45 protein-coding genes and 1 riboswitch (2 of these 46 running past the window's edge) are annotated in these 57,671 nt (G+C 70.5%); of the genes, 18 read left to right on the forward strand and 27 right to left on the reverse strand.

Translation table 11 applies throughout. From position 1 onward, the window contains the following. Together ABZ928_RS21230 and ABZ928_RS21235 are read right to left on the reverse strand one after the other, a co-directional pair. Window positions 1–128 carry the start of an MFS transporter gene (locus tag ABZ928_RS21230; protein ID WP_361520983.1) on the reverse strand. The gene continues 1,267 nt to the left of window position 1, outside the view, so the window shows 128 of its 1,395 coding nt (coding positions 1–128); its start codon is at window positions 126–128; its stop codon lies beyond the left edge, outside the window. A gap of 162 nt (window positions 129–290) precedes the next feature. After that, window positions 291–2,192, reverse strand: coding sequence for an alkyl sulfatase dimerization domain-containing protein (locus tag ABZ928_RS21235; protein WP_361520985.1), 1,902 nt, complete (start codon window positions 2,190–2,192; stop codon window positions 291–293). Window positions 2,193–2,390: 198 nt separating this feature from the next. On the opposite strand from ABZ928_RS21235, the gene aspT (ABZ928_RS21240) reads away from it, so the two are divergent. The 3 genes from aspT (ABZ928_RS21240) to ABZ928_RS21250 are packed head-to-tail and all read left to right on the forward strand — an operon-like array spanning window position 2,391 to window position 7,467. After that, entirely contained in the window at window positions 2,391–4,070 is a 1,680-nt protein-coding gene (gene aspT, locus ABZ928_RS21240) for an aspartate-alanine antiporter (RefSeq protein ID WP_361520988.1), read from the forward strand. A 15-nt stretch (window positions 4,071–4,085) separates the two neighbouring features. After that, on the forward strand, window positions 4,086–5,789 hold the full coding sequence (gene aspT / locus ABZ928_RS21245) for an aspartate-alanine antiporter (protein WP_361520991.1): 1,704 nt from the start codon (window positions 4,086–4,088) through the stop codon (window positions 5,787–5,789). A 25-nt stretch (window positions 5,790–5,814) separates the two neighbouring features. Beyond that, a complete protein-coding gene (locus tag ABZ928_RS21250) occupies window positions 5,815–7,467 on the forward strand; it encodes a bifunctional aspartate transaminase/aspartate 4-decarboxylase (RefSeq protein WP_361520994.1) in 1,653 nt (550 codons plus the stop codon). Between the two features lie 18 nt (window positions 7,468–7,485). Here the strand turns inward: ABZ928_RS21250 and ABZ928_RS21255 are convergent, their stop codons facing one another. Further along, complete coding sequence (locus ABZ928_RS21255; protein ID WP_361520998.1) at window positions 7,486–8,331, reverse strand: hypothetical protein; 846 nt, start codon at window positions 8,329–8,331, stop codon at window positions 7,486–7,488. Between the two features lie 168 nt (window positions 8,332–8,499). Further along, complete coding sequence (pgm, locus tag ABZ928_RS21260) at window positions 8,500–10,146, reverse strand: phosphoglucomutase (alpha-D-glucose-1,6-bisphosphate-dependent) (protein WP_361521000.1); 1,647 nt, start codon at window positions 10,144–10,146, stop codon at window positions 8,500–8,502. 152 nt (window positions 10,147–10,298) lie between these two features. Between pgm and ABZ928_RS21265 the strand changes: the two genes are divergently transcribed. Next, on the forward strand, window positions 10,299–10,946 hold the full coding sequence (locus ABZ928_RS21265; RefSeq protein ID WP_361521002.1) for a class I SAM-dependent methyltransferase: 648 nt from the start codon (window positions 10,299–10,301) through the stop codon (window positions 10,944–10,946). Here ABZ928_RS21265 and ABZ928_RS21270 read toward each other — a convergent pair whose 3' ends face one another. The 12 genes from ABZ928_RS21270 to ABZ928_RS21325 form a co-directional block, all read right to left on the reverse strand. Next, entirely contained in the window at window positions 10,947–12,887 is a 1,941-nt protein-coding gene (locus ABZ928_RS21270) for an alpha/beta hydrolase domain-containing protein (protein WP_361521005.1), read from the reverse strand. It lies immediately after the preceding gene. After that, window positions 12,884–13,912 (reverse strand): LLM class flavin-dependent oxidoreductase, encoded by a 1,029-nt coding sequence (locus ABZ928_RS21275; RefSeq protein ID WP_361521007.1) that lies wholly within the window; start codon window positions 13,910–13,912, stop codon window positions 12,884–12,886. Before ABZ928_RS21275 ends, ABZ928_RS21270 begins: the two co-directional genes overlap by 4 nt. Next, entirely contained in the window at window positions 13,909–15,588 is a 1,680-nt protein-coding gene (locus ABZ928_RS21280; RefSeq protein ID WP_361521010.1) for an ABC transporter ATP-binding protein, read from the reverse strand. Before ABZ928_RS21280 ends, ABZ928_RS21275 begins: the two co-directional genes overlap by 4 nt. Then, window positions 15,585–16,505, reverse strand: coding sequence for an ABC transporter permease (locus ABZ928_RS21285; RefSeq protein WP_361521013.1), 921 nt, complete (start codon window positions 16,503–16,505; stop codon window positions 15,585–15,587). Before ABZ928_RS21285 ends, ABZ928_RS21280 begins: the two co-directional genes overlap by 4 nt. Then, on the reverse strand, window positions 16,502–17,461 hold the full coding sequence (locus ABZ928_RS21290) for an ABC transporter permease (RefSeq protein ID WP_361521015.1): 960 nt from the start codon (window positions 17,459–17,461) through the stop codon (window positions 16,502–16,504). The genes ABZ928_RS21285 and ABZ928_RS21290 overlap by 4 nt, the downstream gene beginning before the upstream one ends. Before the next feature lie 2 nt (window positions 17,462–17,463). After that, window positions 17,464–19,083, reverse strand: a complete 1,620-nt coding sequence (locus ABZ928_RS21295) for an ABC transporter substrate-binding protein (protein WP_361521017.1) — start codon at window positions 19,081–19,083, stop codon at window positions 17,464–17,466. 183 nt (window positions 19,084–19,266) lie between these two features. Then, a complete protein-coding gene (locus ABZ928_RS21300; protein ID WP_361521020.1) occupies window positions 19,267–19,383 on the reverse strand; it encodes a putative leader peptide in 117 nt (38 codons plus the stop codon). Window positions 19,384–19,418: 35 nt separating this feature from the next. Then, a riboswitch (SAM riboswitch) is annotated at window positions 19,419–19,532 on the reverse strand. A gap of 147 nt (window positions 19,533–19,679) precedes the next feature. Next, complete coding sequence (locus ABZ928_RS21305) at window positions 19,680–20,345, reverse strand: DNA alkylation repair protein (RefSeq protein ID WP_361521023.1); 666 nt, start codon at window positions 20,343–20,345, stop codon at window positions 19,680–19,682. Window position 20,346: 1 nt separating this feature from the next. After that, window positions 20,347–21,198 (reverse strand): SDR family oxidoreductase, encoded by an 852-nt coding sequence (locus ABZ928_RS21310; RefSeq protein ID WP_361521026.1) that lies wholly within the window; start codon window positions 21,196–21,198, stop codon window positions 20,347–20,349. A gap of 351 nt (window positions 21,199–21,549) precedes the next feature. Continuing rightward, window positions 21,550–25,743 carry an FxSxx-COOH system tetratricopeptide repeat protein gene (fxsT, locus tag ABZ928_RS21315; RefSeq protein WP_361521028.1) on the reverse strand — a complete coding sequence of 1,398 codons (4,194 nt, stop codon included), beginning with the start codon at window positions 25,741–25,743 and terminating at the stop codon, window positions 21,550–21,552. Next, window positions 25,740–26,807, reverse strand: a complete 1,068-nt coding sequence (locus ABZ928_RS21320) for a MoxR family ATPase (RefSeq protein ID WP_361521030.1) — start codon at window positions 26,805–26,807, stop codon at window positions 25,740–25,742. Before ABZ928_RS21320 ends, fxsT begins: the two co-directional genes overlap by 4 nt. After that, complete coding sequence (locus tag ABZ928_RS21325; protein WP_361521032.1) at window positions 26,807–28,525, reverse strand: DUF4062 domain-containing protein; 1,719 nt, start codon at window positions 28,523–28,525, stop codon at window positions 26,807–26,809. Before ABZ928_RS21325 ends, ABZ928_RS21320 begins: the two co-directional genes overlap by 1 nt. 213 nt (window positions 28,526–28,738) lie before the next feature. Between ABZ928_RS21325 and ABZ928_RS21330 the strand changes: the two genes are divergently transcribed. Together ABZ928_RS21330 and ABZ928_RS21335 are read left to right on the forward strand one after the other, a co-directional pair. After that, a complete protein-coding gene (locus ABZ928_RS21330; RefSeq protein WP_361521035.1) occupies window positions 28,739–30,793 on the forward strand; it encodes a discoidin domain-containing protein in 2,055 nt (684 codons plus the stop codon). Window positions 30,794–30,824: 31 nt separating this feature from the next. Next, on the forward strand, window positions 30,825–31,424 hold the full coding sequence (locus ABZ928_RS21335; RefSeq protein ID WP_361521037.1) for a TetR family transcriptional regulator: 600 nt from the start codon (window positions 30,825–30,827) through the stop codon (window positions 31,422–31,424). Between the two features lie 4 nt (window positions 31,425–31,428). On the opposite strand, the gene ABZ928_RS21340 is transcribed toward ABZ928_RS21335, so the two are convergent. Together ABZ928_RS21340 and ABZ928_RS21345 are read right to left on the reverse strand one after the other, a co-directional pair. Next, window positions 31,429–32,808, reverse strand: coding sequence for a Tat pathway signal sequence domain protein (locus tag ABZ928_RS21340; RefSeq protein ID WP_361521039.1), 1,380 nt, complete (start codon window positions 32,806–32,808; stop codon window positions 31,429–31,431). Window positions 32,809–32,995: 187 nt separating this feature from the next. Beyond that, window positions 32,996–34,441, reverse strand: a complete 1,446-nt coding sequence (locus ABZ928_RS21345) for a glyceraldehyde-3-phosphate dehydrogenase (RefSeq protein ID WP_361521042.1) — start codon at window positions 34,439–34,441, stop codon at window positions 32,996–32,998. A 286-nt stretch (window positions 34,442–34,727) separates the two neighbouring features. On the opposite strand from ABZ928_RS21345, the gene gndA reads away from it, so the two are divergent. Continuing rightward, on the forward strand, window positions 34,728–36,167 hold the full coding sequence (gndA, locus tag ABZ928_RS21350) for an NADP-dependent phosphogluconate dehydrogenase (RefSeq protein ID WP_361521044.1): 1,440 nt from the start codon (window positions 34,728–34,730) through the stop codon (window positions 36,165–36,167). A 138-nt stretch (window positions 36,168–36,305) separates the two neighbouring features. Continuing rightward, window positions 36,306–36,812 carry a MarR family transcriptional regulator gene (locus tag ABZ928_RS21355; RefSeq protein WP_361521047.1) on the forward strand — a complete coding sequence of 169 codons (507 nt, stop codon included), beginning with the start codon at window positions 36,306–36,308 and terminating at the stop codon, window positions 36,810–36,812. Window positions 36,813–36,866: 54 nt separating this feature from the next. Here ABZ928_RS21355 and ABZ928_RS21360 read toward each other — a convergent pair whose 3' ends face one another. Then, window positions 36,867–37,721, reverse strand: coding sequence for a helix-turn-helix transcriptional regulator (locus ABZ928_RS21360; RefSeq protein ID WP_361521049.1), 855 nt, complete (start codon window positions 37,719–37,721; stop codon window positions 36,867–36,869). Between the two features lie 86 nt (window positions 37,722–37,807). Here ABZ928_RS21360 and ABZ928_RS21365 point away from each other — a divergent pair, with 86 nt between their 5' ends. The 10 genes from ABZ928_RS21365 (at window position 37,808) to ABZ928_RS21410 (ending at window position 49,627) form a co-directional block, all read left to right on the forward strand. Further along, window positions 37,808–38,590 (forward strand): SDR family oxidoreductase, encoded by a 783-nt coding sequence (locus tag ABZ928_RS21365; protein WP_361521052.1) that lies wholly within the window; start codon window positions 37,808–37,810, stop codon window positions 38,588–38,590. A 126-nt stretch (window positions 38,591–38,716) separates the two neighbouring features. After that, window positions 38,717–40,771, forward strand: coding sequence for a molybdopterin cofactor-binding domain-containing protein (locus ABZ928_RS21370; protein ID WP_361522235.1), 2,055 nt, complete (start codon window positions 38,717–38,719; stop codon window positions 40,769–40,771). Between the two features lie 66 nt (window positions 40,772–40,837). Continuing rightward, window positions 40,838–41,290 (forward strand): (2Fe-2S)-binding protein, encoded by a 453-nt coding sequence (locus ABZ928_RS21375; protein ID WP_361521055.1) that lies wholly within the window; start codon window positions 40,838–40,840, stop codon window positions 41,288–41,290. Between the two features lie 73 nt (window positions 41,291–41,363). Beyond that, on the forward strand, window positions 41,364–41,837 hold the full coding sequence (locus ABZ928_RS21380) for a hypothetical protein (protein WP_361521057.1): 474 nt from the start codon (window positions 41,364–41,366) through the stop codon (window positions 41,835–41,837). A gap of 82 nt (window positions 41,838–41,919) precedes the next feature. Then, entirely contained in the window at window positions 41,920–43,410 is a 1,491-nt protein-coding gene (locus ABZ928_RS21385) for a cytosine permease (RefSeq protein ID WP_361521060.1), read from the forward strand. Then, entirely contained in the window at window positions 43,407–43,955 is a 549-nt protein-coding gene (locus tag ABZ928_RS21390) for an isochorismatase family protein (RefSeq protein ID WP_361521062.1), read from the forward strand. The genes ABZ928_RS21385 and ABZ928_RS21390 overlap by 4 nt, the downstream gene beginning before the upstream one ends. 7 nt (window positions 43,956–43,962) lie before the next feature. Next, entirely contained in the window at window positions 43,963–44,631 is a 669-nt protein-coding gene (locus ABZ928_RS21395; RefSeq protein ID WP_361521065.1) for a hypothetical protein, read from the forward strand. A gap of 146 nt (window positions 44,632–44,777) precedes the next feature. Further along, on the forward strand, window positions 44,778–47,759 hold the full coding sequence (locus tag ABZ928_RS21400) for a carbohydrate binding domain-containing protein (protein WP_361521068.1): 2,982 nt from the start codon (window positions 44,778–44,780) through the stop codon (window positions 47,757–47,759). Window positions 47,760–47,860: 101 nt separating this feature from the next. Beyond that, the gene (locus ABZ928_RS21405; RefSeq protein ID WP_361521070.1) at window positions 47,861–49,102 is read left to right on the forward strand and encodes an acyl-CoA dehydrogenase family protein; all 1,242 of its coding nucleotides are present in this window, start codon (window positions 47,861–47,863) and stop codon (window positions 49,100–49,102) included. 117 nt (window positions 49,103–49,219) lie between these two features. Further along, entirely contained in the window at window positions 49,220–49,627 is a 408-nt protein-coding gene (locus ABZ928_RS21410) for an SseB family protein (RefSeq protein WP_361521072.1), read from the forward strand. A gap of 124 nt (window positions 49,628–49,751) precedes the next feature. Here ABZ928_RS21410 and ABZ928_RS21415 read toward each other — a convergent pair whose 3' ends face one another. The 8 genes from ABZ928_RS21415 to ABZ928_RS21450 form a co-directional block, all read right to left on the reverse strand. Then, complete coding sequence (locus ABZ928_RS21415) at window positions 49,752–50,852, reverse strand: AraC family transcriptional regulator (protein WP_361521075.1); 1,101 nt, start codon at window positions 50,850–50,852, stop codon at window positions 49,752–49,754. Between the two features lie 93 nt (window positions 50,853–50,945). Next, window positions 50,946–52,322 (reverse strand): FAD-linked oxidase C-terminal domain-containing protein, encoded by a 1,377-nt coding sequence (locus tag ABZ928_RS21420; protein ID WP_361521078.1) that lies wholly within the window; start codon window positions 52,320–52,322, stop codon window positions 50,946–50,948. Next, on the reverse strand, window positions 52,319–53,470 hold the full coding sequence (locus ABZ928_RS21425; protein WP_361521081.1) for an acyl-CoA dehydrogenase family protein: 1,152 nt from the start codon (window positions 53,468–53,470) through the stop codon (window positions 52,319–52,321). Before ABZ928_RS21425 ends, ABZ928_RS21420 begins: the two co-directional genes overlap by 4 nt. Beyond that, complete coding sequence (locus tag ABZ928_RS21430) at window positions 53,467–54,465, reverse strand: ABC transporter substrate-binding protein (RefSeq protein ID WP_361521084.1); 999 nt, start codon at window positions 54,463–54,465, stop codon at window positions 53,467–53,469. Before ABZ928_RS21430 ends, ABZ928_RS21425 begins: the two co-directional genes overlap by 4 nt. A 10-nt stretch (window positions 54,466–54,475) precedes the next feature. Next, a complete protein-coding gene (locus ABZ928_RS21435) occupies window positions 54,476–55,576 on the reverse strand; it encodes an LLM class flavin-dependent oxidoreductase (RefSeq protein WP_361521087.1) in 1,101 nt (366 codons plus the stop codon). 23 nt (window positions 55,577–55,599) lie between these two features. Then, complete coding sequence (locus ABZ928_RS21440; protein WP_361521090.1) at window positions 55,600–56,568, reverse strand: ABC transporter substrate-binding protein; 969 nt, start codon at window positions 56,566–56,568, stop codon at window positions 55,600–55,602. Beyond that, entirely contained in the window at window positions 56,565–57,317 is a 753-nt protein-coding gene (locus ABZ928_RS21445; RefSeq protein ID WP_361521093.1) for an ABC transporter ATP-binding protein, read from the reverse strand. Before ABZ928_RS21445 ends, ABZ928_RS21440 begins: the two co-directional genes overlap by 4 nt. Before the next feature lie 2 nt (window positions 57,318–57,319). Next, window positions 57,320–57,671: the 3' portion of an ABC transporter permease gene (locus ABZ928_RS21450; protein WP_361521096.1), read on the reverse strand. The gene runs 506 nt beyond the window's last position; the window shows 352 of its 858 coding nt (coding positions 507–858); the start codon falls outside the window, past its right edge; it ends in the stop codon at window positions 57,320–57,322.

Raw genomic sequence — 57,671 nt, forward strand, 5'->3', positions numbered from 1 at the left:
GCGGCGGCGGAGCCGTAGAGGAAGAAGTCGTACCACTCGATGGTTGTGCCGATGAGGCTGGCGGCGACGATGCGCTTCAGGTTGCCCGGTGCGGTGGGCGTGGGCGGAGCGGATGCTGCGGAGGCCATGAGCGCCACTTCCTCGTGTGCTGTGGGGACGGGTACGTGGGCACACCGTAGAAATCCACAGGTCAGGCGCACATGTGGTGGGACACCATAGTTCAGCGGTGGAGTGTGAGTGCGGCCTCTACGTCGGCCGGTCTCGTGTGCGAGCGCGGACGTTGATCGGGCTCACGGTGTGACGATGGCGAAGTGCGGGTCCGGTGCGGCGAGATGGCCGAGCAGTTCGGTGAGCCGGCCGGGGTCGCCGCTGACCTTGACGCCGTCTCTCGCCGCGAGGTCGGTCGGGGTGACGGCGCCGAGGAGGACGGTGCGCAGGTCCGTCTCGGTGAGGGTGATCTCGAGTTCGGGGTCGGCCGCGGCGGGGCCGGTGCCGGTGACGTGGGTGAGTACGCCGTTGTGGAGGCGCAGGGTCACGGGCGCGCGGTCGGGCAGGTTGAAGCGCACGGCGATGTCCGCGTCCCAGCTGCGCGGGCCGTCCACGCGGACGGCGAGGGCGTCGAACAGCTGCTCAAGGGTGAGTGCCGCGAGCAGGTCCAGGGAGGCGGTGGCGGTGGGCGTGCCGACCGCGCCGTGCCGCAGCTCCAGGGCGCCCATGAGGAAGAAGTTCCGCCAGGGGCCGTTCTCGCTGCCGTAGCCGAGCTGTTCGAGGGCGTCGGCCTGGAGGGCGCGGGCCTCGTCGTTGTCGGGGTCGGCGAAGACCACGTGGTGGACCACCTGGGCCACCCAGCGGTAGTCGCCCTCGGCGAACGACTGCCGGGCGTGGCGCAGGACTTCGCCCGCCCCGCCCATGAACTCGACGTACCGGCGGGCGGACTCGACCGGCGGGTGTTCCCACAGGTGGGCCGGGTTGCCGTCGAACCAGCCCAGGTAACGCTGGTAGACGGCCTTGGTGTTGTGGTTGACCGAGCCGTAGTAGCCGTGGGTGTGCCAGGCCCGCTCCAGCGCCGGCGGCACCTCCATCCGTTCGGCGATCTCCAGCGACGTAAGGCCCTGGTTGAGCATGCGCAGGGTCTGGTCGTGGAGGTAGGCGTACAGGTCGCGCTGTTCGGCGAGGAAGGCCACGAGGTGTGCGCGACCCCACACCGGCCAGTGGTGCGAGGCGAAGGCGACGTCGCTGGAGTCCGCGAAGAGGTCGATCGCCTCGGTGAGATAGCGGGCCCATACGCGCGGGTCGCGGACCTGGGCGCCGCGCAGGGTCAGCAGATTGTGCAGGTTGTGGGTGGCGTTCTCCGCCATGCACAGCGCAGCGTGGTCGGGGAAGTGGATGTTCAGCTCGGCGGGCGCCTCGGTGCCGGGGGTGAGCTGGAAGACCATGCGGATGCCGTCGACGGTCTCCGTCTGGCCGGTGCGGGTGATGTCCAGGGTCGGCGGGATCAGACCGATCGCCCCGGTGGAGGTCGTCTGGCCGAGGCCGGTGCCGATCTGGCCGCGTTCGCCCTTGGGCAGTACCGCGCCGTACATGTAGGCGGCGCGCCGGCTCATGGCCGTACCGGCGTAGACGTTCTCGCTGACGGCGTGCTCCAGGAAGCCCTCCGGGGCGAGGACCGGCACGCCGGCCGCGATGTCCTCGTCGCTCACCACACCGCGTACGCCGCCGAAGTGGTCGACGTGGCTGTGGGTGTAGAGCACGCCTGTCACCGGGCGGTCGCCGCGGTGGGCGCGGTACAGGGCGAGGCCCGCGGCGGCCGTCTCGGCGGAGATCAGCGGATCGATGACGAGGATGCCGCGTTCGCCCTCGACGAGGGTCATGTTCGACAGGTCGAAGCCGCGGACCTGGTAGATGCCCTCGACGACCTCGAACAGGCCGTGGTCGGAGCAGAGCCGGCTCTGCCGCCACAGGCTGGGGTTGGCGGTGTCGGGGCAGTCCTGGCGAAGGAATCCGTACGCTTCGAGGTCCCAGACGGCACGGCCCTCGGCGTCGCGGACCACGCTCTCTTGCGCGGTGCCCAGGAATCCGCGCCGGGCGTTCTCGAGGTCCGTCTCGTCGTCGAAGGGGAACCGCTCCAGCACCGCCCGGTTGGCCTCGGCGATGCCCGGCTCCGCCGGCTTGGTCTCGGTGTTCGCGGGCATGTCGGTCTCCCTGGACGGCGGCACGGTGGAGTGGGGCAGTGCCACCCTCGCCCCGGCACTCCTGCCCCACGACCGCATCAACGCCGTACGGGTGAACGCGCGCCCTCACCCGAACGGCTTCTTCCGCCTGGTGACCTGCGGTGCTCGCGTCGAGGATCGTGCTGACCCGGCGTGGGGGCGAGCGAGAACCGAGGTGGTATGGGCGTCATCAAGGATCATCCCGAGCTGGCGCTGTTCCTCTGTCTGGCGGCCGGTTACCTGGTCGGAAAGCTGCGGGTGGGACCCATCACGCTCGGCGGGATCGCGGGCACGCTGATCGTCGCGCTGCTGCTGGGCGCCTGGACGAAGGCGGAAGTGGCCGACGACGTGAAGACGGTGTTCTTCGCGATCTTCATCTTCTCCCTCGGCTATATGGCGGGCCCGCAGTTCTTCGCCAACCTCAACCGCAAGGGTCTGAGGTTCGGCGTGCTGTGTCTGATCGAGCTGGTGTGTGTCATCTCGATCGCGTACGGGCTGGCCAAGGCCTTCGACCTCGATGTCGGCACCGCGTCCGGCATCCTCGCCGGAGCCGCCACGGAGTCCGCGGTGGTCGGTACGGCGACCGAGTCGATCGGCAAGCTCAGCGGTCTGACGGCGGCCCAGATCGAGGAGTACCAGGGCAACGTGGCCACCGCCTACACGGTCTGCTACCTCTTCGGCCTGGTCACGATCGTCCTCTACAGCAGCCAGATCATGCCGATGCTGCTGCGCATCAACCTCCGGGACGCCTCCCGCGAACTGTGGCAGACGATGCGCGGCGGCAAGGGCTCGCTGGAGAACGACGAACTGCCCGGCCTGCCCGGCATGGTCAGCCGTACCTATCTGGTGACCCTCGCCGACGGGATGCGGGTGGGGGACCTGGAGTCCCTGGACGGCGGGCTCGTCACCGTCGAGGCGGTCAAACGGGGCAGTACGGCGCTCAGCGTCCGGTCGGATCTGGAGCTGACCCTGTCCGACCTGGTCCTCGTGGTCGGCCGCCGCGCCGCCGTGATCGACGTGGGCCGGCACCTCGGCCCGGAGACACCCGGGATCCCGGGTGTGGAGACCCCGCTGGCCACCAAGCAGGTCGCGGTCACCGAGAAGGTCACGGCCGGGCTGACCATCGACGAGATGCGCTCCGAGCACCCGGAGTTCACCGCCTCCGGGGTGTACATCACCGAAGTCGTCCGCAATGAGCAGCACATGCCGGCGTCGGGCGAGACCGTCCTGGCGCGCGGGGACGTGCTCACCCTGGTCGGCGCCCGCTCGGGCCTGGACCGGCTGGTGAAGAAGATCGGCGCGGTGGTCAAGAACGACGCCGCCGACTTCATCTACATCGGCTTCGGCATCGTCGCCGGTTCCCTGCTCGGCCAGATCATCGTCCACGCCGGGGACATCCCGCTCTCCCTCGGCACCGGCGGCGGCTGTCTGATCTCCGGGCTGCTCTTCGGCTGGTTCCGCTCCCTGCGGCAGACCTTCGGCGCCTTCCCGACCCAGGCCGCGACCACCCTCAAGGACATGGGCCTGGCCGTCTTCATCGCCTGCACGGGACTGACCTCCGGCCCGCAGGCCTGGCCGCTCATCAAGGAGTACGGCGCCCTGCTGCCGTTCGCCGGCATCGGCATGGTGCTGATCCCGGCGACCATCTCCCTGATCGTCGGCCTCAAGCTGCTGAAGATCGAGAAACCGCTGCTGATCGGCGCCATCGCGGGACAGCAGTGCTCCACCCCGGCCATCACCGCGATCAGCCAGGTCGCGCAGTCGACGGTGCCGCTGCTCGGCTACACGATCACCTACACCCTCTCCAACTTCCTGCTGCCGCTGACCGGACCGATCCTCGTCGGCATCCTCGGTGCCTGAGAAAGGGAGCCGAACATGATCGACTTCCTCAACCGGAACATCTTCCAACCGCACCCGGAACTCCTGGTGTTCATCACCGTCGCCTTCGGGTTCCTGGTCGGGAGGATCCGCTACAAGGCCATCGCGCTCGGCGCCGTCACCGGCTGTCTGATCGTGGGACTCTTCCTCGGCGCCCAGTTCAAGGTCGAGATCGACGACACGGTGAAGGCCCTGTTCTTCATCATGTTCCTGTTCGCCCTCGGCTACCGGGTCGGCCCGCAGTTCTTCCGCGGCCTGAGAAAGGACGGCCTGCCCCAGGTCCTCAACGCCGTCGTGGTCTGTGTGACCGGCCTGCTGGTCTGCTGGGGCTTCGCCGCGATGCTCGGCTACGGCCCCGGCCTCTCCGCGGGCCTCCTCGGCGGCGCGCTCACCCAGTCCGCCGTCATCGGTGTCGCCCAGGACGCCATCGGCTCCCTCCCCGGCTTCACCGCGGCCCAGTTGAAGACCGAGGAGAACCTGGTGCCGGTCGCGTACGCGGTGACGTACCCGCTCGGCACCATCCTGTGCGCACTGCTGCTCGCCAGCGTCCTGCCCCGGCTCTACGGCAAGGACCTGGCCGCCGAAAGCGCCGCGCTGGCCAAGGAGTTGGACTCCCCGGACGAGAACCCCGACCTGGGGGAGGGCTACTACGAGGTCGTGCTGCGGGCCTACACCGTGCAGCGGCCCGACGTGGTGGGCCGGAGCATCGACGACTTCGAGAACCAGCAGAAGGAACTCGGCCGCCGCGTCTACATCACCCAGGTCCGCCGGGACGGCAAGATCCTCGACCACGACCAGCGGACGACGTTGCGCGAGAACGACGTCCTCGCCGTCTCCGCCCTGCGCCACGACCTCGTCGCGTTCGACGCCCGCACCCACATCGGGGCCGAGACCGACGACGTCGAACTCCTCGGCTACCAGACCGAGTCACTGCATGTCGTGGCCTCCGAGAAGGCCCAACTGGGCAAGACGATCAGTGAGTTGAGGCGCGAGCCGTTCATGGTCGGCGTGTACGTCGACAAGCTGTACCGCGCCGGCTCCGAGTTCCCCTACCGGCTCTCCACCCAGCTGGAGCGCGGCGACACCCTGATCCTCACCGGCCCCAAGCGCCTCGTCGACCCCGCCGCGCACGAGATCGGCAAGCCGGTGCCGACCAGCTTCGCCACCGACATGATCTGGGTGGGCCTCGGCATCTTCCTGGGCGGCTGCATCGGCATCCCCGCGCTGACCGTCTCCGGGGTGCCGATCAGCCTGTCCACCTCGGGCGGCGCGCTCATCATGGGCCTGGTCTTCGGCTGGATCCGCGGCAAGTACCCGACGTACGGCAATGTGCCGCCCGGCGCCCAGTGGTTCATGGACACGCTCGGGCTGTGCCTGTTCGTGGCCGTCGTGGGGATCAACGCCGGTCCGAGCTTCACCTCCGGTCTGTCGGACGCGGGCTGGGGCCTGCTGCTGTGGGGCGCGGTGGCCACCGTCATCCCGCTGATCGTGGGCTTCCTCTTCGGCCACTACGTCCAGAAGATCCGCTTCCCGATCCTCATGGGTGTCCTCGCCGGCGGCCAGACCACCACCGCGGCCATCGGCGCGATCAACGAATCCTCCAAGTCGCAGATCCCGACGCTCGGTTACACCATCCCGTACGCCGTCGGCAACGTGCTCCTGACTATCTGGGGCGCGGTCATCGTCCTCGTCCACCACTGAGCGTCACCGTCTCTAAGGATCCGCCATGCCGAAGACGACCTTCTCCCGCGAGGAGATCCAGTCCCTCGCCCAGCTGTCCCCGTTCGAGCTGAAGGACAGGTTCATCCAGCTGGCCAAGGCCACGCAGGAGGACAAGCCCGGCCAGAAGGACAAGTCCAGTGTGCAGATGCTCAACGCGGGCCGCGGCAACCCCAACTGGGTGGCGACCGGCCCGCGCGAGGCGTTCTACGCGCTCGGCTACTTCGCCCTGGCGGAGTCCCGGCGGGTGTGGACCGCCGACAACCTGGGCGGCATGCCCGAACGGCAGGGCGCGGGGGAGCGGTTCGAGGCGTTCGTGCGCCAGCACCCGGACCTGCCCGGGATCCAGCTGCTGGAGAAGTGCGTCGACTACGCCCTGGAGCGCTTCGGCTTCGACAAGGACGCGTTCGTCCACGAACTGACGGACTCCATCACCGCCGACAACTACCCGGTCCCCGACCGCATGCTGACGCACGCGGAGGAGGTCGTCCGCGCGTACGTCGGCGACGAGATGTTCGACAAGCGGCCCCCGGAGAACAACCACCTGAGCCTGTTCGCCACCGAGGGCGGCACGGCGGCCATGTGCTACATCTTCGACTCCCTGACGAAGAACGGGCTGTTGAAGAAGGGCGACCGCATCGCGCTCATGGTCCCGGTCTTCACGCCGTACATCGAGATCCCCGAACTCGACACGTACGAGTTCGACGTCGTGCACGTCAACGCCAGTCTGTTCACCGAGGTCGGGGTGCGCGAGTGGCGCTATCCGACGGAGGAGGTCGCCAAACTGGAGGACCCCTCGATCAAGCTGGTCTGCCTGGTCAACCCGTCCAACCCGCCGTCACTGGCGCTCAGCGACCGCGTCGCGAACCAGATCCGGGACATCGTCGCGACGAAGAACCCGAACCTCCTCATCGTCACCGACGACGTCTACGGCACCTTCGTCGAGAACTTCCGCTCCATCGCCGCCGACCTGCCCCGCAACACCCTGCTCGTGTACTCGTACTCCAAGCACTACGGCGCCACGGGCTGGCGGCTCGGTGTGATCGGCCTGCACGACGACAACGTCATCGACGACATGCTCGCGAACCTGCCGCAGTCGGAGAAGGACCGCCTGAGCAAGCGGTACGGCACCCTCACCCTCGAACCCGAGAAGATCAAGTTCATCGACCGGCTGGTCGCCGACTCCCGCCAGGTCGCCCTGAACCACACGGCGGGCCTCTCGCTCCCGCAGCAGGTCATGATGGTGATCTTCTCCCTCTTCGACCTGCTGGACGAGGGCCAGGTCTACAAGCACAAGGTCCGCTCCATCGTCCAGCAGCGCCTCGACCTCCTCCTCGAAGGCGCCCGCATGAAGATCGCCGACGACCCCAGGCGGGCCGGCTACTACGTCGAACTCGACCTGCTCGCCGAGGCCGAGCGCGTCCACGGCACCGACTTCGCGGCGTTCCTGCGGAAGAACTACGAGCCGGTGGACCCGCTGTTCCGCCTCGCCGAGCAGACCCATGTGGTGCTGCTCAACGGCGGCGGCTTCGACGGCCCGGAGTGGTCGGTGCGCGTGTCGCTCGCGAACCTCGACGACCTCGACTACCTCAAGATCGGCCACCATCTGCGGCAGATCTTCGACGACTACGCGACGGAGTGGCAGGCGTCGAAGGCCTGAATCAGCCGAAGGCCCTCATCAGCTGATGCACACCAGCCCGAGCAGGCACAGCCCCGAGGGCGAGGAGGCGTCCGACGTCGAGGGAGTCGTCGCGGAGGTGTCCGTGCCCGACGACGTGTCCGTGCCCGACGTGTCGGTGCTCTCACCGGCGGAAGGCGTTGCCGTGGCCACCGTCTCCGTCGCCGCGTCCGTGGCATCGGAGACCGTGTCGGCGGTCTTGGTCCCGACGCCGGTCACCGTCGACGACAGCTGCGTGGTGACGCTGTCCTGCTGGACCGCCTGGCTCGTCGGCGTGGCCTGGGGTATGGCGGCGGACTGCTCGTGCGGGGCGTTCGTCGCGGCCGGGCGGGCGGTCGACGGGGTGCCCTTCGAGGTGTCCTTCCCGGTCGCCGTCGAGGACAGCGGAACGGTGTCGGTGGCCTGCTCCTCGGCGACGCCCATGGCCTCGTTGTCCGGAGCGGCGGCCGCCTGGGTGCGGTCCGTGGACTGGCGCTCCATCGAGGCGACGGTCAGACCGCCGCCGACGAACGCGACCGCGGTGGCCACCAGGGCCCGGCGCTGGGTCTTCTTCCAGCGCTCCCGCTGGCGCCGGCGCGCCGCCCGGCCCGTCGGCGTGACCGCCACGGACTGCGGGGCCTCGACATCGTCGTACGGATGCCCCTCGGGCGTCTCGTCGGCTTCCTCGGTGACGGAGGCCGCGTCGTGCCAGGTGTGGGACGGGGGCTGCCACGCCGCGCCGTCCGTCCGGGCGGGCGGTGCGGGGGTCCCGACGGCGAGGGGCGCGATGTCCGGGGCGTAGGCGCCGCACCCGGGGCACACCAGGGCGCCGTTGAGATGCCGGCGGCACGTGGAGCAGTAGTCCATCTGCGGTCTTCCTGTGTTCACTTGCGTGCGAGGGAGCGAGCCGCGAGCAAAGCTAGCGAGGCTTTCGACGGGGTGTGTGCAGTCTGTGTGTCGCCCCTGCGCAGATGTGCGCAGGGTGTGACCGCAATACGACACAAGTGCGCGTGCTTTCCGTCGGTACCTTGCTCTTTAGTCGGTTTCCCCCAGTGCCGCCAGCACCACCGACCTGGCCTCTTCCTGGACCTGCCGCAGATGGTCCGGACCGAGGAAGGACTCCCCGTAGATCTTGTAGACGTCCTCGGTGCCCGAAGGGCGGGCCGCGAACCAGGCGTTGGCGGTGCCGACCTTGATGCCGCCGAGGGCGGCGCCGTTGCCGGGGGCCTCGGTGAGGACCTGGGTGACCGGGTCGCCGGCGAGGGTGTCGGCGGTGACCTGGCTGGGGGAGAGCTTGGCGAGCAGGGCCTTCTCCTCGCGGGAGGCCGGGGCGTCGACGCGCGCGTAGGCGGGGTCGCCGTAGCGGTCGGTGAGCCGCCCGTAGTGCACCGAGGGTGTGTCGCCGGTGACGGCCGTGATCTCGGCGGCGAGCAGGGCCAGGATGATGCCGTCCTTGTCGGTGGTCCACACCGAGCCGTCCCGCCGCAGGAAGGACGCGCCCGCCGACTCCTCGCCGCCGAAGCCGAGCGTGCCGTCGGACAGGCCGTCCACGAACCACTTGAATCCGACGGGTACTTCGACCAGCGTCCGGCCGAGGTCGGCCGCGACCCGGTCGATCATGCCGGACGACACCAGGGTCTTGCCGATCCCGGCGCTCTCGGGCCACTGCTCCCGGTACGAGAAGAGATACCCGATCGCCACGGCCAGATAGTGGTTGGGGTTCATCAGCCCGCCGTCCGGCGTGACGATGCCGTGCCGGTCGGCATCGGCGTCGTTGCCCGTGGCGATGCCGAACCGGTCCCGCTGCTCGATGAGCGAGGCCATGGCGTACGGCGAGGAGCAGTCCATGCGGATCTTGCCGTCCCAGTCCAGCGTCATGAAACGCCAGGTGGGATCGGTGAGCGGGTTCACCACCGTGAGGTCGAGCTCGTGCTGTTCGGCGATCCGGCCCCAGTAGGCGACGGAGGCGCCGCCGAGCGGGTCGGCGCCGATGCGGACGCCGGCGGCCCGGATCACGTCCAGGTCCAGCACGTTCGGCAGATCGGCCACATAGGTGCCGAGGAAGTCGTACCGGCCGGTGCCGGGCGCGGCCAGGGCGCGGGTGTACGGGATGCGCCGTACGTCCTTCAGGCCGCCGGTGATGATCTCGTTGGCGCGGTCCTGGATCCAGGAGGTCGCGTCCGAACCGGCGGGGCCGCCGCTCGGCGGGTTGTACTTGAAGCCGCCGTCGGCGGGCGGGTTGTGCGAGGGGGTGACCACCACGCCGTCGGCGAAGCCTGAGCCGCGGTTGCGGTTGTGGGCGAGGATGGCGTGCGAGACGGCCGGGGTGGGCGTGTAGCCGTCGGTCTGGTCGATCAGGACGGTCACGTCGTTGGCGGCGAACACCTCAAGGGCCGTGATCCGCGCGGGCTCGGACAGGGCGTGGGTGTCGGCGCCGAGGAAGAGGGGGCCGTCGGTGCCCTGGGCGGCGCGGTACTCGCAGATGGCCTGGCTGGTGGCGGCGATGTGGTCCTCGTTGAACGCCGTCGCGAGGGACGAGCCACGGTGTCCCGACGTGCCGAACGCCACCCGTTGCCCCGGCTCGGCCGGATCGGGGTGCAGCGCGTAGTACGCCGTGACCAGGCGGGCCACATCGATGAGGTCCTCGGGTCCGGCGACCTGTCCCGCTCGCGCGTTCTGCATTTCCCCGCTCCTCCGCAAAGGTCGAGTTGGTACGGCCTCGTTACGGCCCCCATTCTCCCCCGTCCGGCCCGCCGGGACGCGTAGGGTCCGGCCGTTGTGGCGCGCGCACGGCGGATGCGACGATGCGGGTCGGCCAGGGGAAGGACAGTCACGTGACCCACGAGGACCAACAGCCGCCCGCCGCCGTGCTGTTCGACACGCTGGGCGCCGACTACGAGAAGGCGTTCGCCCACGCGCCCGCGCACCTGGCCGCGTTGGACTGGCTGATCGAGCGGCTCCCGCCCGCCGCCCGGACCCTCGACGTGGGCAGCGGCACCGGACGGCCCACCGCGGCCGCGCTCGTCGCGGCCGGGCACTCGGTGCTGGGTGTCGACGTCTCACCCGTCATGGTCGAACTCGCCTCCCGCCAGGTCCCCGAGGCCGAGTTCCGCCACGCCGACATCCGGCAACTCCCGCTGGAGCAGGACGCGTTCGACGGCGTGTGCGTGATCTTCCCGCTGCTCCAGATGACCCGCGCCGAACAGCGAGCCGTGATGCGTCGGCTGACCCTCGCCCTGCGACCCGGCGGGCATCTCGTGCTGGCCACCGTGCCCGCCGACGTGGAGGACGCCGAGGTGGCGTTCATGGGGCAGCCGGTCCGTGCCACGAGCTTCGCCGAGGACGGCGTCGTCGCGATGGTGGAGGCGGCGGGGCTGACGGTGCTGGCCCGGCACGACGTCACCTTCGCCCCGGACCACCCGGCGGCCGGGCCCGAGCCGCACCTCTTCCTGTACTGCCGCCGCGAGGCGCCGACGGGCTGATCACGGCAGGTCGAAGCGGTGGCGCGGGGACGACCAGTTCGCCGACGCCGCCACCACCCGCTCGACGTCCTCGGCCAGCAGGAACCGCCGTGCCACGAGATCCTCGGCGGCGGCCCTGATCGCGGCGGTGTACCCGGCCGAGTCCCGGTGGCGCTTCTGGACGCTGGGCCGGGGGTCGCCGGTGATCAGGCGTTCGTCCTCCGTCGCGGCGAAGGGGAACGTGGACCCGCTGAACTCGTGCAGCGCGCCGTGCCCCTGACCGGGGGCGCGGGTGTTCCAGCCGGTGTGGGTGGCGAGCGGGACGGCGACCATGGGCGCGCGGACGCCCGCGGTCTCGTTGCCGTCCGGGTCGACGGCCGGGACCAGCACCGTGTAGCGCCGCGCGCGGTCTGCGACCGGCGGCACGACCGAACGGTCCACCGCGTACAGCTCGTTGGGCCCCTGCGGACGCAGCGCGGACGGTACGGCCGGGAACTGCCGCGCCCACGCGTCGCCCGTCACCAGCGTCCCGTCGGCGACCGTGGGCACCGCGCTCGGCGGCGGTTCCACGCCCTCGCTCACCCAGGCGTCCAGCGCCTCCAGGGTGGCGCGGAAGAGGGCGGAGGTGGCGACGACGTTCTCCGGGTGGTTGCAGATCCCCTTCCCGGGGGCGCCCGCCAGCGGATCGGCCACATGCTGGCTCGACGACCACAGATAACCCCGTACGTTCGGCGGGAACCCCAGATCCCGGCCGTCCGTCGTGGTGTGGACGAGCGAGCCCCGGCGCTGCCAGTACTCGGTCGACGTCTGCGTGTGCAGCACCTTGGGATCACTCGGCCGCTTCATGATCGCGTCGCGCTCGCCGGTGAGATGGTCCACCGTCTCGGCGTAGGCGAAGGGGAACGCGTCGGCCGGACTCAGGTGGTCCTCGTACTGCTGGCCGCCCGGGACCGTCAGATTGGTGAACCGCTCGATGCCCAGCCGGCCGGCCCCGGAGACGTGCGGGAGCAGCCCGTCGAAGACTCGGCGGCCTTCGAGGTCCTCGTTGAATCCGAGGTGGATGAAGTCACGGATCGCGCGTCCGGTCTGCGAACGCCCCCAGCCATAGGCGTAGTTGACGGGCCCGACCGGTGCGGTGGGGTCGTGGCGCAGATGGCTCACCAGATCGCGGACCGCCGCCAGGCCCAGCCCCAGGACGAGCGGTCCCTCGGCCTCGTAGGTGAGTTCGTAGATCCAGCCGGGCCGGAAACCGTCGTCGAGGTGCAGGTCGTACCGGCTCGGTACGAGGGCCGTGGACACGCCTCTGAGATCGTTGCCGCCGCCCTGCAACCGGGCGAACCGCCACGTCCCGGCGGGGAGTTCGTCCGGCGTGCTGTGCGCGTACCGCCGCCGGGTGAGGCGCGCGCTGTGCACGCCCCGCTCGCTCACCGGAGAGGAGCGGGTGCTCGACCACCGGGACAGCGGCAGGGAGGCGGTGGGCTCCTCGACGATGAACTCGGCCGTCGTCAGGCCCCGTACGGGCTGGCCGTCCCGCCGTGCCACCGGCAGATCCAGCAGCAGCCGTCCGTCACCGGGCAGCAGATCGCCCTGCCAGGCGCCGAAGACGACCGTGTACCCACGGCGCAGCAGATAGCCGTTCCCGGCGTCGGCGAGTGTGCGGGGCCGGTTGGTGTGCGGGGCGTCGCAGAAGTACTGCACGGCCCGCTTGTTGCCCCGGTTGCCCCAGTCGAAGAACAGCCGACGGCGCCCGCCGTCGACCGGCCGCAGGATCTCGACGTCACCGCGGAAACGGACCCTGCCGTCGCTGTCGAGCGGGGCGAGGTCCAGGTCGGGGATCCCGGGCGTCTTCGGGTCCACGGAGTAGTGCGCGGTCGCGGTCACGACCTCGTACGCCCCACCGCCCTCGAAACGGTGGCCGCCGGCGAACGGCTCCGTCGTGCGCACCTCCAGCCGGACACTCATCGAACCGCCTCCAGCGCGGGCCGCCAGCCCAACTCCGGTGCCACCAGGTGCCGTACGTCGTGCAGTATCTGCTCGTACTCCTCCCGGTGGAACTCGTACGGAAGCTCCAGACGCAGCTCGGACACCTCGGCGAGGACCGGGTCGGCGGTCAGCTGCTCCAGGATCTGCTCCGCGGTCCCGACGACGTCCGGGGCGAACAGGGTGCGCTTGGGGCCCTGGGGCGAGAGGGTGCGGTCGTGACGGGCGGCCGCGTAGGCGCGGTAGCGGGCCCGGGTCGCCGCGTCGGCGCTGTCGAGCGGGACGATCACCCGGCCCAGGGCCACGCGGGCCGGACGGTCGCCGGAGAGGGCGCCACGGTACGCGGACAGGAGGTTCAGCTGGGCCGTGCCGAAGTCGTCGGTGCCCTCGCCGGTGACGATGTTGCCGGACAGCAGACCGAGGCCGTTCTCGGCGGCCCAGCGGACCGAGCGCAGACTGCCGCCGCCGTACCAAATGCGGTGCGCCAGGCCGGGGTTGTGCGGTTGCAGACGAGGACGCTGGACATTGCCCGGCGAGTGGATGACCGCGTCGGGGGCGCCGAGGAAGTCGCCGCGCAGGTTGTCGACGACGCGGGCGATCCTGCCGTACGACAGGTCGAAGCCCCGCCAGTCCCCGTCGTGCACCAGGTCGCCGAGCAGGTCGGCGTGCGGCATCCCGGTGCTGAAACCGATCTGGAGGCGGCCACGCGAGAGTACGTCGGCCAGGGCGAGGTCCTCGGCCAGCCGGAACGGGTTCTCGTAGCCGATGGGGATGACCGCGGTGCCGAGCTCGATCCGCTCGGTGCGCTGACCGGCCGCGGCCAGGAACACGGCCGCCGAGCCGACCCCGTGTTCGAGGTGGCGCTGCCGGATCCAGGCGCCGTCGTAGCCGAGCCGTTCGCCGTACTCGAAGAGCCCGAGGGTCTCCTCCAGGCCCGGGTAGGGGTCGTCGTCGGCGAAGTTGCCGGGGGTGAGGAAGGCCAGTGAGGTGAGGGAGGGAGTGCTCATGCGGGTCCTCGGCTCGTGACGGTCTCCGCGACGCTGCCGCCGGGGATCGCCGCGAGCAGCTCGCGGGTGTACGCGTGGCGGGGAGCGGCGAACAACTCCTCGGGCGGGCCCGTCTCGACGACCTGTCCGGACCGCATGACGGCGACCTGATGGGCGATCTGGCGTACGACGGCCAGGTCGTGGGAGATGAACAGGTACGCCACCCCGGTGTCCGCCTGCAACTCGGCCAGCAGATCGAGTACTTGGGCCTGCACCGACACGTCGAGCGCGGAGACGGGCTCGTCGCACACCACCAGGTCGGGGGAGAGGGCGAGGGCACGGGCGATGGCCACGCGCTGGCGCTGGCCGCCCGACAGCTCCGCCGGCCGGCGCTCCAGGGTCGCGGCGGGCAGTGCGACCCGGTCGAGGAGTTCGCGGGCGCGGTCGAGGCGGGTGGTGCGGTCGCCCACCGTGAACGCCCGCAGCGGCTCGGTGATCACCTCTCCGATGGAGAAGCGCGGGTCGAGGGAGGCGTACGGGTTCTGGTAGATGAGCTGGGCGCGGCGGCGCAGCTCTCTGGCCCGGGCGCCCTTGGCGGTGGTGACGTCGGTGCCGTCGAACAGGACCTGTCCGGAGGTCGGGTCGGTGAGGCGGAGGACCAGGCGGGCGGTGGTGGACTTGCCCGAGCCGGATTCGCCGACCAGGGCGAGGGTCTGCCCGCGCCGCAGGGTGAGGCTGACGTCGTCGACCGCGCGCAGGGTACGGGCTTCGCCGTTGGCGCGCGGGAGCCTGAACTCCTTGACCAGGTTGCGGACTTCGAGCAGCGGGGCGCTGTCCGGCGCGGGGGAGGCCGGAGTGCGGGGACGGGCTGTGGTGAGGCTCGGGGCGCTGGCCAACAACCGTCGGGTGTACTCGTGTTGGGGGTCGGCCAGGACGGTACGGGTCTCGCCCGCCTCCACCACCCTGCCCTGCTCCATGACCACCAGGCGCTGCGAGCGGTCGGCGGCCACCCCCAGATCGTGGGTGACGAGCAGGATCGCCGTGCCCAACTCCTCGGTGAGGTGCTGGAGATGGTCGAGGATGACACGCTGCACGGTGACGTCGAGGGCGCTGGTCGGCTCGTCGGCGATGATGAGGCGGGGTTTCGCGGCGATGGCGACGGCGATCAGGGCGCGCTGCCGCATACCGCCCGACAGTTCGTGCGGGTACTGCCGGGCGCGGACCGCCGCGTCGGGCAGCCCGGCCCGGTCCAGGACGTCGATCGCCTCGGCGGCGGCCGTACGGCGGGTCGCGAGGCCGTGGATGCGCAGCACCTCGGCGACCTGTTCGCCGATCCGCTTGACCGGGTTGAGCGAGACCGTCGGATCCTGCGGGACCAGGCCGATCTGCGCGCCGCGCACGGTGCGCAGCTCCGCCTCCGACAGGGTGGCGAGGTCGTGCCGTCCGAAGCGGACCGTGCCCGCGTCGATGGTGCCGTTCGCCGCCAGCAGCCGGGTGACGGCGTGGGCGGTCGTGCTCTTGCCGGAGCCGGACTCGCCCACCACGGCGGTGACCTGACCCGGCCGGACGTCGAGGTCCACGCCGCGTACCGCCGGGACCGTGCCGCCGCGGGTGCGGTACGACACGGACAGGCCGCGGATCTCCAGCAGGGGTGTGGTCACGTCGTCGCCGTTCTCGAGTTCCTGTGTCGTCGTCATCGCCGTGACCATTCGCCGTCCAGCGCCCGCGCGATGCGGTTGGTGGCCAGCACGGTCGCGGCGATCGCCAGGCCGGGCAGCGCGGTCAACCACCAGGCGTTGGCGAGGTAGTTGCGGCCGTCGGAGATCAACGTCCCCCATTCCGGGGCGGGCGGCGGCGCGCCGTAGCCGAGGAAGCTGAGCGCCGACACGGCCAGGATCGAGGCGCCGAAGTCCAGCGTGGCCAGGACGATCACCGGCCCGGCGGCGTTGGGCAGGACGTGCCGTCCCAGCACCGAGTACCAGCGGGCCCCGCTGGCGCGCGACGCCTCCACGAACACCGCCTGCCGCACCCGCAGCACCTCTGCGCGGGCCACCCGGGCGAAGGAGGCGACGCTGGCGATACCGACGGCGACCGCCACCTTCACCGTGCCGTATCCGAGCGCGGTGACGAGGGCCAGGGACAGGAACAGCGCGGGGATGGCGAGGAGGACGTCGACGAAGCGCATCAGCACGTCGTCCACCCAGCGGCCCACGAAACCGGCGACCACCCCGAGCAGACCGCCCACCACGAACGCGACCAGGACCGCGATCAGGGTCGCCTTGAGGGAGAGCTGGGCGCCGTGGACCACGCGGGAGAAGACGTCGCGGCCCAGTTCGTCCGTGCCGAACCAGTGACTGCCGCTCGGGCCGCGGAAGTTCTCGGACGGCACCCCCTTCAGCGGGTCCTGGGAGGTGAACAGGTCCGGCCAGAACGAGGCCAGCACCACCAGGACCAGGACGGCGGCCGACAGCAGCAGACCGGGGCGGCGCAGCAGGAACCGCAGTACCTCCCGGGTGCCGGACCGGCGGCCCGGAGCCTCGGTGGGTTCCGTCTCGACCGGCCGGGCCAGGCCGAGGGCGGCCTCGGCCTGGTCGTCGACAAGGCTCTGACTCATGCGAAGCTCGCCTTCCTGTCCGAGGCGACCACGATCCGCGGGTCGAGCAGCGGATAGACGAGGTCGATGACCAGGTTCGTCACCACGAAGATCAGCGCACCGAACACCACCACCCCCTGGACCAGCGGGATGTCCTGCGCGGTGACCGCCGCCGCGGTGACCCGGCCCAGACCGTCGCGCGAGAACACCGTCTCGACGACCACCGAACCGGCGACCAGCTGCCCGACCAGCAGCCCCACGACCGTCAGCGCGGGCAGCGAGGCGTTGCGCAGCGCGTGCCGCAGATGCACCCGCCAGCGGCCGGCCCCCTTGGCGCGCGCGGTCTCCACATACGCCTGGTCCAGCGCGGTGAGCAGACTCTTGGCGAGCACCTGGGCGACCTGCGCCCCGGTCGGCACCGCCAGCGTCAGGGCGGGCAGCACCAGCCCCTTCAGCCCGTCGTTGCCGAACGCCGGGAACCAGCGCAACCGGAAGGAGAACGTCTCCACCAGCAGCAGCCCCACCCAGAACGTCGGCACCGACACCCCCAGCGGGGGCAGCGACAGCAGCAGCTGCCGCAGCCAGCGCCGGGAGGTGTAGGTCGCCAGCACCGCCAGACCCCCGCCGAGGACCACCGCGAGCAGCAGCGCCGCGCTGGTCAGCTGGAGGGTCTGGGGCAGCGCGTCGGCCAGCGTCGAGGTGACCGGGCGGCCGGTGGACACCGAGTCGCCGAAGTCCCCGCGCACCGCCCGGCCGAGATAGTCGGCGTACTGCACCAGGACCGGCTTGTCGAAGCCGTACTCGTGGCGCAGGGCGGCGAGCTGTTTCGGATCGACCTGGCCCGAGTCCAGTCCGGCACTGGCCATCGCGGTGACCGGGTCGCCCGGCAGATAGTCGAGGACCAGGAACGACACCGTGTAGGCCGCCCAGAGCACCCCCACCGCCTGGGCGAGCCGTTTGATCACATAGCGGCGCACGGCTAGCCGATCCAGGTGTCGTGCAGCTGGATCCGGCTGGAGGCGTCGAAGTTCAGGTCGTGCACCTTGGTCGAGACACCCAGCTGGGTCTGGAGCTCCACCACCGGCGCGTAGTAGGCGTTCTGGACGATCAGCTCCTGTGCCACGCCGACCAGTCGCTCACGCTTCCCGGCGTCCGTGGTCGCGGCCTGCGCGGTCAGCGTGGTGTCGAGGCTGCCCGCCGGTACGCGGTAGAAGTTGGCCAGCTTGGTGGAGAAGGAGCTGCGCAGGATGTCCGGGTCGGCACGGGTGACGTTGCCCCAGGCCGCGTCGTAGTCGCCGGACTGCAACTTCGGCGCCAGCTGGGTGACCTGGACCTGCTGGAGCGTGATCTCGACGCCCACGTCCTTGAGTTGCTGCTGTATCAGCTCCAACGCGGGCTGGTTGGTGGCCGAGTTGGGGATCCAGGTGACGGTCAGGGCGAGCTTCTTGCCGTCCTTCGTGCGGATGCCGTCGCTGCCGGGCTTCCAACCGGCGGAGTCCAGCAGGGACTTCGCCTTGGCCGCGTCGAAGGCCAGGTCCGAGGAGAGGTCCGTGTAGTCGGGTGTGGTGTGGGCGAGGATGCTGGTGGCCGCCTGGGTGCCGGTCGGGAAGACGGTGTCGGCGATCTGCTCGCGGTCGATGGCGAACAGGATCGCCTGGCGCACCTTGGCGTCCTTGAGGACCGGCCGCGAGTTGTTGAGCCCGAGGCCGAACACCACACCGGGGTTGGCGCGCCGCTGAAGGGTGACCTGGCCGCCCTTGAGCGCCGCCTCGTTGGCCTTGCCGACGCTGGCGATCGCGTCCACCTGCCCGGACTGGAGACTGCCGGCCCGAACGCCCGCCTCCGGTACGACCTTGAACACCAGCTTGTCCAGGTAGGCCTCGCCTGTCTTGGACCACCGCGAGGAGCCCCAGGCGTAGCCGGTGCGCTTGGCCAGCGTGATCGACTGGTTCTGCACGTACTGCTTCAGAACGAAGGGCCCGGAGCCGACGATCCCGTCACTGCACTTCTGCTGCGGGGTCTTCTTCACGCTCGCCGATGACTCGATGCCCAGCGAGTGCGTCGAAGTGGCTTGCAGGAACTGGGCGTTGGGCTCCTTGAAGGTCACCTTAACGGTGAGCGGGTCGACCACGGTGGTGCTCTCGACTCCGCTCAAGTAGCCCTGGGCCAGCGTCGCGAGGGCGCCGAGCTTCGGTACCGCGTCGAAGTTGTCCTTCACCACCTGCGCGGTCAGCTCGGACCCGTCGCTGAAAGTGACGCCGGACCGGAGATGGAAGGTGAACGTCTTGGTGTCGGCGCTGATGTCCCAGCTCTTCGCCAGCCACGGCACGATCTTGCCGGTCTTGGGGTCCTGGTCGGTCAGGGAGTCCACGGTCTGACGTACCGAGTAGATGGTGTCGTTGCTGGCGACCTGCTGCGGATCCACGCAGCCGGCGTCCGAACCCACCGCGAAGGTCAGGGTGCCGCCGGACTTCGGCTTGCCACCGCCGGCGCCGGAGTCGTCGGTGCCCGACCCGCAGGCGGTCAGCAGCACGCTGGTGGTGAGCAGGGCGGTGAGCGCCGCCCATCGGGGGGTTCTGAAAACCGGGAGAGCTGTCACGGAGGGGTTTCTCCTACTCGTGTCACCAGACATGGGGGTGCCGTACGAGGCACGGCCATGCCCGGGTGAAGGACGGCACCGAGAGGGCCGGTGGCGCGGAAAGGTGTGGGGAAAGGAAGGGAGAAGGGGAGCAGGGGCGCACCGCGGCCGGTGACGGACGTCAGCTGACGGCGGGCGGACTCGTCAGGCCGGACAGAGGCAGCTGGTCGAGCGCTTCAGATCGATGTGGCGCCGGCGCGAGAGCCGGGAGAACGCGGTGGCGTCGCCGAAGGAGACAGCCGGATCGACGTACTGCCGCATACCGGTCCCCCCTCATCTCCGGCCCCGTTCCCGGGGCCACGCGCTTGCGGGAATCGTCGATGATCCCGCCGGGCTTTCACCTGGAGCACCCCACCGCGCGGGAGGGTTGCCGGTCAGCGAGCCAGGGCTTGACGCTGACACTCAATGCCGATCGCGATGCTACGGAGCCGAATTGACGTACGTCAATGCCGTACTGGTGTGGCCTGGGCGGGAAGGCGGTGCCGTCTCACGTGCCGGGACGCGGGCGGCCGTACCCCGGGCCGTACCCCGCTCCGTGGTCCGCGCATCCATGGCGGCTAGCGCTGCCGCCGCACCATCTCGCTGATCCAGACGGGTGCGAACGGAGACGTGCAACCCGGGGGCGTCGGATAGTCCTTGAGCACTCCCAGGCGCTCACCGATGCCGATGGCACGAGCGCGGTGCTCGGCGTGGTCGATGCCGATCTGGGCCAGGCAGTGGTTCATCGCCCATTGGAGGCGGTCCGGGGCCTCCTTCATCTCCGCCTCGATGACGTCGAGCAGCCCGGCGAGGTCGAGTCCCTGAGGCTTCTTGGCCACGCGTTCGGTGGTCAGGGCCCACCCCGCGCTCGCGACGACGGGATCCGCATCGGCGGACCACGCCAGTCGCAGTTCCTCCGCGTGCGGGCTCTTCTTCACGACGTAGTTCACGAGCCAGTCGTGCACCTTGGGGGTGCGTGCCGCACGCAGCATGACGTCCAGCTCGTCACGGCTGAACGCCTTCGGGCGGCAGATCAGCAGCGCCAGCAGCCGGGCCGCGCTGTCCCCCGTCTCCCAGAGCTGCACGGCGAGTTCCTGCTGGGCCCGCAGCCGCTTCGCGAGCGCGCGCAGCTTCCCGAGGTTCACCCCGTGATCGTCACCGTGCCGCTCGTTGACCGCTCGCGTCTTCGCGTCCTCCAGGCCTGCCAGCGCGGCCATCACCTCGGCCACCGTCGCCTCGGCCATCTCAGCCTCCCGTCATGCCACGGATGACATCGGCGAGCGGAGTGGCGGGGTGGCCGGTCAGCCGGGCCACCGCGTCGCTCACACCGTCCAGCTCGCCCGCCGCGATGGCCGTGTACGTCGACACCCAGGCGTCGAGCTGCCACGGCGGGGCGCCGTAGGAGGCACGCGAGGCGTACGCCTCCTCGACCGTCTCGGGGTGGTAGGTGACCGTACGGCCCCGCACCTCGGTCAGAACGGCCGCCGCCTCCGCCAGCGACAGCGACTCGGGCCCCGTCAGGTCGTACGTGGCACCGGCGTGCTCGCCCGGCCGGGCCAGGACCGCGGCGGCGGCGTCCGCGATGTCGTCCTGGGAGACGAAAGCGGCCCGCCCCTGCCCGGCCGGACCACGGATGACACCGTCCGCGCCGGCCAGGTCGGGCACGAACTCGGCGTAGAGGTTGTCCCGCAGGAACGTGCACGCCAGCCCGCTGGCCCGGATGTGCTCCTCCGTGTGGAAGTGGTCCCGGGCGAGCGTGAACGTCGCGTCGGGGGCCGCGCCGAAGAAGGAGACGTACACGACATGCCGTACGCCCGCCTCGACGGCGGCGTCCACGAAGGCCTTGTGATGGGCGAGCCGGTCGACGCTCTCCGACGCGGAGACCATGAGGAGCGTCTCCGCGCCGGTGAGGCCGTGCACGACGGCGTCGTGATCGTCGTAACTGCCACGGACGGCCGTGGCGCCGGGCAGCCGCGGCGCCCGCTCGGGACTGCGCACCAACAGCCGTTGCGGCACGCCCTCCTCGGCCAGCCGACGGGCGACACGCCCGCCGAGACGTCCGGTGGCTCCGGTGACGACCACAGCCGGCTCGGGCATGATCCAGTCACTTCCTTCGCAGATCGTCGGAGTGCGTCAAGCTACTCCCCGGACTTTGCCGTCAGCGGGACGCCCCGCGCGACCGGCGTGCCGAAATCCGGTGTGCCGTCCGCGTACGGGTCGCGTGGCGTCGCCGTGACCACGGCCCGGGCCGGATCGGCGGTCCGGACCCGGTAGTCGGTCGTGGCGGGGTCGAAGTCCGCGACGGGCCGTCGTGAAGGGCTGCCGCGAGTACGAGGGGGATGGTTGGTGTGTCAGCACTCGGACAGTGCGGTGTCGGTGGCTGGGCACGGAACCCCCTTCCGGGGGACGGGGGACGGGGGACGGGGGGCGGGGGACGAGGAGTCGAGGTCAGCGGCGCTTGTGTGAACCGGCGCGTCTGCCCAGTGGAGTCAGGAGCTTCTGAGCCTGGAACCGCTTGCCCATCGCCGTCAGCACCGAGGCGAGGAACCTGATGGTGTTCACGGTGCTCGGATGCGCCTCACCGAGGACCCGGCGACTGCGGGCGAGCGTGTCCTGGAGCAGAGGCTCGGCATCCGAGTAGGAGTGCAGGCTGTAGAGCGCGACGGCCAGATGACGGGCGGCGGACAGCGTCGCCGGGTGATCGTCGCCGAGGACGCGACGACGGCGTACAAGAAGGTCCTCAGCGACCGCGCGCGCCTCGGCGTGCCGGCCGAGATCGCTCAGAGTGTGGCCGAGGACGTCCAAGGAGGCGAGGGTGTCGGGGTGGTCTTCCCCGAGGACGCGGCGGCGGCGGGCGAGGACGTCCTCGGCCAGCCCGTGTGCCTGGGCGAGGTCACCGAGCGCACTCAGACTGCTGACGAGGCCATGCTCGGACGTGAGGGTGTCGGGATGGTCGTCGCCCAGGACGCGGCGGCGGTGTGCGAGGACGTCCTCGGCCAGCCGATGCGCCTCGCTCCGGTGACCGAGCTCGCTGAGGGCGGCCGCCAGGTTGCTCGCGGAGGTGAGGGTGTCGGGGTGGTCCTCACCCAGCACCGTCCGGCGGCGGCGGAGGGTGAGTTCGTGCAGCCGGTGGGCCTCGGTGTGGTCACCGAGCAGGTGCAGGGTGCCGGCCAGGTTGTCCGTGGACGTGAGGGTGTCGGGGTGGTCCTCCCCGAGGACGCGGCGGCGGCGTGCGAAGACGTCCTCGGCCAGACGGCGGGCGTCCGTGTAGGCCCCGGTCTGCGCCGTCGCCTCGACGAGAAGGTCGGTCCACGTCAAGCTGTCGGGATCGTCTTCCCCGAAGGTGTCGACTCGCCTTGCGCGGAAGTCGCCGGCCATGGCGAGCGCCGCGTCCGCCTGGCCGCTCTGGAGGAGATAGCGCACCGAACGGAAGAGGGGCTCACGGAGCACGTCGTCGTCGCTGTGGGCGTCCGGACGTCCGGTCAGATGCGAGGTCAGCGACGCCCATTGGGCCCAGTTCTCGGGGAGGTGAGGATCACCGGGGTCGGCGGCGGCGAGGAGGAGGGCGACGCCCTGGCGCAGCGCGGCGGCCTGTGCCCCGCTGGTCCGCTCGCGGAGGACGGCTTGGGTCAAGCGGTGGATCTGGAATCGGTCGCCGGTGACGGTGGCCGCGCCGTACCGGGCGAGCGCGTACAGAGCACCATTCGTCCGCAGGAGGTCGTCCGGGGCGAATGAGGTCGTCGTCAAGCTGTCGCGGGCGGGCGTCAGCCAGGCCACGGGGATCGGCTCGGGCGCGAAGTAGGCGCCTAGCAGCAGGAGGCCCGAGGCGGCGGGGTTCTCCTCCTCCAGTCGGTCGGCGACGATGTTCACCGTTGCCGACACGGACGCCGGATAGCCGTGCGGCTTGCCTTCCCCGAGGATGCGCGCGGTCATGGTTGCGAGGAGCGCGCGATACCGCTCAACGGGGATACCCGTTTCGATGACTCCCGCGGCCTGGGCCAGTGCCAGCGGAAGGTCGCCGAGATCCTCGGCCAGGGCTCCCGCCTGTTCCTCTGTGAGCGTGGGAGTGCGGCTGGTCAGCAAGCGCACGGAATCGGCCCGGGAGAACGTGTCCACGTCGACTCCGGGGACCAGCCGTTGCCAGGAAGGGTCGCGGGAGGTGACCAGTACATGGCCCGGCCCTTCGGGGAGCCACGGGGCCAAGGCCTGGGGATCCTCCGCGCCGTCCAGGATGATGAGCCAGCGCTCCGTCGTGCTGAGGTGTTGGAGCAAGGCCTGACTGTTGGGCTGGATGCCCGCGTCCGGGCGCCCGATTTCCAGCCGCTCGGCCAACTCCGCGTAGCTCACCGGGAGTTGGTTCGCTTGTTCGGCCTCGACCCACCAGATGATGTCGTACTGGCTGGCGAAACGGTGAGCGTACTCCACCGCGACCTGACTCTTTCCGATCCCGCCCAAGCCGTGCAGGGCTTGAATCCTGGCCCGTCGTCGGGTGATCAGGATGTCGCGGACCCGGTCGAGCAGATCATCGCGGCCGACGAAGTCGGGATTGCGCCGTCGGATGTTCCACACACGCGGCCCGCCGGAGGCGCCGGGCAGCCTGGGCGTGGGTGCCACCGAGGGACGCGGCCCGTCGGCGGTGGGCCTGCGGGCGGGCCGCGCCAACGCCCCGACAGCCTGGAGAAGGATGGCCACGGCGTCGGACTCTTCAAGGCCGTGCAATGACGTGCCCGGGTAGGGCAGTGGCAGGTCCGGGCCGGTGTGGGTCAAGGGCTCGATCACGAGTGGGAGTACGCCGTCCCGCCAGGGCGCCTCGGCTCGGGGTTCGGACGAGACGTAGGACCGCGAGACCAACGCCACCACCACGCTCGCCCGCCGGAGCGCCTCGTCCATCCATCGGACGAAGTCGCCCCCGGACCGCAGAGTCTTACGATCCAGCTCGACCACGTACCCGGCTCGCTCCAGCTGCCAGCCCACCCACTCGGCCCACACCCGGTCCGGTCCGGCGTAGCTGAGGAACACCGTCGGCGAAGTGTCGGGCGATTCCCCCGCGCCCGGCGTGGCGGACACGGTGGCCCCCATCCGGGCCACGTCCTCGCGCGAAGCCCTGGCATACGGATCGCCCTCGACCGGCACCGACAACCTTTCTTGTGCCGCCCCGACAGCGGCCCCGCGGACCGTGCGGGTGCTGCCGTAGCGAGGTCTGAGGTACGCGGTGAGCTGGGTCCGGACCAGTTCCTGGACCGCTTCCGCGTCCTCGCGGAACTGCGCGGCGAGAAGGGCCTCGCGGACCTCCGTCGCGAACTCGAAGTGCAGCGGGCTGTCCGCCGGGGTCGCGTCGGCACGGCGGAGAAGTCCGCCGAGGAAGACCGCGGCCAGGTCGCCCCGGGACGAGTCCCGCAGCAAGGCCCGCTGCACCAGCCGGGCCAGCGGAACGGTCACCGGGGAGTGTGCGGACAGCAGCCCGGCCAGCCGCCAGGCCAGGGGAGTGGACGAGGCGCGGAAACGGCGGATCGCCTCCTCCGCCGACACGGTGACCGGTGCTCCGGTGGGGCGGCCGCGCACTCCCCTGGGAGTGTCGGACAGGAACAGGGCCGCCGACGTGGTCCAGCGGCCGCTGCCCGCCGTCATCTCCGCCCAGGCCCGCACCGGCACCGGGTCGAGCTCGACGACCGGGACCGGGATGCCACCGGCCGCCGGGTGCGCGGACGTCCGCTCCGGGCGTACGACCTTCCAGCGGGCGTTGGGCAGTCCCGGCCGGGGGATGTGCAACGGGGTCGGCGCGGCTGCCGTCCCGACGCGGTTCCAGAGGGAACTCGGGAGCAGATGGGCCAGGGCCACCTGGGAGTGGCGGGCCCAGTCGGCCAGCAACCGGTGCGCCGCGCCGGTGCGCCACATCGCGCCGACGGTGTCGCTGAGCACCAGGATCAGCTGATCACCCGCGGGGTCCAGCACCTCCCTGGGCGGCCGTGCCGGACGGTCCGACACAGGGTGCGGCCGGAGTTCCACGGCGGTGCCGTCGGCGGCGGGCAGCAGATTCCAGCGCCGCAGATGACGGAAGGCTCCCAGCCGGGTCACCTCCTGCTGGAATTCATGGACCTCGTCCTCCCACAGGCTCATGGACGGGCCGCGGTCGACCACCAGGGTCAGACCGAGCCACCGGGAGGGTTCGGGACGCAGGACCGGGATCAGGAGATCCTCGTCGACCAGCCGGGCGACGGTGGCCTCTTCGTCGAGTGCGAACGCGGTCCGGGACGGAACCTTGCGGGCGAGCGGCTTCAACGCCCGGGCCAGCGCCAGAGCGTGGGGCAGGGACGCGGCGGCCGGTACCTGGACGGGCGTGCCGGTCGGGGCGTCGCCGGACGTGTCGCACTCGCCGCCGGTGACATGGAGGTCCAGGGCCTCGTCGTCCGTGACGACTTCCGCCGCGTCCTGGGAGGGCTCCGTGGACCGCGGGGTGTGTCCGGTTTCCTCCCCCGGCAGGTCCGGCGGCGCGACCTCCGGGGCCGTCGGGGCGTCGGTGGGCCCCGGAGCAGGGCCTTGGGGCAGCACCCGCTGAGCGAGCCACAGGATGTCCGCCAGTTCCTCGGGTGTGGGATCGTCCACGCCGCCCTGGGCCAGCAGCGGGAGGAGGTCCGAGATCACTGGGCGCCGGGCCCGCTCAACTGGTGCATGGTCGCGTCGGCCAGGTCCTCGAGGTCCGAGGGAGCCGTCCAGGCGCCGGCCAGCCGTAGCTGGACCGCGTTCAGCAGTTGGTCCGTCGCCAGTTCACCGTTGCTGCGCCGCTTGAGGAAGGTGTCGATGACGCCGTTCGGCGCCTGGGCAGCGTCGGCCGCCTCCTGACCGATGCGTTGTACGAGGATGCGGTGCAGTTTTCCCTTGTCGGGCAGCGGCAGGTTGAGCCGAATGCACCGGCGCAGAAAGGCGGGTGGGAACTCCCGCTCGCCGTTGCTGGTGAGGACGACGACCGGAAAGGCCTGACAGCGCACCCTGCCGTCCGTGATCCAAGCCTTGCGCGCTTGGTCGTCGTCCGTGCTCACGAGCACCTTCGGCGCGGACTCGGACATCCGGATGAGCTCCGGAATGTCGAAGCGCCCCTCGTCCAGGACCGTCAGGAGATCGCCCGGCAGATCGATGTCGCCCTTGTCGATCTCGTCGATGAGCAGCACGCGCGGTTGCGTGGACGGGAGGAACGCCGTGCCGAGAGGCCCGAGTTGGAGATAGCGGCCGATGCTGTCACTCGCTCCGGTGCCGGCCCCGCGACGTTTCCCCAGCCGACGCAGATTGGCGTCCTCCAGCCGGCGCAACGCGTCGTAGCGGTACAGACCGTCCCGCAGGGTGGTTCGGCTGGTGACGGGCCACCGCAGGACCGGGCCGAGGTCCAGGTCCTCGGCGATGCTGTGGGCCAGCGTGGACTTGCCCACGCCGGGAACCCCCGTGACGAGCAGCGGGCGGCGCAGATACAGCGCGGTGTTGACGAGCTCGATCTCGGGGGCGTCGGCGATGTAGCCGGCGCCCCGCTCCCGGTCCGGCTCGCTCAGCGACGGGACGGCGTAGCCGTGGTCGATGACGCCGTCGAAGACCCGCCAGGGCGGCTGGTGTGCGGCGAGCCGGCCGAGCCTTTCGATGGCCGAGCCCTCGCCCTTGTAGATCCACCAGTCGTTCACGGCGCCTCCGGTCGTGGGCGTTTCGGGTGCGGGGTGAGTCATCAGATGAAGCTCGCGTCGGTCAGAGGGACGGTCGCGAGGGGATGGTCGGGATCGTCCCAGAGCAGGACCACGCCGGTCTGTGCGGCGGGCGGGAGGTCGGGGTCGGCGCGGAGTTCCTTGACGGCCCGGGGAAGTTCGGTGACGTCCGCGATGGGCAGGAGCTCCTGGAGCCCGGGGGACGTCGCGTCGCGCGGGTCACCGGAGCGCTGCCAGACGATGACCGGGATTCCGGAACGCAGCGCCGCGTGCCGGGCGGGCCCGGCGTCGTTCGCCGTGATGGCGACACAGGCCGGATGCTCGTACTTCGCCCAGCGGGAGACGTGACGGCGCAGTTCTTCGATGCTCAGGTCACCGAGCCAGCTGGTGGCCTCGCCCGCGGTGCCGCCGCAGCGGGCCAGCCAGGCCCAGCGGCTGTACCAGAGGGAAGGGGAGTTCGGGAGGTCCCGGGCGCTCGGACACCGGACGATCACTTCGTACTGCTCGCCGAGCCGCTGCGACAGATAGGGGTCGTCACCGCACACCCACTGGTCGAACTCGGTCTCCAGCAACGCTTCGGTGACCTCGAACTCGACGCGTTCCAGATGGGGCGGCTGCGCGTGGCCGACCGCCTGATCACAGAAGGCCCGGGCTTCCTCCAGGAAGCTGTCCAGACATTGCCGCACCAGATCACGTGCGCCGTTCATGGTCACTCTGAGGGGGCCGGTCGCGTTCTCCGGTGGCTGGACGCGCTGCCAGAGGGAGGGATCGAGCGACGGGTGGAGCAGGACTTCTGCCAGGAGTTGACAGGGTTCGCGGGGGTCCTGCTCCAGCCGGACCAGCATCGAGATCCGGAGCCGGTTGATCTCGCTCGCGGATGGCGGTTCCGGCAGCCCGAGTCGCTCCCGCACCTCGCGCACCCAGGTGTTCAGCGCGAACCCCCGTTGCCGTGCCGCGCCCTTGGCGGTGCTGAACCCCGAGGCCAGCGCGTGGGCGAACGCCACCACCTTGGGCAGTGCGGCACTGTCCTGTTCGCGGGCGTCGAGGTCCAGCGCCCAGTCGTACAGGTCCCCGGAGGGCGCGTCGAACGGCGCCGCGGCCAGCCCCGCCTTTCCGTTCACGCCGAATGACCAGCGATAGGCCTCTTTGCTCCAGCCCTCCGGATCCACCCGGTGCAGCAGATCCTTGAGCTGCTTCCAGGCCTGCGAATCCAGGCTCACCGGTACCCGGGGAGCGTGTACGGGGGCGCCGCCTCCCAGCTGGTGCAGCGCGTCGAGCAGTTTGAAGGCGAGGTGGTCGGGGCTGTGCACCTCGCTCACGGTGATCCCGCAGTTCAGCAGACGCTCCCGGAAGGCCTCCTGCCGGATCTTGTACGCGTCCCAGCCGGCCACCGGCGGCAGCCCGACGACGTGCTGCTCCGACAGGAGGAACACCAGGCGATCCATGCCCAGTTCAGTGGCGGTCTCGAACTCCAGCTCGGTGTAGGACTGGATCTGCTCCAGGTCAGGAACGGGCGAGCCGTAACGGAATCCGATGATCCCGACGTATAAGTGTGCCTTCTTGACCTGCATACGGCAGTAGTCGGCGGGATTGCCCTCCCGGGCGGTGAAGTACTCCATGTCGCTGGGCAGGTGCTCGGCCCTGAGCACGGCCTCCACCGCGGCCTCCACGAACGACCGCTTCTCCGGATGCCTCCGCAGCTCGGACGTATGGCTCAGAAACACCCGCCGCGGTTTGGTCACGCATCCACCCCGTCATGAACTCCTTGCTCGAACAGCCCCGTCCACCAGGTTAGTCACTCACGGCAGCCGGCATGGGCGAGTTCCCGGACCTCCCCCATCAGGTCAAGCGTCCCGGACTATTGACTCGCTACCCCGCAGTAGCGATCCTCGTCGCACAGATTGCGCCGGTCATGACAACCCGCATGCCGCCGACCGAGGAGCGTGGTACCGACCATGACTCGATGTCCCCACCGCAGACGCAAAGACGTCACCGTCGTATCGCTGCTCCTTCTCCTGGTCGGCCTGTTCCTCGGCCCCGCCCCCAGTTCGGCGGCGGCGAGCGACTGGTGGAATCCGACCGCCCGGCCCAACCCCGACTCGCAGATCAATGTGACCGGAGAGCCCTTCACCGGCACCAACTCCGCCGGTGAAGTACGCGGGTTCGTGGACGCGCACAACCACATCTTCTCCAACGAGGCCTTCGGCGGCCGTCTCATCTGCGGCAAGGTCTTCTCCACCGCCGGTGTCGCCGACGCGCTGAAGGACTGCCCCGAGCACTACCCCGACGGCACCCTCGCGATCTTCGACTACATCACCCACGGCGGCGACGGCAAGCACGACCCGGTCGGCTGGCCGACCTTCAAGGACTGGCCGGCGTACGACTCGATGACCCACCAGGCGAACTACTACGCCTGGATCGAGCGCGCCTGGCGCGGTGGGCAGCGGGTGCTCGTCAACGACCTCGTCACCAACGGGATGATCTGCTCCGTCTACCCCTTCAAGGACCGCAGTTGTGACGAGATGACCTCGATCCGGCTCCAGGCGAAGCTGACGTACCAGCTCCAGGACTACATCGACGCGATGTACGGCGGCACCGGCAAGGGCTGGTTCCGGATCGTCACCGACAGCGCGCAGGCGCGACAGGTCATCCAGCAGGGCAAGCTGGCCGTCATTCTCGGCGTCGAGACCTCCGAGCCCTTCGGGTGCAAGCAGATCCTCGACATCGCGCAGTGCAGCAAGGAGGACATCGACAAGGGGCTCGACGAACTCTACGGCCTCGGTGTGCGCAGCATGTTCCTGTGCCACAAGTTCGACAACGCCCTGTGCGGTGTCCGCTTCGACGAGGGCGGGCTCGGCACCGCCATCAACGTCGGGCAGTTCCTGTCGACCGGCACCTTCTGGCAGACCGAGAAGTGCACCGGGCCGCAGCACGACAACCCCATCGGTACGGCCGCGTCGGAGGCCGAGTCCGATCTGCCCGCCGGGACCGAGGTGCCGACGTACGACGACGACGCGCAGTGCAACGTCCGCGGGCTCACCCAGCTCGGCGAGTACGCCGTCAAGGGCATGATGCAGCGCAAGATGATGCTGGAGATCGACCACATGAGCGTCAAGGCCACGGGTCAGGTGCTCGACATGTTCGAGGCCGCCGACTACCCGGGCGTCCTCTCCTCGCACAGCTGGATGGACCTCAACTGGACCGAGCGCGTCTACTCGCTCGGCGGGTTCGTCGCCCAGTACATGCACGGCTCCGAGGGGTTCAGCGCGGAGGCCGAGCGGACCGACGCGCTGCGGGAGAAGTACGACGTGGGCTACGGCTACGGCACCGACTTCAACGGCATCGGCGATCACCCCGCCCCGCGCGGAGCCGACGCCGCCAACAAGGTGACGTACCCCTTCAAGAGCGTCGACGGCGGCTCCGTCATCGACAAGCAGACCGTCGGCTCGCGCACGTTCGACTTCAACACCGACGGCGGCGCCAACGTCGGTCTGATCCCCGACTGGATCGAGGACATCCGGCTCGTCGGCGGTCAGGACGTCGTCGACGACCTGTTCCGCGGCGCCGAGTCCTACCTCGACACCTGGGGCGCGTCCGAGCAGCACCAGGCCGGGGTCAACCTCGCCAAGGGGCGTACGGCCACGGCCAGTTCGAGCGAGTCCAATCCGTTCACCAGCTATCAGCCCGGCCGGGCCGTGGACGGTGACGACGGCACCCGCTGGGCCAGCGACTGGAGCGACGACCAGTGGTGGCAGGTCGACCTCGGCGCCACCAACCTGGTCTCGCGCGTCACGCTGGACTGGGAGCGCGCGTACGGGAAGTCGTACCGGATCGAGCTCTCCACGGACGGCAGCAACTGGCAGACCGTGTGGTCCACGACCTCCGGCGACGGCGGGCTCGACACGGCCAAGTTCACCGGCACACCGGCCCGTTACGTCCGTGTCCACGGCCTCGACCGCGGCACCGACTGGGGATACTCGCTCTACGAGGTCGGCGTGAACAGCGCCTGACGAGCAGTCTGACGCGCACGAGAGGCTCACCATGGCACGGATGCCGTCGGCCGAACGGCGTCGGCAGCTGACGGAAGCGGCGATCAGGGCGATGGCCCGGGACGGCGTGGCCAAGACCACGACCCGGTCCATCGCCGCCGAGGCGGGCGTGTCCCTGAGCGTCTTCCACTACTGCTTCGACTCCAAGCAGGCCCTGATCGAGTCCGTCATCACCACCATCACCGACCACTACGTGACCATCGTGAAGGAGGCCCTCAAGCCCCGGGAGACCCTGGAGGAGACCGTCCGGGCCGGCTTCCAGGCGTACTGGGACCATGTGTGCGCCCAGCCCGACGAGCACATGCTGACCTACGAACTCACCCAGTACGCCCTGCGCGAGCCGGGGTTCGAGCATCTGGCGCGACGGCAGTACGAGCTCTACGGCGAGCTGTACGCCGAGCTCATCGAGCAGCTGCGCCAGAACATCGACTTCGAACTCCGGGTCCCCGTCTCGGCGTTGGCCCGCTACCTCGCCGCCATGACCGACGGGCTGACCCTCAACTACCTGGTACTCGGCGACGAGGCGGCCTGGACCGACATCCTCGACACCGTCACCGCCCATATCGCCGGGCTGGTGACGGCCGGGGACTGAACGCCTACGCGTACAGCGGGTTCGACCTCGCCGCCGCCAGCAGGTACCAAGCCGTGGCACCGGTGTGCCGGTACGGGTAGTAGCCGAACCCGAATCCCGTGTCGAGCGGGCTGCTCGCCGAGACCACCCCGGACCGGGCGGGCGCCGCCTCGCCGCCCAGCGTCTGGTCGGCGCCCAGCAGATCCTGCGCCCGCTCGATCGAGGCGATCAGACGCCGGGCACGCTTCTCGTCGCCCGAGGCGCCCCGGTGACGCAGGGCGAGGGCCAAGTGGGCCGTGCCCTCGAACCACACGCCGTTGCGGTCGGGCTTGGGCTGGCCGTCGGCGATCGGTGCGCCCTCGTTCGCCAGCAGACTCGCGGAGCTGAAGGTGACGCCCTCGTACGACTGGCCCGCCGGGATCGTGCTGTTGGGGCGGTCGGGGGTGTCCAGCACCGCGAGTTCGGTGGCGCACCAGTCCAATGAGCGTTCATACGTGGGTGAGCTGAGCGCCAGATGCGTCCAGGTCTGCGTGTCCTCGGGGATCGGTGACCTGTTGACCGTCACACCGTCATTGGTGCCGGTGTAGAAGAAGCCGCCGTCCGGCTCCCACATCCGCCGCACGAACTCCCCGGCCACCACCCGCCGTTCACGCCACACCGTCTCCCCGGTCAGCCGGGCGAGCTGCCCGAACAGGCCCACCAGGTCGGTGTTGTGCTCGGTCGAGGTGAACGGCAGCTTCTCGTTCGCCCCGTTGACGCCGAACTTGAAGCCACCGAGCGGCTCGTCGGTCCTGCCGGTCCTGTCGATCCACTCGCCGATCCGCACGGCACCCGCGAGGAAGCGGCGCTCCCCGGTCCGGCGGGCGAGGGCGGCGAGGGCGATGCCCGCCCAGGCCATGTCGCCCACCGCGGTCCCCGTGAACCCGAACTGCCAGCCGATGTTGGCCTTTCCGTCCGCCCGCACGAACCCGTCGGGCTGGAGCGTGCCGTCGTAGAAGGTGTACGGCCCCACGTTGTAGGCCTGACGCAGGCGGCCGTCGGTGTGGTCGGGGTCGTTGGCCTGCGCGAAGAGCAGCGCGTCCCCGAGTGCCGTCGCCCGGGATCTGCCTTCCGCTGTGCCGCAGGCCAGCAGTGCCAGGATCGCGAGCGCGTTGTCGTAGGTGAACGCCGTGCTGAACAGGCCCGCCTGATCGGTGTAGCTCTGGGCGAGCCGGATCGTGCCGTGGTCCGGGTAGGCGTCCATGGCGGCGGCGAGGAAGCCGGAGGCCCGGCGCGGTCCGGAGGCAGGGGCCCGGTCCGCCGCGCGGGCGGTGCCGGAACCGGCCGCGAGGAGGACCGCGGCACCGAGCCCGGTCCCGATGAGTGTGCGGCGGGCGAACGCCGGGCGGCCCTGGCTGCCGGTCATGGGTCTCCTCGAAGGCTGAAGAACGGACATCTGAGAGCGCTCTCAGACACGCGCGCTCATTCTGCTGTCGAGGACAGACCCGGTCAACGGCTTCGCTGCGCACGGTAGTTGGGAAACGGGTTGGGAAACGCGAAGCGGCCCCGGGAACACCGGAGCCGCTTTCACGAGGAGTTGACGAGGAAGGGGATCAGACCGCCGTCGCCGGGAACGTCGGGTACTCCACCCCGGAGACATGCTGCACGACCCGGATGACCTGGCACGAGTAGCCGAACTCGTTGTCGTACCAGAGGTAGAGGATCGCGTTGTCGCCGTCGACCTTGGTCGCGCCGGCGTCGACGATCGACGCGTGGCGCGAGCCGATGAAGTCGCTGGAGACCGCGTCGGGCGCCGTCGTGAAGTCGATCTGGCGCTTGAGCGGCGAGGTCAGCGACACCTCGCGGAGGTAGTCGAGGACCTCCTCGCGGGACGTCTCACGGCCCAGGCGCAGGCTGAGGATCGCGATGGACACGTCCGGCACGGGCACGCGGATCGAGCTGCCGGTGATCGGCGCCTTGAGGTCGGGCAGCGCCTTGGCGACGGCCGAGGCGGCACCCGTCTCCGTGATCACCATGTTGAGCGGCGCCGAACGGCCACGGCGGTCGGCCTTGTGGTAATTGTCCAGCAGGTTCTGGTCGTTGGTGAACGAGTGGACCGTCTCCACATGGCCGCGCAGCACGCCGTACTCGTCGTCCATCGCCTTCAGCGGCGGCACGATCGCGTTGGTGGTGCAGGACGCGCAGGACAGGATCTGCTCGTCCGGTTTGACGGTGTCGTGGTTGACGCCGTGCACGATGTTCGGGACATCGCCCTTGCCGGGGGCCGTCAGGACGACCTTGTCGACGCCGGGACGCAGGTGCTGGGACAGGCCCTCGCGGTCGCGCCACTTGCCGGTGTTGTCGATGAGGATGGCGTTCTTGATGCCGTACGCGGTGTAGTCGATCTCCGACGGGTCGTTCGCGTAGATGACCTTGATCGCGTTGCCGTTGGCGACGATGGTGTCGTTCGCCTCGTCGACGGTGATCGTGCCCTGGAACTGACCGTGGATCGAGTCGCGGCGCAGGAGGGACGCGCGCTTCACGATGTCCTGATCGCCGCCCCCGCGCACGACGATCGCGCGCAGGCGCAGACCGTTGCCGGAACCGGACTTCTCGATCAGGAGGCGGGCGACGAGCCGGCCGATGCGGCCGAAGCCGTACAGGACGACGTCGCGGCCCTCGCCGCGCTCGATCTTGTTGGCGCCGGTGGCACCGGCGACCGCCTCGGCGGTGAAGGCCTCGACGGACAGGCCCCGGTCGTCGGCGCGGTAGGTCGCGGCGAGCATGCCGATGTCGATCTGGGACGGGCCCAGGTCGAGGGTGGTGAGCGCCTGAAGGAAGGGCAGCGTCTCGACGACCGACAGCTCCTCGCCGGCGATCTGCCGGGCGAAGCGGTGGGTCTTGAGGATGCTGACCACCGACTTGTTCACCAGGGAGCGGCTGTGCAGCAGGACGGTGACGTCCCGCTCACGGTGCAGCTTCCCGATGATCGGGATCATCGACTCCGCGATCTCCTCACGGGTCTTCCAATTGGTGAACGAGTCCTCATTGACAGTCACAGATCTATCTCTCGATCGAGCTGGGTGGCGCTCATATGCTAACCCCATGGTTGTTTGACCCTTCGAACGGGGTGGGACCAAGGGCCCGCTGCGAGTGGCGCAGCGTGCGGGCCGCCAGCAGGTCCAGCGCCGTGACCAGCAGACAGACCCCCGTCCCACGGCGCGGATGGCGGTCATGCGCGGCTCTCCGTCAGTCGGCATCGAGAAGACCGGGCCTCCCACGCGTATCAGCGGACACGGGGCCGCGCGCCCCGGAACCACGCCATCGATCCAAGGGACGGACCTCATGAACGCAAGCGCAGCCATCGGCGTCACCGGACTGGGCGTGATGGGCCGCAACCTGGCGCGCAACTTCGCCCGCCACGGAGTCGCCGTCGCCGTCCACAACCGGTCCGGCGCCCGCACCCGCGCGCTCGTCGAGGAGTTCGGCCACGAGGGCACGTTCGTCGCGGCCGGGTCGGCCGAGGAGTTCGTCGCCGCGCTCGAACGCCCCCGCCGGCTGATCATCATGGTCCAGGCGGGCGCGGCCACCGACGCGGTCGTCGAGGAGTTCGCCCCGCTCCTGGAGCCCGGCGACATGATCGTCGACGGCGGCAACGCCCACTTCGCCGACACCCGGCGCCGCGAGGCAGCCCTGCGCGCCCGCGGCATCCACTTCGTCGGCACCGGCATCTCCGGCGGCGAGGAGGGCGCGCTGCACGGACCGTCCATCATGGTGGGCGGTTCCGAGGAGTCGTACGCCCTGCTCGGCCCGCTGTTCGAGCGCGTCAGCGCGAAGGTCGACGGCGAGCCGTGCGCCGCGCACATCGGGACCGACGGCGCCGGGCACTTCGTGAAGATGGTCCACAACGGCATCGAGTACGCCGACATGCAGCTCATCGCGGAGGCGTACGACCTGCTGCGCCAGGTCGCCGGATACACCCCGGCCGAGATCGCGGACGTCTTCCGCACCTGGAACGAGGGCCGGCTCGGCTCCTACCTGATCGAGATCACCGCCGAGGTCCTCGCCCACACCGACCCGGCCACCGGGGCGCCCTTCGTCGACATCGTCGCGGACGCCGCGGGCCAGAAGGGGACGGGCCGCTGGACCGTGCAGACCGCCCTCGACCTGGCCTCGCCCGTCACCGCCGTCGCCCAGGCGACCTTCGCCCGCGCCGCCTCCGGCCAGCGCGAACTGCGCGCCGCCTACCGCGGACTGCCCGGCGGCACCACACCCCCGCTCAGCCGCACCGAGGCCGAACGCTTCACCTCACAGGTCGAGCACGCGCTGTACGCCTCGAAGGTCGTCGCCTACGACCAGGGCTGGACGATGATCCAGGACGCGGCCGCCGAGTACGGCTGGAAGATCGACCTCGGCACCGTCGCCCGGATCTGGCGCGGCGGCTGCATCATCCGCGCCGCCTTCCTCGACCGGATCCGCGCCGCCTACGCCGCCGACCGTGACCTGGTCAGCCTGCTCGGCGAGATGGAGTTCGCGATGGAGATCACCGACGCGCAGGTGCCGTGGCGCGAGACGGTGGCCTCGGCGGCCCGCCGCGGCATCCCGGTCCCCGCGATCTCGGCCGCCCTCGCCCACTACGACACCCTGCGCGCCGACCGCCTCCCCGCCGCGCTGCTCCAGGGCCAGCGCGACTACTTCGGCGCCCACACCTACCGGCGCACGGACCGCCCCGGCACCTTCCACACCCACTGGGCGGCGCCGGGACGGCCCGAGACCTCGGAGTGACGCGGCTCAGCAGCCGCCGGGCGTCCGGCCGGGGCGTCGTCCGGCCGAGGCGTCGTCCGGTCGCCCGGGTCGGCGCCCCTCGCACGCCCCGCACGTTATGGTTGAAGATTCAAGTTAATGCTCGGTAGGGTGGTGCCCATGTCCACGACGCCACGCTGGCTCAACGCCGAGGAACGACGGGCCTGGCTGGCCTACATCGACTTCTCCACGCTGCTCAACGACCATCTGAACCGTCAGCTGAGACGCGACGCCGGGATGACGCACGCCGACTACAGCCTGCTGGTCCACCTCTCCTCGGCACCCGACCACACTCTCGGCATGTCCGACCTCGCCCAGCGCCTCAAGATCACCCGCAGCCGGCTCACCCACGCGGTGAACCGGCTGCGCGAGTCCGGCCTCGTCGCCCGGCGCGACGACCCCTCCGACGGCCGCGGCCAGCTCGCGGTGCTGACCGAGGAGGGCTTCGCGGTGCTGTCGGCGGCCGCGCCCGGACATGTGGAGGCGGTGCGGCGGGCCGTCTTCGACGCGCTCACACCGGAGCAGGTGACGCAACTCGCGGAGATCGGGGAGGCGGTGAGCGACGCGCTGCACCGCGCGGAGGCGGCGGAGACCGATCCGGCGGTACTGCCGTGGCGGCGCCGGTGAGCGGTCCGGCCCCGGGCCGATGGCCGTACGCCGATGGGCGTGTGCCCTGTACCGCTACCGCCGCCGATAGTCGCCGGCCTCAGCGCCCAGCACATTGAGAAGTGCCAGGGCCTCGGCGTCGGGGGATCCCACCGGCGCGCTGTAGAGCACGAGGTGCTGGTCGCGGTCCGTGAGCGTCAGCTTGTCGCAGGCGACGGTGATCTCACCGACGACCGGGTGCCGGAAGGTCTTCGTGAGCATCGGCGCGGCCTGTACGTCGTGCCGCTCCCAGAGCCGGGCGAACTCGGGGGCGCAGTCACGGAGTTCGTCGACGAGGCCGGTCACCTCGGGATCCGCCGGGTAGCGGGCCAGGGCGGACCGGAGCTCCATGACGACGCTGTGCCGGAAATCCGCCAGGTCCGAGACCCCGTACAGCGGTGCGTCGGTGTCCGCGGGCCCGAGGAACGCCCGCCGCGCGAGATTGCGGTCCTCCGGGGCGAGCCGGCCGAAGTCCTCCATGAGCGCGGCCGCGAGGTCGTTCCACGCGAGCACCTCGAACGCCGCGGAGATGACGAAGCCGGCGGTCTGCGGCAGCCGGTCGAGGAGCGCGAGGACGCTGGGGCGGACGTCACGGCGATGCAGTCCGGTACGGCGGGGCGCGGTGCCCGCCAGCACGTGCAGATGGTCGGACTCGGCGTCGGTGAGCCGCAGGGCGCCCGCGATCCCGGCGAGGACCTCGCCCGATGGGCGCGGCGCCCTGGCCTGCTCAAGGCGGACGTAGTACTCCGTGGAGATGTGCGCGAGAACCGCGACCTCCTCACGGCGAAGACCCGGGGTCCGGCGTCGCGGACCCGAGGGGAGACCGACGTCCTGCGGCCGCAGCCGCTCACGGCGGCCGCGGAGGAACGCGGCGAGCTCCTGCTTGTCCATACCCCGAGTCTGCACGCCGCGCGGCGGCACATCCTGGTACCACCTGTGCCTGTATCCGGATCCCGGGGCCGCGCAGGCTGCGAGCCATGACGAACAACACCGACACCCACCCGATCGGCCTGCTCACCGGCAAGGTCGTGTTCATCACTGGCGCCAGTCGTGGCATCGGCGCCGCCGCGGCCCGGCTCTTCGCACGCGAGGGCGCCGCCGTCGTGCTCGCCGCGCGCGGCACCGGCGCTCTCGACCGCGTCGTCTCCGACATCCGCGCCGACGGGGGCGTCGCCGACGCCGTCCCCCTCGACCTCGCCGACCGCGCGAGCATCCGGGCCGCGATCGACCGTGTCGAGGAGCTGCACGGCCGGCTCGACGGGGCCTTCAACAACGGTGCGACGATCCAGCGGCCCGGTCCGCTCGACGCGACGAGCGAGGAGGACATCGAGGAGCAGTTCGCGGTGAACTTCCGCGCGCACTGGACCGCCATGAACGCCGAGGCCGCGCTCATGCGACGGGGCGGAGGCGGGGCGATCGTCAACACCTCCAGCATCGGCAGCCGCCGCGCGAACCCCGTCCTCCCCGCCTACGGCGCCATGAAGCGCGCCCTCAACAGCATCACCGAGTCCGCCGCCGTGACCTGGGCACCCCAGGGCATCCGCGTCAACGGCATCACCCCCGGCGGCACCGCCACGGAGATGATCGACGCGTGGGAGGCGGCGACCCCGGGCATCATCGCGGCCAACAACGCGGCCACCCCGATCGGCCGCATGGCCCGGCCCCACGAGGTCGCCGAGGCCGCCGCCTGGCTCCTCAGCGACCGCGCCTCGATGGTGACCGGCGCGATCGTCCCTGTGGACGGCGGAGCCGGGGCCTGACACGAGGCACCCCGCAGGCCCACGCAACCGCACGCCGCTCAGCACCCTCCTATCAGTCACACACCAGTCGCACACAGACTGCCCACAGAGGAGAGCGCGTTGGCAGAGCTGTCCCGCCGCAGGTTCATGGTCTACACACTCGCCGCGTCCACCCTCACCGTCGCCGCCCCGCTCGGCTGCGACACCTCGGAGGCGGAAGGGGCCACCGGCACCCACTCCGACGTCGTCGTCACCGGCACCGACGACGAGATGCTGGTCCTGGAGGTCACACGGGAGAACAAGGTCGTCGTACGGCTGCCCCGTGTCGAGGTCGGCCAGGGCGTCACCACCGCGGTCGCCATGATGATCGCCGAGGAGCTGGACGCCCGGCTCGACGACGTCCGTATCCCGCTCGCCCCCGCCCGCAGCCAGGGGAACCAGTACACCGGCGGTTCCAACTCGGTCAGTTCGCTCTACGACCCCGCGCGCAACCTGGCCGCCACGGCCCGCGCCCGTCTGATCACCGCCGCCGCACAGCGCTGGCGCCTGCCCGCACGCACCCTGCGCACCCGCGACACCCTGGTCGTCGCACCGGACGGACGCACCGCCACCTTCGGCTCGCTGACCGAGACCGCCGCCCGGGTACGCCGGCCGCGTGTGTCGAGCAAGCCCAAACCGGCGTCCCGGCACCGGGTGATCGGGAAGCCGACGACCCGGATCGACGCCCGGGACATCGTCACCGGCCGGGTCCAGTACGCCGGGGACCTGGCGGCGGCCGGGGCGAAGCCGACCGTGGTGGCGCGGCCGCCCACGCTCGGCGGGAAGGTCGGCTCGCTCGACGACCGGGCGGCCCGTGCCCTGCCCGGGGTGCTCGAAGTGGTCAGGATTCCCGGGGGAGTCGCCGTCGTCGCGGACACCTTCCACCACGCCTTCAAGGGCCGCGACGCCCTGAAGATCACCTGGAAGCCGGGGCCGCTCGCCGGAGTCTCCGACGCCGAGATCCGGTCCCGGCTGAAGGCCGCCGTCCCGGCGCTCGGCAGACCGCCGCGCGGATCGGCGCAGATCGAGGCCCGGTTCGAGTTCGCGTTCGTCAGCCACGCTCCGATGGAGGTGCTGACCGCCGTCGCGGACGTGAAGGCCCGCCGTGCCGAGATCTGGTTCTCCTCCCAGACGCCCATGGAGGCACGGGAGAGCATCGCCGAGGCGGTCGGGCTGCCGGGATCCGCGGTGAAGGTCCATGTGGTGCGCGGCGGCGGCTCGTTCGGACGCCGGCTCAACTACGACGCGGCCATCGAGGCGGCGCTCATATCGAAGGCGGCAAGGCGCCCGGTGAAACTGATGTGGAGCCGCGCGGACGACATCCGGCACGGCCGGATGCGCCCGGCCTCCCACCACCGGATCCGGGCCAGCCACAACGAGGGCAGAGTCGTGGCCTTCGCCCACGCGACGGCCTCGGTGAGCGAGTCCTACAGCGGCGTCAGGACCGCCGCCTTCCGCGCCTCCTCCCCGCTGCCCAGCGACAGCGGCCTCTACAACTTCGGTCCGCTGTCCGGGGATTCGGGCTCGGTGGAGCTGGCGATGCCCCTCGGCGCCTGGCGGTCCGTGGACTCCGGGACCGTGCGGGCCGCCGAGGAGATCGTCGTCGACGAGATCGCCCGGGGCCTCGGAAAGGATCCGGTCGCCTTCCGTCGTACGACACTCCGGAGCAAGGCCGTCAAAGCCGTGCTCGACAAGGCCGCGGCCGCCGGACACTGGGGCCGGGCCATGCCCGAGGGGCACGGCCAGGGGGTGGCCGTCCACGAGGAGTACGGATCCTGTGTGGCCTGTCTCGTCGAGATCGACGCCGCCGACCCGAAGAAGCCCCGGGTGACCAAGGTGGTGATGGCCGCCGACGTCGGCACCGCCGTCAACCCGCGCGGTCTGGAGGCGCAGCTCATGGGCGCGGCGATGGACGGGGTCTCCACGATCCTCCAGGCAGGCCTCCACATCGACAAGGGCGCCGTCCGCGAGGCCAGTTACGCGGACTTCCGCTACGCCAGGCAGCGGCACGCCCCGCTCCACTTCGAGGCGCACATCCTGCCCACCGGCGGCGAGCCGGGCGGGGCCGGCGAACTCGGCGTCCCGGCGGCCGCGGGTGCCGTCGCCAACGCCTACGCCCGCGCTACGGGGACCAAGCCGCGCCGCTTCCCGTTCGACTTCTGAGACCCCTGAGACCTCTCAGCAGCCCCGACATCTCCCAGCAGCCCCGAAATCCTCAAGAAGGTGCAGATGCCGACCTACTCCTTCGTCCTCAACGGCAAGCCCGTCACCGTCGAGGCCCCCGCCGACATGCCCCTCTTGTGGGTGCTGCGCGACCTGCTGCACGTCACCGGACCGAAGTACGGCTGCGGGGTCGGCGTCTGCCGCGCCTGCACGAGCCATCTCGACGGTGAGGAGATACAGCCCTGCGTGGTCCCCGTCGCCGAGTGCGCGGAGCGGAAGGTCACCACCATCGAGGGCCTCGCCGACGGGGACACCCTGCACCCCGTCCAGCAGGCCTGGCTCGACTGCGACGTCGCCCAGTGCGGCTTCTGCCAGCCCGGCCAGATCATGGCCGCCGCGGCCCTGCTGAAGAGGACGTCCACGCCCACGGACGCCGACATCGACGGCATCGAGAACGTCTGCCGCTGCGGCACCTACGCCCGTATCCGCGAGGCGATCAAGAAGGCGGCGGACGCCTGACCCTGGTGACCGGTCGGCCACCCGACCCCTCGTGACCAATCCCTGAGGCGGTCGTTCCGGTTGCATGATCCACATGAAGCGCGGACTCGTCACGGCGGCCCTGGCACTCGCAGGACTCGCGGGCCTGGTCGCCCCCGCCGCTCAGGCCACCGACAACGTCCCCTGTCACAGCCCCACGACCAGGGACCTGACCGATCCGCTGAGCGGCCGCCTGTGGCCGCGTACGGAGGTCAGGTTCTGCAACCTCACCCAGGGCCATGTCCCGGTGTACGCGACCCGCTCGCCCGGTGCCGCGGTCGTGGGCCACCTGGAGCAGGGCGGCGCCGCGAACTGGTTCGTCACCGAGATGCGGGGCGAGACCTTCCGCTCCGGCTCCGCCGAGAACTACTGGTGGGGGAGCACCATGGCGGACAACGGCCGCTGGGGCTGGGTCCCCGAGGTCTGGTTCGCGGGCGGCGACAACAACGAGGACGACGCGGGTCTGCTCATGCCCGGCGGCTACACCTGCGCCAACACCTGCCCGCCGCTGCCCTTCTGGGCGAGGTGACGCGGGGCACCGGGGTGCTTGACGCCCCGGTGCCACCCACTTAGCGTCACCTCGACACGTACGGACAGGGAGGACGACGACGATGAGCGACGCCCAGGACTCCCTCGACAGCAGAGCCAGACAGCTCCAGGTGGAGACGCACGGCCTCGACGTGATCGGCGACGCCGAGCGCAAGGGCACCCCGAGGACCCTGTTCTGGCCCTGGTTCGGCGCCAACGTCTCCGTCCTGGGGCTGAGTTACGGCGCCTTCGTCCTCGGGTTCGGCATCTCGTTCTGGCAGGCGCTGACCGCCGGCGTCATCGGCATCGTCTTCTCCTTCCTGCTCTGCGGCTTCGTGGCCGTGGCGGGCAAGCGCGGCTCCGCACCGACGATGGTCCTGAGCCGCGCCGCCTACGGAGTCCGCGGCAACCGCCTCCCGTCGGTGATCTCCTGGGTGCTCACCGTCGGCTGGGAGACCGTGCTGTGCGCCCTCGCCACGATGGCCACCGCGACCGTCTTCGACCGGCTCGGCTGGGGCGGCGGCACCGGCACCCAGGTCATCGCCCTGATCGTGGTCGCCGGACTCACCGTCGTCGGCGGTGTCATGGGCTTCGACCTGATCATGCGGCTCCAGACGCTGATCACCGTGGTCACCGGCGTACTCACGGTCGTCTACATCGGCCTCGTCGCCGACCACATCCACTGGAGCACGGTCAGCGCCGTCCCGGCCGGTTCCGCGCAGGAGTTCATCGGCGCGCTGGTCTTCATGATGACCGGCTTCGGCCTCGGCTGGGTCAACGCGGCGGCGGACTACTCCCGTTATCTGCCCCGCACGTCGTCGAGCGGGGGCGTGATCGGCTGGACCACGTTCGGAGCTTCGGTGGCCCCGCTGTTCCTCCTGGTCTTCGGCCTGCTGCTGGCAGGTTCTTCCAGCACCCTCAACGAGGCCGTCGCAGCAGACCCCATCGGCGCGCTCACGACCATCCTCCCCACCTGGTTCCTGGTCCCGTTCGCCGTCGTGGCGGTACTCGGCCTGGTGGGCGGCGCGGTCCTGGACATCTACTCATCAGGACTGGCCCTGCTGTCGGCGGGAATCAGGATCCCCCGCTACCTGGCCGCGCTCGTCGACGGCGCTCTGATGATCGCCGGCTCCATCTACATCGTCTTCTTCGCCGACGACTTCCTCGGCCAGTTCATGGGCTTCCTCACCACCCTCGGCGTCCCCATCGCCGCCTGGTGCGGCATCATGCTCGCCGACCTGCTCCTGCGCCGCCGCGACTACGACGAGGGCGACCTCTACCGCCCCCGCGGCCGCTACGGCGACGTCCCCCTCACCCCGCTCCTCCTCACCCTCGCCGCCACCGCACTCGGCTGGGGCCTCGTCACCAACTCGGCCGCGAGCTGGCTGGACTGGCAGGGCTACCTCCTCGACCCCCTGGCCCTCGGCGGCAGGTCCGGCTCCTGGGCCTACGCCAACCTCGGCGTCCTCGCGGCACTGGCACTCGGCTTCCTGGGCACCCTCGCCCTGCGCCGTGGGCAGGTCAGGGATCAGGAGGCCCAGGCCCCGAGCCAGGCGGAGGTCCCCGCCGTATGACGACAGGTCGCCTGGCGGTCATCGACATGCAGCGCGTCTTCGCCGACCCGGACAGCCCCTGGGCCACGCCCCGATTCACGGAGGCGGCGGAAGGCGTACGACGTCTGCTGCCGGCCTTCGACGACCGGGTCACCTTCACCCGCTTCCTGGCCCCCGCCGAACCCACCGGCGCCTGGACGGCGTACTACGAGCAGTGGCCCTTCGCCCTCCAGCCCCCGGACGCCCCCCTCTGGCAGCTGACGGACGACTTCGCCGCCGCCGCGCACCACGTGCTGGACGCCCCGACCTTCGGCAAGTGGACGCCCGAACTCGCCTCCCTCGTAGGCCCGGAGGGCCGCCTGGTCCTCGCCGGCGTCAGCACGGACTGCTGCGTCCTGTCCACGGCGCTCGCCGCGGCCGACGCCGGGGCCGAGGTCGTGGTCGTCGCCGACGCCTGCGCGGGCGCGGACGACGACTCCCACGCCAAGGCGCTGTACGTCATGGATCTCTACCGCCCCCTGATCAGGGTGACGACGGTCGCGGAACTCCTCGAAGCGGGGAAGTGAGACAGGGATGGTCCCTCCGCGAGCCGTCGTGAGCGCCGACGAGATCCACGCGTATCTTGTCCGGCTGCTGAACGACTCCCTCCGTAGGCCCGGCATGTACGGCGACGAGGGGGCGCTGATCCTGCTGTACGACCACCTGCTGTTCGCGGAAGGGCAGCCCGACGCCTGGCGTGAGGCGGCGGAAGTGCTGCGGGAACGCGGCGCGTGCACTGCCACGGGAGCCCAGGGGGTGTATCGCGAACTGATCCGGGGCGGCGACCAGTTCGGCATGGCGTCGGTGCACACCGAGTTCGCCCACCGGCGCGGCTGGCTCCAGCCCGACCGGGTCCTCGACGCCCGCGCCCACGAGGCCCTTCTCGGCAGGGTCCGCCAGTGGGCCGCGGAGGACCGGGTGTGGGCGGACGTGACGGCGGAGTTCGGTCCGCCCTCTGTCCTCCTGGGCGGAACCAACCCGCGCTACGGCAAGACGCTCGGCTATATCGGCGAGGACCCCGAGCGGCCGATCGTCTTCTTCCACCTCTGGAACGGAAACCCGGACGCGGACGCCCCCTCATGGCCGCCGACGTACCCGGAACCCCTCCTGTGGGCCGTGCGCTTCGGTGACGGACCGTTCCGCGAGTCGTTCACCTTCACTCCTCGGGGACAGCGGCTCCAGCCCTCGTCGCCCTCCTTCTGATCTTCGCCTCTCCGTGACGAACTCCCTGTGAGAACCCTTTACGTGGCTGTCATGTCCCTGTAGCTTCCGCGAAGCCGCAAGAAGTTTCAGGAAGTTGCCGGTTCTTCTTGCAGGAGCCGGGCTTCCGGCCCGTATTGGAGTCGCCCATGAGATCCGCACCCCCGCGCCTGCCAAGACGCCCCCTCGTGGCGTTCGTGGCGGCGACCGGGCTCCTCGGACTGCTGTCCACCGCACCGGGAACCGCCCCGCAGACCCCCATGCGACCGGTGGCCGCCGACACGGCCAACACGGCGACCGTCTTCTACTACACGAAGACCAAGAACTGGTCGTCCACCTATCTGCACTACGCCCCCGACGGCGGTTCCTGGACGACCGTCCCCGGCACGCAGATGGAGAGCGCCTGCACGGACTGGGTGAAGAAGACCGTCGACCTCGGCTCGGCCACCGGTCTCCAGGCGACCTTCAACAACGGCAGCGGCACCTGGGACAACAACGGCGGCAACAACTACGCCCTGGGCACCGGCACCCTCACGGTCAAGGACGGAGTGATCGCCCACAGCGACCCGTGCGCCGACACCGGCACGGGCAGCGGGAACCAGGCCACCGTCTACTACTCGACCGCCACCTCCGGCTGGACCACCGCCAACATCCACTACGCGCCAACGGGCGGTTCCTGGACGGCCGTTCCCGGCGTCGGCATGGAGTCCGCCTGCGCCGGCTGGTGGAAGAAGACCCTCGACATCGGCACCGCCACCTCCCTCAAGGCGGCCTTCAACAACGGCAACGGCGTCTGGGACAACAACAACAGCTCCGACTACACCATCCCGACCGGCACCACGACCGTGAAGGACCGGACGGTCACCACGAGCGCCACCGACCCGTGCGCCGCCGAGGAGCCCGACACCGAGGCGCCGACCGCACCCGCCAAGGTCACCGCGAGCGCCACCAACACGTCGATCGTGGTGAGTTGGGACGGCGCCACCGATGACACGGGCGTGACGAAGTATCAGGTCACGCGCACCGGCGGCACGAAGGGCACGGTCGTCGTCGATGTCGGCTCAACCGTGTACTCCGACACGGGACTTGAGGAGAACACCGCCTACACGTACACCGTGAAGGCCGTCGACGCCGCCGGAAACACCTCCGCCGCCTCCGCCGCGGCGACCGCCACCACCGGCGAGGAGGCCCCGGGCCCCGCCGACGGCACCCCGCTCGGCACCGACCCCCGCAAGGACCCCATCTACTTCGTCCTCACCGCCCGTTTCTACGACGGCGACAGCTCCAACGACCGCGGCGGCAGCCAGCACACCAAGTCCGGCAACGCGGCCAACAACGACCCTATGTTCCGGGGTGACTTCAAGGGTCTGGTCGAGAAGCTCGACTACATCAAGGCGCTCGGCTTCTCCGCGGTCTGGATCACCCCGGTCGTCCTCAACCGCTCCGACTACGACTACCACGGCTATCACGGCTACGACTTCTACAAGGTCGACCCCCGCCTGGAGTCCGCCGGCGCCACCTACCAGGACCTCATCAACGCGGCCCACGCCAAGGGCATGAAGATCTACCAGGACGTCGTCTACAACCACAGCTCCAGGTGGGGTGCCAAGGGGCTGTACACGCCCACCGTGTACGGCGTCCGCGACGCGCAGTGGAGCTGGTACTACGACGAGAAGAACGAGGGCTTCGAGTACGACGGCCTGACCGTGGAGACCAAGTCCGGGAAGTCCTACTACAACGGCGACCTGTGGTCGACCGCCGAACCCACCGGCAACACCTGCGTCAACTGGGGCAAGCCGACCGGCGGCAAGAGCGCCGAGGGCTACACGCTCTACAACTGCCAGTGGCCGAGCCCCACTTCGGGCATGTTCCCGAAGGCGTACTACCACCAGTGCTGGATCGGCAACTGGGAGGGCGAGGACTCCCGTTCCTGCTGGCTGCACGAGGATCTGGCCGACTTCGACACCGAGTCGACGCCCGTGCAGAACTACCTCATCGGCGCCTACAACAAGTACATCGACATGGGCGTGGACGGCTTCCGGATCGATACGGCCGTACACATCCCGCGCGTCACCTGGAACCGGCGCTTCCTGCCCGCGATCTACGACCGGGTGACCCAGAGGTTCGGGACGACCGCCGCCCAGAACTTCTTCGTCTTCGGTGAGGTCGGCGCCTTCGTCAACGACAAGTGGAACCGCGGCTCGGTGAACCACTCCGCGCAGTTCTTCACCTGGAAGGAGCGCAAGGAGTACAGCGCCGACGACGAGACGGCGGCCATCGAGCAGTTCAATTACGAGAACAACCTCGGCACCGGAAACCAGCCGACGTCCACCAACGCCTTCCTCAGCGGCAACAACTACCACACCCCGGACCGCAGCCAGTTCAGCGGCATGAACATCATCGACATGCGCATGCACATGAACTTCAGCGACGCGCAGAACGCCTACAGCAACGGCAGGGACTCCGACGACAGCGTCAACGACGCCACGTACAACGTCGTCTACGTCGACAGCCACGACTACGGCCCCAACAAGTCCAGCACCCGCTACACCGGCGGCACCGACGCCTGGGCCGAGAACATGTCCCTGATGTGGACCTTCCGCGGCATCCCGACCCTGTACTACGGCTCGGAGACCGAGTTCCAGAAGGGCAAGCAGATCGACTGCGGCCCCACCTGCCCGCTCGCCTCCACGGGCCGCGCGTACTACGGCGACAACCTCCAAGGCACCGTCACCGCCTCGGAGTTCGGCACCGCGGACTCGGCGTCCGGCCAGGTCGCCACAACCCTCGCCCAGCCGCTGGTGAAGCACCTCCAGCGGCTCAACCAGATCCGCCGGGCGGTCCCGGCCCTCCAGATGGGCCAGTACTCCACCGACGGCATCAGCGGCTCGATGGCCTTCAAGCGCCGCTACACCAGCGGCGGCACCGACAGCTTCGCGCTCGTCACGGTCACCGGCGACGCGACGTACAGCGGCATCCCGAACGGCACCTACAAGGACGCCGTCACCGGTGACGTCAAGACCGTCACCAACGGGACGCTCTCGGTGTCCGCGCCGGGCAAGGGCAATCTGCGGGTGTACGTGCTGGGCGGTCCCGGCAAGATCGGAACGGATGGTCCGTATCTGAAGTAGTTGGCGTTATCCGGTGGGTACAGGGGCGGCGGTCGCCGTGTTGAATCACCCGTATCGCGACACGTGACACGTACAGGCGTCCCCACACGTCAGGAGGCACCGTGATCGCCGCTCCCGAACCCGGACTCACCGGAGAAGACGTCATCGAGCGGGCCGTGCAGCTGCGGCCCGTGCTCCTCGAACGGCAGCCGGAGACCGAACGGCTGACCCACTATCCGAAGTCCACCCACGACGACTTCCTGCGCGCCGGCTTCTACCGGATGCTCCAGCCGCGCCGGTACGGCGGCTTCGAGTTCGGCCTGCCCGTCTTCTACCGCGTGGTCACCGAGATCGCCCGCGGCTGCCCCTCCACCGGCTGGGCCCTGTCCCTCACCTCGGCCCATGTCCTCCAGGTCGCCGGGTTCTTCGAGGAGCGCGCCCAGGACGAGATCTTCGGCGCCGACGGCGACTTCCGGGCGGCCTCCACGGTCGCGCCCGTCGGGATCGCCCAGCACGACGGGGACGGTCATGTCGTCCTCGACGGCACCTGGCCCTACTCCTCCGGCTCCCCGTACTCCACGCACTACCTCGGGCAGACCCTGCGCGCCCCCGCAAAGCCCGGCGACCCGCCCGGACCCCCGCTCCTGTTCGTCGCCCCGCGCTCGGTGTGGACGGTCCTCGACGACTGGCACGGCGTCCTCGGCCTGCGCGGCAGCGGCTCCAACAGCGTCCACATGGAACAGGCCCGCATACCCGCGTACCTCACCTGCGAGGCGAGCCTGATCGACCTGCCCGTCGAGGGCGGCAGCGTCGGCTCCAAGCTGCACGGCAACCCGATGTACGCCCATCGCGCCCCGAGCTTCTACCACGGCGAACTGGCCGCCATCATGATCGGCACCGGATACGCCGCCGCCGACGAGTACGCCCGCATCCTGCCCACCCGCCCCCTGATCCTGGAACCGGACCGCACACGCGCCGAACTCCACGACTACCAGCGCCACTTGGGCGAGGCGCTCGGCATGATCCGCACCGCCGAGGCGGCGCTGCGGCACACCGCCGCCGACTGGATGGAGACATGCCGCCGCAATGTCGCGGGGGAGGCCCCGTTCAGCATGGCGGAGGACAACCGGCTCGCGCTGATGTTCCTGAACGCCGGCCGGATGGCCTGGGACGCGCTCCAGAACATCCTCTTCCGCACGGCAGGCTCCCGGCACGCGCGCGACGGCGAGCGCATGCAGCGCTACTTCCGCGACGCGGCCACCTACTGGACCCACGTCGGGCCGAGCATGGCCGAGCCCCTGTTCCGCCGGGTCGGCTGCGACGCGCTGGGACTGCCCTCGGACCACATCCCGCTCATTCCCTGAGCCCTCACAGCACGCATCCAGGAATGCTCCCGTCCGGATCGGGTACGCGAGCAGGACCGCTCCCGGGCCGACCGTGCCCCGGGCCGATCGCACGACCGCCGCAACCAGGGGATTCCCATGCAGACACCCGCGAACGACAACTCCGCCACACCGGCCCGGCGGGCACTGGACGCCCTGGCCGAGAACACCGAGGACACGGCGGCGCTGGACACGCTCGCGAGCAGCGACGTCCTCGTCCCCGTCCCCGACGACGCCAGCGAGGAGGACGCCGCCGACCCCAACGCGGTGGCGCTCCCCGTGATCGAGCAGCCCGGCGGAGCACCGGTGGTGCCCGTGTTCACCTCGGAGACCGAACTGGCCGGACTGCTGCCCTATGTCTCCCGCTACCGGGTGGTGCCGCTGGGCGCGCTCGCCTCGGAGTGGCCGATGGACGATCTGGCGCTGACGATAGACGCCGCCTCCGAGCACCCGCTGACGCTCACCTCGGAGGGGGTGCGGACCCTGCTGGGCCGGACGCACGGCTGACCGGGGCGGGCCCGGTCACCGTGTCGTACGGAGGGGGAGCGACCGGGCCCCCGGGGTACGGGCGGTCTCCCGCTCCCGCACCCGGCGTCACGCCGACATCCTGAATGAGCGGCGCCGACTCCGCTCATCGCCGGACGTCAACGATCGCCGTGCCCTGAAGATAGGGCCGCTCGGCGCTTCTGTCGCTCCGGGATGCGCAACGACTGTCCGCAAAACGCGGCGGATCGCGGCGGATGCCCTCGGGCGCCGCCGCCCGCAGGGTCTGCGAGGGCGTCTCCCCGAACCGCTCCCGGTAGCGCCGCGCGAACCGGCCGAGATGCACGAACCCCCACTGATGGGCCACGTCCGCCACGGTCGTCGTCCCCGGCGCCGAGGCCCGCAACTGCGCGCGCACCCGGTCCAGACGCACCTCGTTGACATACATCATCGGCGGCATCCCCACGTGCTTGCGGAACGCCTCCTGAAGGCTGCGCACACTGACCTGGGCGATCCGCGCGAGCCGGGTCGCGTCGTAGGGCTCGGCGGGCCGCTCCTCGACGACGTCCATGACCCGCTTGACCGAGACGGGCCGCATCGGCGGTGCCGGAGCGGCGAGTTCCTCGCGGTACGAATGGTCCGCGGCCAGCAACACCCCGTCCAGCAGCGTCTGTTCGAGGCGGCCGCGGATGAGCGGCTGGCGCAGCAGACCGTGCGAGACGTCCTTCTCCAGCAGACTCCACCGGGCCAGGTTCGCCCAACTGAGGCCCGGGCCCTGGGAGACGTCCATGTACGGCTCGAACCGGGGCGCCCGCGTGAGGGGTCTGCCCAGCAGTGCCTCCAACTGCCGGTGCAGAGCGAGCTTGTCGATCTTCACGGTGAGGGTGTGACAGTCCTCGGTCCACTCCTCGACCCGGATGTACCGCTCCGGATCGAAGAAGACCGCACGCCGCGTGGAACCCTGAAAGGCCTCTTCGCGGCCCTGCCGGACAGCGAAGCCGCCGGTCAGCGGCACCCCGATGTGGTAGTAGCCGGGTTCCCCGAAGGCCATCCGCACTCGCGTGCCGAAGGTGACGTCACCGACCGTGAGCGAGCCCAGGTCCACGATGTTCATGGAGGTGACGAAGTCCTCCATGGGACCCGCGACATCGAGGCGCACGTCGTAGTAGTGGGCCGCGATCGCGTCGAGGGTCTCGTCCAGGGAACGCGTCGAGTACGAGCTGAACTCGGCGGCCCGAACCTCTTCCACGGCCAAGGCGTTCTTCTCTCCGTCACTGCGCGGCGATTTTTGTTCAGCATGGCACCGCGAACGACCGGATACGCCTCCCTCTCTCCCGCCTCCTCACAGGCTTTTCCCAGGATTGAGGATCCCGCGAGGATCGAACACCTCCTTCAGCCGCCGCTGCAATCCATGTACGGCGGGCCCGAGTTCCTCCGCGACCCACTGCCGCTTCAACGTGCCCACCCCGTGCTCACCGGTCAGCGTCCCGCCCAGCCGCAGCGCCAGCGCGAAGATCTCACCCGCCGCCTCCCAGGCGGCGTCCGGCAGCCGGTCCAGGGACGGGTCGACGACGATGATCGGGTGCAGATTGCCGTCCGCGGCGTGCGCGAGGACGAACACCGGCACATCATGGCGGACGGCGATCCCCCGGATCTCCCGCACGGCCTCGGCCAGCCGGGAGCGGGGCACCGCGATGTCCTCGATCAGCGGCCGGCCCAGCCGCTCCAGGGCGGGCAGGGCACCGCGCCGGGCCGCGAGAAGCGCCTCCGCCTCCGCCGGATCCCGGGTCGTCTCGACGCTGACGGCCAGAGGTTCCAGGAGCCGCGCGACGGCGTCCGCCTCCGCCGCCGCACCCGCGCCGTCGCACTGCACCACCAGCAGCGCCGCCCCACGCTCCCGCAGCGCCGGATCGACGGCCTCCAGCACCGGCCCGTCGACCAGCTCCGCCAGCGCGGGCTCGACCCCGGCCCGGCCGATGGCGTACGACGCCTCGGCGGCCGCCTCGAAGGAGGCGAAGTACGCGGCGAGCGTGGCCGTGGCCACCGGAACCGGCCGCAGCCGCACCGTGGCCGAGGTGATCACCGCGAGGGTCCCCTCCGAACCGGTCAGCAGCGCGGTCAGGTCGTACCCGGTGACCCCCTTGACCGTACGGCGGCCGGTACGCACCACCGTCCCGTCGGCCAGCACCGCCTCCAGGCCGAGCACACTGTCCCGGGTCACCCCGTACTTCGCGCACCGCAGCCCACCCGCGTTGGTCGCGATGTTCCCGCCGATGGTGGACAGGGCCGCGCTCGCCGGATCGGGCGCGTACCGCAGACCGTGCGCCCCGGCCGCCCGGTCCAACTCGGCGGTGATCACCCCGGGTTCGACGACGGCGAGCTGGTCGTCCGCCGAGAGCTCCAGGACGCGATTCATCCCGGAGAGGTCCAGGACGAGGGAGCCCTCGCCCGCGGTCGCCCCGCCGGACAGACCGGTACCCGCCCCGCGCGGCACCACCGGCACCCGCAGCGCGTTCGCGTGCCGGAGGGTGACGGTCACGTCCTCCGTGCGCCGGGCGTGCACGACGGCGAGGGGCTCACCGTCGGGCCGCGCCCCGGACCGGTCGGTGGCGTGGGCGGCGAGGGTCGCCGGGTCGGTGCCGAGCCGGTCGGGTGGCAGGTCCCGGGCGAGCAGGCCCAGGAGCCGGGCGGACAGGGTGGTCTCCGGAGCGGCGGTCACAGGTCGAGTGCCTTCGGTGCGTCGAGCGGTGCGGATGCGTCGAGTGCCGTCGTGCCGATGGCGAGCAGGGAGATGTCCGCCTGCGGCGCGTGCACGGGCGCGCACTGGATGTCCCGGAAGTGCCGCTCCAGCGGGTTGCCCCGGGCCAGCCCGGGGTTGCCCAGCAGCCGTACGGCCAGCTCCACGGCCCGCACCCCGTGCCGGTCGGCCAGGACACGCGCGCCCAGGGCCTGCTCAGGCGTGTACGACGGGTCGCCGTCGTCGAGCTTGGCGGCACCGTCGAACACCAGCTGCTCCGCGGCGGCGAGCAGCACCTCGATCTCCCCGGCGGTCCGCCGGAAACGTTCCGTACGGGCCACCGGACGACCGAGGTTGGCGGGCACGCGCGTGTGGGCGAACGAGTGGAAGAACGCCTGCGCGGCCCGGGCGACACCCAAGTAGAGGGCGGCAAGGGGGAGATGCAGAGCCGCGCCCGCCCGGTTGTCCTGCTCGGCCGCGGGACCGTGCGGGCCGAGACCGATGACCTGCTCGTAGGGGACCTCCACGTCGTGGAACGTCACGTCGTGACTGCCGCTCGCCCGCAGCCCCAACTGGTCCCAGTTCCCGGCGATCTCGATGCCGGGCGAGCCACCGGGCACCAGGAACGTGCCCACGCGCGGCTCGGCCTCGTCGGTCGTCGCCCACACCAGGAACCAGTCGAGGCCCTCCGCGCCGGTCACGAACCGCTTGGTGCCGCTGATCGCCCAGCCGCCGGCGGTGCGCCGGGCCCGGGTGGCGGGGAGCCCGCCCCGCGCCGGGGAGCCCAGCTCTGGTTCCACGCGCGCGTGGTTGACGAGCACGGGACGGACGAACGACTCCTTGGCCACGCGCGCGTACAGCTCCTCGGGCCAGTGCGGCTCGGCGGCCTGCCGGGCATGGCTGGTGAGCGTCATGGCCGCGATCAGGGCGACGGAGGGGTCGCCCCGCCCAAGGCGGTGCAGGATGCGCGCGGTCTCCTCGACGCCGGCGCCCTGGCCGCCGTACCGCTTCCCGATGGTCGCGGTGAGCAGCCCGGCCTCGTGGGCGAGCCGCAGGGACTCGGCGGGGAAGGCCCCCGACCGGTCGTGGTCGGCGGCGAGTGCGGCGAGCGCGGCGACGGTGTCGGTCACAGGGCCTTCTCCAGATCGGCGTTGAGATCGGTGGTCCAGAACGACTTCACGTCCAAGGTCGTCTTCAGCGCGCCGAGTTCGGTGAACACGTCGGCCACCTTCTGCTGCGAGGCGATGGTGTCGTCGCCGACGGTCCTGGCCCGGGTGGGGCGCTGGGCCTGGGCGGCGGCGAGGTCCTTCTTCGCCTGGGCGAGGGGCTGGTGGGTGGCGTCGGCGGTGACCTTCGCGAAGCCGTCCAGGTGACCGTCACGGACGTAGGCGTATGCCTTGGTGATCCGGGCGATCAGATCGGCCGCCGCCGCTTTCTCCTCCGGGCTCTTCAGCACACTGTCGCGGGCCGACCAGAGGAAGTTGCCGGACAGGATGTCCTTGCCCGAGCCGACGGTCGTCGCGCCCTGCTGGTGGGCGGTGATGATCGAGGTGCCGTAGGAGGCGAAGGCGTCGATGCCGCCGCCGTTGAGGGCGGCCAGACCGTCGTTGGGGAGCAGGGGCTTGGCATCGATGTCCGACCACTTCAGGCCCGCCTGCTTCAGCAGCTCGTAGAGGAAGTAGTGGGCGGTGGTGTTCTGGACGTAGCCCACCTTCTTGCCCTTGAGGCCAGCGATGTCGGTGACCTTCGAACCCTTGGGGACGACGACCTCCTGGTTGAGCGTGGCGCCGCGCTGCACGGCGACGACCTTGAAGTTCGGGGCTCCGTCGGCGGCGGCGAAGACCGGCGGGATCTCGCTGGAGGACGCGAGGTCCAACGCCCCGGCCCGGATGGCCTGGAGCTGCTGGTCACCGCCCTGGAACAGGCTCCACTTCACCTTGTAGGGGGTGTCGTCGAGGCCCGCGTACTTCAGTACGGCCTCCTCAACCTTCCAGCCGGTGGCACCGACTCTGAGGGTGACGTCGGCGGGGGAGTCGGCCTCGGCGTCGCCTCCGCAGGCCGCGGCGAACGGCAGAAGAAGGGCGAGCAGGGCGGCGGACGAGCGCAGGGTACGGCGGAACAACACGGGGTCTCCATCAGGCTGCGTGGGTGGTGGTGGCGCGGTGGGCGAGTTCCTGCCGGACCAGCGGCAGGATGTGACGGGCGTAGTCGATGGCGTCGTTGAGCGGGTCGTAGCCGCGGATCGACAGCAGGTCACAGCCGATGTCGACGTAGTCGAGGAGCGCCTTCGCCACCGTCTCCGGTGTGCCGACCAGCGCGGTCGAGGCACCGGCGGCATTGGTGGCGACCGCGGGCGCGGTCCACAGGCAGCGGTCGTGGACCTCGCCGCGCTCGGCGATGTCGAGCAGGCGCTGCGAGCCGACGTTGGCCGGGCGGCCGGAGGTGCGGTAGTGGCGCAGCAACTCGGTGTTGCGCGCCTGGTCCTTGAGCACGCCGAGGGTGCGGTTCGCCTTCTCCCAGGCCAGTTCCTCGGTGGGCGCGATGATCGGGCGGAACGACACCCAGATACGGGGACGGGGGCGCCCGGCGGCATCGGCGACCGCGTTCACGGCGGCGATCTGCTCGGCCGTCTCCTTGAGCGGCTCGCCCCAGAGACCGAAGATGTCGCCTTGCTGGCCGCCGACCCGGTACGCGTCCTGCGAGGAGCCGCCGACCGAGATGGGGACCAGCCCGTTGACCGGCTTCACGTCCGAGTAGTAGCCCTCGAAGCGGAAGTACTTGCCCTCGTGCGAGACGGGCCCGTCGGCCTGCCACACCTTCCTCAGGATCTGGATGTACTCGTCCGAACGCTCGTACCGCTCCGCCTTGTCGAGGTAGTCGCCCTCCCGGCGCTGCTCCTCGTCGCTGCCTCCGGAGATGATGTGCAGGGTCAGTCGGCCGTCGCTGATCTGGTCGAGGGTCGCCAGGGCGCGGGCGGCGTGGGTCGGGAAGATGACGCCCGGCCGGTGGGCGAGGATCGGGCGGACGCGCTCGGTGTGGGTGGCGACGAACTGGGCGATCTGGAAGGCGTCTGGGGACGCCGAGTGATAGGCGACCAGGGTGTGGTCGAAGCCGCCGTCGTCCAGGGCGCGGGCGTACCTGCGCAGGTGGGCGGTGTCGAGGCCGGTCCGGCTTGAGGCCGCGGGACCGGATGCCCCGGCGTCGGTGTGGACGGCGCTGATGAACTCGACAGGCATGGGCAACTCCCTTGTGCAGAAGGTCACTTGAGAAGGGACGTGTCGGCCGACTTCGCCACGTCGACGTTCGGGTCCAGGACACCGATGCCGTTCATGAGGTCGGCGACGCCCTGAACGGTCGTGTTCACGTCGTCGGTGATGGGGAGGACTTCGCCGTACGCCGCCGAGGCCAGCGTCTTCGCCACCGAGGCATCGGCGCCGTTGCGCTCCTCGATGGCCTTCGCGTAGGCGTCCTGGTGGCTGCTGGTCCACTTCAGGGCCGTACCGAGACGCTTCAGGAAGTCCGAGAGCGCGGCCTTCTTCTTCGAGTCGGCGAGGGTCTTCTCGGAGGCGTTGACGAACCCGATGCCACTCACACGGCCGTCGGCACCGTCGACGAGGAGCTTGCCGCCCTGCTCCAGGGCCACCGCCTGGTAGACCCCGAAGATCGCCCAGGCCTTGATCTTCCCCGAGGCGAACGCGGCCTGCGCGTCGGTCGGCAGCAGGTACTGGACCTGGACGTCCTGGTAGCTGAGGCCGTTCTGCTTCAGCGCGTTGGCGAGCAGATACTCCGAGACGCTGCCCTTCGCCGAGGACACCACGACCTTCTGGCCCTTGAGGTCCTTCACACTGTCGATGCCCGAGCCCTCGCGGACGACGATGCCGACATGCGTGCCGTCGTTCTTCAGCGCGGCCACGTTCTTGATCCGCACACCACCGCTGAGCGCCTGGAGCGCCGGCAGATCGGCGGAGTACCCGGTGTCGGCGGCCCCCGCCTGCACGGCCTGGTAGAGCGGGGCCGCGCCCTCGAACTCGGCCCACTTCACCTTGTACTTGGCGCCCTTCAGGGCATCCGACGCGGCGACGATCGTCTGGAGCGTCTTGGCCTGGTCCCCGATGGTGAGCGTGACCTGCCCCGAGGAGGAGGTCTCGGCCGAGGAGTCCGCGCCGCAGGCGGTCAGCGCCAGCAGGGAGGACAGGCTCAGTGCGGCGGCTGCGATTCTGCGGATCACGAGGGGATTCCTTCCAGAGTGTGGGTGTCGGTGTCGGCAGGGGCGTGGGTGGGGGTGTGGGCCACGCCCAGCCAGTTCAGAAGGCGGGCGCGCAGGGTCACGAACTCGGGGGCGGTCAGGTCACGCGGGCGGGGCAGATCGACGGTCAGCTCATGCGCGATACGCCCCTCGTCCATCACCAGAACCCGGTCCGCGAGCAGCAGCGCCTCCTCCACGTCATGGGTGACCAGGAGGATCGCGCAGCCGTGCCGCCGCCACAGCTCGGCCACCAGCTGCTGCACCCTGCCCCGGGTGAGCGCGTCGAGCGCGCCGAACGGCTCGTCCAGGAGCAGCAGTTCGGGCTCGCGGACGAGAGCGCGGGCGAGCGAGACGCGTTGGGCCTGGCCGCCGGAGAGCGTCTTCGGCCAGACGGTCGCCCGGTCCTCGATGCCGACCTCGTCGAGCGCCTTGAGCGCCAGCGCCTTGTCGGGGCGGCCCGGCAGACCGAGCACGACATTGCGCCACACCTTCAACCACGGCAGCAGCCGCGGCGACTGAAAGGCCGCACTGCGGCGGGCGGGCACCGTCACCTCACCGCCGATCTCCTCGTCCAGCCCGGCGAGGATCCTCAGCAGCGTCGACTTGCCGCAGCCGCTGTGCCCGAGCAGGGCCACGAACTCGCCCTCCCGGATGTCCAGATCGAGTTCGTGCAGGACGGTGTTGCCGTCGAAGGCCCGCGAAAGGCCCCGTATCTCCACGCTGTTGGGCATCTCTACGCCTCGCCCTCGAAGTTGGCCCGCCACGTCAGCAGCCGGCGCGACAGGATCCGTACGGCGAAGTCGCAGGCCAGGCCGAGCAGTGCGTACACCACGAGGCAGAGCACGATGACGTCCGTGCGGAAGTACTGCTGGGCGTTGCTCATCAGATAGCCGAGCCCCGCGTCCGCGTTGATCTGCTCGGCGAAGACCAGCGCGAGCCACGCGGTGGACAGCGCGTACCGGAGCCCCACGAGTGCCCCGGGCAGCGCGCTCGGAAGGATCACGTACGTGATGAGCCCGAGCCGGCCGAGTCCCATCATCCGTGCGGCCTCGACGAGTTGGGCGTCGGTGGACCGGATGCCGCCG

The sequence above is a fragment of the Streptomyces sp. NPDC046909 genome (assembly GCF_040644695.1).
In the GTDB taxonomy this organism is placed as follows: Bacteria; Actinomycetota; Actinomycetes; order Streptomycetales; family Streptomycetaceae; genus Streptomyces.

Bases quoted from the DNA above. Each gene is read 5' to 3' on its own strand.
- ABZ928_RS21235 (WP_361520985.1), bottom strand. From the start codon at position 2,192: ATGCCCGCGAACACCGAGACCAAGCCGGCGGAGCCGGGCATCGCCGAG.
- aspT (WP_361520988.1), top strand. From the start codon at position 2,391: ATGGGCGTCATCAAGGATCATCCCGAGCTGGCGCTGTTCCTCTGTCTG.
- aspT (WP_361520991.1), top strand. From the start codon at position 4,086: ATGATCGACTTCCTCAACCGGAACATCTTCCAACCGCACCCGGAACTC.
- ABZ928_RS21250 (WP_361520994.1), top strand. From the start codon at position 5,815: ATGCCGAAGACGACCTTCTCCCGCGAGGAGATCCAGTCCCTCGCCCAG.
- ABZ928_RS21255 (WP_361520998.1), bottom strand. From the start codon at position 8,331: ATGGACTACTGCTCCACGTGCCGCCGGCATCTCAACGGCGCCCTGGTG.
- pgm (WP_361521000.1), bottom strand. From the start codon at position 10,146: ATGCAGAACGCGCGAGCGGGACAGGTCGCCGGACCCGAGGACCTCATC.
- ABZ928_RS21270 (WP_361521005.1), bottom strand. From the start codon at position 12,887: ATGAGTGTCCGGCTGGAGGTGCGCACGACGGAGCCGTTCGCCGGCGGC.
- ABZ928_RS21275 (WP_361521007.1), bottom strand. From the start codon at position 13,912: ATGAGCACTCCCTCCCTCACCTCACTGGCCTTCCTCACCCCCGGCAAC.
- ABZ928_RS21280 (WP_361521010.1), bottom strand. From the start codon at position 15,588: ATGACGACGACACAGGAACTCGAGAACGGCGACGACGTGACCACACCC.
- ABZ928_RS21285 (WP_361521013.1), bottom strand. From the start codon at position 16,505: ATGAGTCAGAGCCTTGTCGACGACCAGGCCGAGGCCGCCCTCGGCCTG.
- ABZ928_RS21300 (WP_361521020.1), bottom strand. From the start codon at position 19,383: ATGCGGCAGTACGTCGATCCGGCTGTCTCCTTCGGCGACGCCACCGCG.
- ABZ928_RS21305 (WP_361521023.1), bottom strand. From the start codon at position 20,345: ATGGCCGAGGCGACGGTGGCCGAGGTGATGGCCGCGCTGGCAGGCCTG.
- ABZ928_RS21310 (WP_361521026.1), bottom strand. From the start codon at position 21,198: ATGCCCGAGCCGGCTGTGGTCGTCACCGGAGCCACCGGACGTCTCGGC.
- ABZ928_RS21320 (WP_361521030.1), bottom strand. From the start codon at position 26,807: ATGACTCACCCCGCACCCGAAACGCCCACGACCGGAGGCGCCGTGAAC.
- ABZ928_RS21330 (WP_361521035.1), top strand. From the start codon at position 28,739: ATGACTCGATGTCCCCACCGCAGACGCAAAGACGTCACCGTCGTATCG.
- ABZ928_RS21335 (WP_361521037.1), top strand. From the start codon at position 30,825: ATGGCACGGATGCCGTCGGCCGAACGGCGTCGGCAGCTGACGGAAGCG.
- ABZ928_RS21340 (WP_361521039.1), bottom strand. From the start codon at position 32,808: ATGACCGGCAGCCAGGGCCGCCCGGCGTTCGCCCGCCGCACACTCATC.
- gndA (WP_361521044.1), top strand. From the start codon at position 34,728: ATGAACGCAAGCGCAGCCATCGGCGTCACCGGACTGGGCGTGATGGGC.
- ABZ928_RS21355 (WP_361521047.1), top strand. From the start codon at position 36,306: ATGTCCACGACGCCACGCTGGCTCAACGCCGAGGAACGACGGGCCTGG.
- ABZ928_RS21360 (WP_361521049.1), bottom strand. From the start codon at position 37,721: ATGGACAAGCAGGAGCTCGCCGCGTTCCTCCGCGGCCGCCGTGAGCGG.
- ABZ928_RS21365 (WP_361521052.1), top strand. From the start codon at position 37,808: ATGACGAACAACACCGACACCCACCCGATCGGCCTGCTCACCGGCAAG.
- ABZ928_RS21370 (WP_361522235.1), top strand. From the start codon at position 38,717: ATGGTCTACACACTCGCCGCGTCCACCCTCACCGTCGCCGCCCCGCTC.
- ABZ928_RS21375 (WP_361521055.1), top strand. From the start codon at position 40,838: ATGCCGACCTACTCCTTCGTCCTCAACGGCAAGCCCGTCACCGTCGAG.
- ABZ928_RS21380 (WP_361521057.1), top strand. From the start codon at position 41,364: ATGAAGCGCGGACTCGTCACGGCGGCCCTGGCACTCGCAGGACTCGCG.
- ABZ928_RS21385 (WP_361521060.1), top strand. From the start codon at position 41,920: ATGAGCGACGCCCAGGACTCCCTCGACAGCAGAGCCAGACAGCTCCAG.
- ABZ928_RS21390 (WP_361521062.1), top strand. From the start codon at position 43,407: ATGACGACAGGTCGCCTGGCGGTCATCGACATGCAGCGCGTCTTCGCC.
- ABZ928_RS21395 (WP_361521065.1), top strand. From the start codon at position 43,963: ATGGTCCCTCCGCGAGCCGTCGTGAGCGCCGACGAGATCCACGCGTAT.
- ABZ928_RS21400 (WP_361521068.1), top strand. From the start codon at position 44,778: ATGAGATCCGCACCCCCGCGCCTGCCAAGACGCCCCCTCGTGGCGTTC.
- ABZ928_RS21410 (WP_361521072.1), top strand. From the start codon at position 49,220: ATGCAGACACCCGCGAACGACAACTCCGCCACACCGGCCCGGCGGGCA.
- ABZ928_RS21435 (WP_361521087.1), bottom strand. From the start codon at position 55,576: ATGCCTGTCGAGTTCATCAGCGCCGTCCACACCGACGCCGGGGCATCC.
- ABZ928_RS21445 (WP_361521093.1), bottom strand. From the start codon at position 57,317: ATGCCCAACAGCGTGGAGATACGGGGCCTTTCGCGGGCCTTCGACGGC.